Source organism: Streptomyces sp. NPDC047028 (genome assembly GCF_040644095.1).
Lineage (GTDB): Bacteria > Actinomycetota > Actinomycetes > Streptomycetales > Streptomycetaceae > Streptomyces.
In genome coordinates this window covers 113,953-161,928 of sequence record NZ_JBEYVS010000016.1, presented here as the reverse complement: position 1 = coordinate 161,928, position 47,976 = coordinate 113,953, and the positions used below count along the sequence as shown (strand labels likewise).

The following is a 47,976-nucleotide window of genomic DNA, read 5'->3' as shown; positions in this document are numbered from 1 at the left end:
TCGGTGGCTTGTCGCGCAGTTCCCCGCGCCCCTAGGGGGTTGCAGTCACGCCGGCTGCGAGGCACCGGGGCGCTTGTCGCGCCCGCGCGGCGGAGGCGGGCGGGGGGTGGCGCGGGTGCGTGTGCCGGGTGCGGGTGGTCGGTGGCTTGTCGCGCAGTTCCCCGCGCCCCTAGGGGGTTGCAGTCACGCCGGCTGCGAGGCACCGGGGCGCTTGTCGCGCCCGCGCGGCGGAGCCGCAAATCGGCACAGCCCCGCGCCCGTGGGCGGGTGCAGTCACCTTCGTGGTAGGGCGCCGGCCGGGTGTGAGGGGTCATGGCGGGTCCTCCCGGCCGGGGGGCGGAGTGGTGCAGTAGGTGAGGAAGTGGGTGGTGGCTGCTTCTGATCGGTCCAGGTCGCAGGGGGTTTGCTGGAGGTGGGCCAGGACTTCTTCGTAGAGGCGGTAGGCCTTCATCGTGCGGTCGGTGTCGGTGGCGTTGCGCTCGCGGAAGAGGGGCCAGGTGGCGGTGACGCGGCCGAGGAGTTCCTCGCGGCGGCGCAGACGGGTGTCGAGGAGGGTGATCGCCTGCTCCAGGCGTTGCCTGCGGCGCTCGACGGCGTCCTCGAAGGTGAACAGGAGGTCGGCGCGGAGGGGTTCGCGGTCCCGGTCGGGGGCGTGGGCCAGCCAGGCGCTCAGCATGCGGGTGCGGCGTACAGCGGCCTCGGCCTCGGTCAGGAGACGCAGCGTGGCGGGGTCGGGGCCGGGGAGGACACGGTCCCGGCGTTCTTCGAGGGCGGGGCCCAACTCGTCGTGGATGCAGCCGAGTTCGTCGCTCAGGCGGGTCCAGCGGTCGCGCAGCGGGCGGTGTACGAGGGCTTCCGCGGCCTGTTCGAAGCGGTCGTGCCGGTGCCGGAACACCAGCAGCAGCCGGGCGCCCTGCTGGGTGAGCCGGTCCAGCAGGCCGAGCAGGGCGTCCGGTTCGGCGGCCTCGTCGATGCCGGCGAGGACGGCGGCGAGCGGGACGCGCAGCGCGCCGAGCCGCTCGGGGAGCGGGTCCGCGCGGACGCCGAGCCGTTCGGCGATGCGGTCGGTGACCTGGGCGGCCGTCATGCCCCGTACGTCCAGGGCGAGATCGTGGCCGCCGGCCGGCGGGACCGTCTCGGGCGGGTCGTGGTCGAAGGCGCTGGTGTTGCGCTCGGTGCGCAGTTCGCGGTCGGCGAGGGTGATCGCCCGTTTCAGCGTCCAGGCGCGCGGGCCGCGGGGGGGCACGACGGTGACGAGCACGGGCCAGCCCTCGCCGCGGAACCAGGAGGCCAGCTCGGTGGCGAACCCCACGTCGAGTTCGCCGCCGGCGCCCCTGGTTCCGGTCCGCAGCGTCCGGTCGACGGCTTCGGCGCCGTACGTCCAGGCGGAGACCTGCGGCAGGTGACGCAGGATGGTCTCGGTGGGGCTCATGTAGGTGAACGCCGTCGGCCTGCCCTCGTCGACGCTGAGGACGATGCCGATCACACGGTCGGTGGCGTGGTCGACGACGCCGGCGCCGCTGAAGCCGGGGCTGGCGAGTTCGCCCTCCGTGCGGGGGCGCAGCTGGACCTGGCTGTCCCGGCCGCGGCCGCCGACCAGGGTGGCGTCGTGCCAGCGCCCCGCGTCGTCGCCGACGGGGAAGCCGTACATGCTGACCGGTCCGTGCGGGGTGGCGCGCCGGTACAGCCAGGTGGTGTGCTGGGCGGGCAGCGGCTCGTCCAGGCGGAGCAGGGCGAGGTCGCCGCTGCGGTCCCCGAAGGGGTCCTCGCGCTGCGGGACGTGCTCCTGCGGCAGGACGTGCGCGGGGACGGAGGGGGCGTCCGGGACTCCGGCGAAGTGCACGACGTAGGGCTGTCCGGGGACGACCACGTGGGCCGCGGTGAGCACGCGGTCGGGCGCGAGCAGCACACCCGCGCCGATCACCCCCTCGTCGGGTGTCTCGATGCGCGCGATCCAACTGGGCATCCGTAACAGCGATGTGACGGCTCGCTCCCCCGTGCGCGTCATGTCACCCGAGGTTACTCCGCGTACCTCTCCCGTACCACCGGTGTGCACGGGACGGGCGGGGAACGATTGGAGGGAAGGGGCGGCGGCCGTCCGCCGGGGGTGAGGGTGAGGGAGGAGAACCGGGCGGCACGCCCACTCCTCGCCACTTACAACCTATAGCGCACTGGGGGGCTTGCGGCAAGGCCCCCCTGGTGCCGCACAATCGCAGGCCGACGCCGAATCCAGAGGAATTGGGAGTTTTGCGACGTGTGTGCACTGTTGTCTGTGGAGGGACCGTCGTCCGCAGGCGCGTTCGACCTTCCCGACCGTCTCTCGCACAAGGCCGACCCGGCGCTGATCGCCGCCGACGAGGCGCACTTCGCGGCGATCGCGGCGAGCCTCGCGCAGTCGGTCGCCGAGCTTGAGGACCGGCTGGCGGCCGAGCGGCGGGCGCCGGGCGGTGTGGGCCGGCAGGCCATGGACCGGGACGCCGAGGTCCACCGGCTGACCGCGCGGCTGCGCGCCCTGCGCCGCTTCGGTCTGGACCTGTGCCTCGGGCACATGGTGGGCGCGGACGACGGCGAGCGTGTGTACGTCGGCCGGCTCGGGCTCACCGACAGCGCGGGGCGCCGGCTGCTGGTGGACTGGCGTTCCCCGGCGGCCGAGCCGTTCTTCGCGGCGACCCACGCCCGCCCGATGGGACTGGCGAGCCGCCGCCGCTACCGCTGGACCGCCGGCCGGATCAGCGACTACTGGGACGAGGTGTTCACCGCCGACGGGCTGCGAAGCGGCGCCGCGCTCGACGACCAGTCCGCGTTCATCGCCAGTCTGGGCGGCCACCGCTCGGAGCGGATGCGGGACGTGCTGGCCACCATCCAGGCCGACCAGGACGCCGTCATCCGGGCGGGCTCCCGTGGTGCCCTCGTCGTCGACGGCGGTCCGGGGACGGGCAAGACGGTCGTCGCGCTGCACCGCTCGGCCTATCTGCTGTACTCCGACCCGCGTCTCGGGCAGCGCCGGGGCGGTGTGCTGTTCGTCGGCCCGCACCAGCCGTACCTGGCGTACGTCGCCGACGTGCTGCCGAGCCTCGGCGAGGAGGGGGTGCGCACCTGCACCCTGCGCGACCTGGTGGCCGAGGGGGCCGCCGCGGTGGCTGAGAGCGACCCGGAGGTGGCCCGGCTGAAGTCGTCCGCGGACATGGTGCGGGCGGTCGAGACGGCCGTACGGTTCTACGAGGCGCCGCCCACCGAGGGCTTGACGGTCACCACCCCCTGGGGCGAGGTCCGGCTGACCGCGCGGGACTGGGCGGAGGCGTTCGGGGCGGCCGCGGGGACGCCGCACAACGAGGGGCGCGAGCGCATCCTGTCGGCCCTGGCCGAGATCCTCCTGGACAAGCACGGCGGCGAGGTCCCGCCCGAGGAGTTCCACCGGGCGCTGCTGCGCGACCAGGAACTGACCGGCACCCTGAACGGCGCCTGGCCGCTGCTCGAAGCCGCCGACCTGGTGGGCGACCTGTGGTCGGTGCCCGCCTATCTGCGGCTGTGCGCCCCGTGGCTGACCTCGGACGAGGTACGGCGGCTGCGGCGCGCGGAGGGCGGGACGTGGACGGTGTCCGACCTGCCGCTGCTGGACGCGGCCCGGCAGCGGCTGGGCGATCCGCGGGCGGCGGAGCGTGAGCGCCGCCGGCGGGCGATGACCGCCGCGGAACGCGAGCGGATGGCGGGTGTCATCGACAACGTGCTGGCGGCCGACGACGACGGCGAGGGCGCGGTGACGATGCTGCGCGGCCGGGACCTGAGGGACCGGCTGGCCGACGAGGACGCCCTGCCCGGCGACGAACGCGATCCGCTGGCCGGTCCCTTCGCGCACATCGTGGTGGACGAGGCGCAGGAACTGACCGACGCGGAGTGGCAGATGCTGTTGCTGCGCTGTCCGTCCCGCAGTCTCACGGTCGTCGGGGACCGCGCGCAGGCCCGGCACGGGTTCACGGAGTCGTGGCGGGAGCGGCTGGAGCGGATCGGGCTCGACCGGATCGAGGTGGCCTCGCTGGGCATCAACTACCGGACGCCGAGGGAGGTCATGGCGGAGGCCGAGCCGGTGATCCGGGCCGTGCTGCCGGACGCCAACGTGCCGGCGTCCGTGCGCGACGCGGGGGTGCCGGTCGTCCACGGGCGGGTCGCGGACCTGGAGCCGGTCCTGGACGCCTGGCTGGCCGAGCATTCCGAGGGGGTGGCGTGCGTGATCGGCGCTCCCGCGTTCCGGTCGTCGTCGCCCCGAGTCCGTTCGCTGACACCGCAGTTGTCGAAGGGGCTGGAGTTCGACCTGGTGGTCCTGGTGGAACCGGAGGCGTTCGGCACGGGGGTCGAGGGAGCCGTCGACCGGTACGTGGCGATGACGCGGTCGACCCGCCGGCTCGTCGTGCTCACGGACGGCTGAGGTCCCGGACGCCCGGCTCTCAGGTGCTCGCCTGCCAGCCGCTCCAGCGGCGGACGGCGACGGTGATCACCGGGCCGGCCGGCGGACGGTCCCGGTACTGGGGGTACTTCTCGCGCAGCAGCGCCACGGCAGCGTCGTACGCCTGCCGTTCGGCCGGATCGGTGGTGCCCGGCGCGAGGATCCGGGCGTCGCCGTCGGCGCGGGACCACCACAACTGGTCCCAGTCCTCGTCGTAGGCGTCGGCGAGGAGGCACACCGCCGGGTGGGCGGTGATGTCGGCCAGCCGTTTCAGGCGCCGGGTGCTCTTGGGTTTGTGGTCGACGGCGGTCACCAGCCGGTCCGGGCCGGTCGCGGCGGCGAAGGTGACGGGCACCTGGCGGGGCCGGCCCGCCGGGTCGACCGTGGCCAGCCGGGCGACGCGGGACGAGGTGAACCTGCGCCGCGCCTCGTCCTCGGTGAGCCGGGGCATCCTCAGCACCCGTGCAGCGCGGCGAGCACGTCGGCGTCCGACAGTTGCCCGAAGTCGTCGTACCACTGGCCGACGGCGGCGAAGCCGGTCGGGCGGCACGGGCAGACGACGGTGTCGGCCTCGGCGGCGAGCCGTTCGAGCGAGTCGGGGGCGCCGACCGGGACGGCCAGCAGGAGGCGGGCGGGCGCCCGGCGGCGGACGTGCCGGAGGGCGGCGCGGGCGGTGGCGCCGGTGGCCAGACCGTCGTCGATCACGACGACCGTACGGCCGCCCAGTTCGGGCGGCGGGCGGTCGCCCCTGTACCGGCGCTCCCGGCGGCGCAGTTCACACCGCTCTCGCTCCACGAGCGGTGCGAGCGATTCCCTTGTCAGGCCGAGGCGGTCCAGGGTGTCCTGGTCGAAGAGGGGCGGATCGTCCCCGACGAGCGCGCCGACCGCGAACTCCTGGTGCCGAGGCGCACCGATCTTGCGTACGACGAGCACGTCGAGCGGCGCGTCGAGGGCGCGGGCGACGGGCGCGGCGACGGTGACGCCGCCGCGGGGAAGGGCCAGGACGACCGGGTCGGGCAGTTCACCTTGCTCACCGAGGTCCGTGAGCAGCCCGGCAAGCTCCCGCCCGGCCGCGGCACGGTCCCGGAAGCGCATGGGCTGCATCCTCTCCGCCGGGTCCGTCCCTCCCCGCACCTCCATGGTGCTACCGCGAGGGTGCAGGGTGCGCGGCCGACCTCGTCATTCGAACATATGAACTATATATTCGGAGTGGGGTGACGCGGGGCGTTTTCGGGTGCGGGTGCGGGTGCGGGTGCGCTGTGGCTGATCGCGCCGACGCGGCGGAGCCGCATCTCGACACAGCCCCGCACCCCTTGGGGAAGCGCAGGTGCCGCGTGCTTCATTGGCGGCCTGAGTTCATGTGTTGGCCGGCGTGATTGCCTACGATCATTCGCGTGCCCACGATCTTCTTTGAACGTACCGTGCCGCTTCCCCTCGACGAGGCGTGGCGGCGGCTCACCCTGTGGCCTCGGCATGGGGACGTCGTGCCGTTGACGCGGGTTCGTGTGGTCACGCCGGGGCCCACCCGGGTGGGGACCCGGTTCGTGGCGCGGTCGGGGGTCGGGCCGCTCGGGTTCGACGACGTGATGGAGGTGACCGTCTGGGAGCCGCCGGGGGACGGGGTGGCGGGGCGTTGCCGGCTGGAGAAGCGTGGCCGGGTGGTGCTGGGCTGGGCCGAGATCGAGGTGCACCCGGGGCCCGGCGGCCGTACCCGGGTGGTGTGGCGTGAGGAGTTGCGGCTGCGCTTCCTGCCCGGTGCCTTCGACGGCCTCGTGGTCGGCGTCGGCCGGGTGGTGTTCGGGCGCGCGGCCAACCGGCTCCTCAGGCGGGCATGAGGAAGTGATGGGGCGTCAGGCCGCCGGGTTGATATGGGTCGTCGGGGCTTCCGGTGTCGCGTGGTGGATCGGGGTGTGTGCGCCGGTCAGGGAGCGGCCCGTGCCGCCTCGGCGGGCGGCGACGATCTCCGCCGCGATGGACAGGGCCGTCTCCTCCGGGGTACGGGCGCCGAGGTCGAGGCCGATCGGGGAGCGCAGCCGGGCGAGTTCGAGTTCGGTGACGCCGACCGCGCGGAGCCGCTCGTTGCGCTCCAGGTGGGTGCGGCGGGAGCCCATCGCGCCGACGTAGGCCACCGGCAGGCGCAGGGCCAGGCGGAGGAGCGGTACGTCGAACTTGGTGTCGTGGGTGAGGACGCACAGGACGGTACGGGCGTCGGTGGGCGTGCGTTCCAGGTAGGTGTGGGGCCATTCGGCGACGACCTCGTCGGCTTCGGGGAAGCGGGCCTTCGTGGCGAACACGGGCCGGGCGTCGCAGACGGTGACGTGGTGGTTCAGGAGCTTTCCGACGCGGACCAGCGCGGCGGCGAAGTCGACGGCGCCGAAGACGATCATCCGGGGCGGGGGGACCGAGGACTCCACGAGGACGGTCAGCGGGGCGCCGCAGCGCGAGCCCTGCGTGCCGGTCTCCAGGGTGCCGGTGCGGCCCGCCTCCAGGAAGGCGGCGGCCTCGGCGGCGACCGTGCGGTCCAGTTCGGGGTGGGCGCCGAAGCCGCCGTGGTGGGTGCCGTCGGGATGGACGAGGAGGGCGCGGCCGAGCAGTTCGGCCGGGCCCGACACGATCCGCGCGACCGCCGCCGCCTCCCCACGGGCGGCGGCGGCCAGCGCGGCCGCGAGCACCGGCCGGGCGGGACCGTCCGCCCGGACCGGTGTGACGAGGATGTCGATGACGCCGCCGCATGTCAGGCCGACGGCGAACGCGTCCTCGTCGCTGTACCCGAAGCGCTCCAGGACGGTCCGACCGTCCAGGAGCGCCTGCCGGCACAGCTCGTACACGGCGCCCTCCACGCACCCGCCGGAGACCGAGCCGACGGCCGTGCCGCCGGCGTCCACCGCGAGGGCGGCGCCGGGCCCGCGCGGGGCGCTGCCGGCGACGGCCACCACGGTGGCGACGGCGAAGTCACGGCCCTGCTCGACCCACCGGTTCAGCTCGTCGGCGATGTCCAGCATCTGTCGGTCCCCTTCAGGAGCGGGTCGGAGGGTGCGGGTCGGACCGGCTAGTGGACGCCGAGCCAGCCCTCGATGGGGTGGAGCGCGAAGTAGATCAGGAAGATGGCCGTCAGCCCCCACATGAAGGCGCCGATCTCGCGCGCCTTGCCCTGCCCGATCTTGATGACGGCGTAGGAGATGACGCCCGCGGCGACACCGGCGGTGATGCTGTACGTGAACGGCATCACGACGACGGTCAGGAAGACCGGGATCGCGGTGGCGCGGTCGGCCCAGTCCACGTGCCGGGCGTTCATCAGCATCATCGAGCCGATGACCACCAGGGCGGCCGAGGCGACCTCCTGCGGGACGATCGCGGTGACCGGGGTGAAGAACAGACAGGCCGCGAAGAACAGGCCGGTGACCACCGAGGCGAGGCCCGTGCGGGCGCCCTCACCGACACCGGTCGCCGACTCGATGAAGACGGTCTGGCCGGAGCCGCCCGCCACGCCGCCGATCGCGCCGCCGGCGCCGTCGATGAACAGCGCCTTGGACAGGCCGGGCATACGGCCCTTGTCGTCGGCCAGGTTGGCCTCGGTGCCGACACCGATGATGGTGGCCATGGCGTCGAAGAACCCGGCGAGCACCAGGGTGAAGACGATCATGCCTACGGTCATCACGCCGACCTTGCCCCAGCCGCCGAACGCGACGTGCCCGAAGAGCGAGAAGTCGGGCATCGAGACCGCGCTGCCGTGGAGTTCGGGGGCGCCGCTGGCCCACTGCTTGGGGTCGATGACGCCGACGGCGTTGAGGACGGCGGCCACGACAGTGCCCGTGACGATGCCGATCAGGATGGCGCCGGGGGTGTTCCGGGCCTGGAGCAGGAAGATCAGCAGCAGGGTGCCGGCGAACAGCAGGACCGGCCAGCCGACGAGCTCACCGCCGGGACCGAGGGCGACCGGGGTGGCCTTGCCCTGGTGCACGAAGCCGGACTTGTAGAAGCCGATGAGGGCGATGAACAGGCCGATGCCCATGGTGATGGCGTGCTTGAGCGCGAGCGGGATCGCGTTCATGATCATCTCACGCAGGCCGGTGACGACCAGCAGCATGATGACCACGCCGTAGATCACACACATACCCATGGCCTGCGGCCAGGTCATCTCGGGTGCGACCTGCGAGGAGAGGACGCCGGAGACGGACAGGCCGGCGGCGAGCGCGAGCGGCACCTTGCCGACGAAGCCCATCACCAGCGTGGTGAAGGCCGCGGCGAACGCGGTCGCGGTGATCAGGGCCTTCTGGCCCATGGTGTCGCCGGCGGCGTCCTTGCCGGACAGGATCAGCGGGTTGAGCAGGAGGATGTACGCCATCGCCATGAAGGTGGTGATGCCGCCGCGCACCTCACGCGCGACCGTGGATCCTCTTCTGGATATGTGGAAGTACCGGTCGAGCCAGGATCGCCCTGCCGGGACGCGTGAGCCGGTGCCCGCGTCTTCGGCAGGGGTCCTCGGCTCCACAGACTGCTGGGTCATGGTGCCAACTCCCAAGGTTCAAAGGGGCCCCCGTGCAACCGCCTTGTTCGGCCACGGGATTTGGGATTGGACGACCCGGGGGACGGCCCGAGACGAACGTGTTTCCTGGTGCTTCAAGGACCGCGAGCGGTGCGGAACTCAAAGGGTTCCTCCGGGCGGCGCGGCGGAGTGTGTGACGTTCCCTGCGCCGCCCGGAGAGCTGGGGTGTTACGCGGTCCCCGTCAGGTGCTCGGGCCGCACCGGTGTGCGGCTCAGCTCCAGCCCTGTCGCGTTCCGGATCGCCGCGAGGACGGCCGGGGTGGACGACAGGGTCGGGGCCTCTCCGACGCCGCGCAGCCCGTAGGGGGCGTGCTCGTCGGCGAGTTCGAGGACGTCGACCGGGATGGTCGGCGTGTCGAGGATGGTCGGGATCAGGTAGTCCGTGAACGACGGGTTCCTGACCTTCGCGGTCTTCGGGTCGACGATGATCTCCTCCATCACCGCCACCCCCAGGCCCTGGGTGGTGCCACCCTGGATCTGGCCGAGGACGGACAGCGGGTTGAGCGCCTTGCCGACGTCCTGGGCGCAGGCCAGTTCGATGACCTTGACCAGGCCGAGTTCGGTGTCGACCTCGACGACGGCGCGGTGCGCGGCGAAGGAGTACTGGACGTGGCCGTTGCCCTGGCCGGTGCGCAGGTCGAAGGGCTCGGTCGGCCGGTGCCGCCACTCCGCCTCGATCTCCACGCATCCGTCCTCCAGCACCTCGGCCAGGCCGGCGAGGACCTCCCCGCCGTCGGTGACCACCTTGCCGCCCTCCAGCAGGAGTTCGGCGGTGGCCCAGGCGGGGTGGTAGCTGCCGAACTTGCGCCGGCCGATCTCCAGGACCTTGTCGCGGACCAGTTCGCAGGCGTTGCGCACGGCGCCGCCGGTGACGTAGGTCTGCCGGGAGGCCGAGGTGGAGCCGGCGCTGCCGACGCGGGTGTCGGCTGGCTGGATGGTCACCTGGGTGACGCCGAGTTCGGTGCGGGCGATCTGCGCGTGCACGGTGACACCGCCCTGGCCGACCTCCGCCATCGCCGTGTGCACGGTCGCGACCGGCACACCGCCGACGACCTCCATGCGCACCCGGGCGGTGGAGTAGTCGTCGAAGCCCTCGGAGAAGCCGACGTTCTTGATGCCGACCGCGTAGCCGACACCGCGTACGACGCCCTCGCCGTGCGTGGTGTTGGACAGGCCGCCGGGCAGCTGCCGTACATCGGCGCCCTCGCTGGACTCCCACTGGCGCTCCGGCGGCATCGGCATCGCCTTGACCCGGCGCAGCAGTTCGGCGACCGGCGCCGGGGAGTCGACGGGCTGGCCGGTCGGCATGACCGTGCCCTGTTCCATGGCGTTCAGCTGCCGGAACTCCACTGGGTCCAGGCCGAGTTCGGCGGCGACCTTGTCCATCTGCGCCTCGTAGGCGAAGCACGCCTGGACCGCGCCGAAGCCGCGCATCGCGCCGCAGGGCGGGTTGTTGGTGTAGAGGGCGTACGCCTCGATGTCGACGTCGTCGACGGCGTACGGCCCGACGGAGAGGGAGGCAGCGTTGCCGACGACCGCCGGGGAGGCGGAGGCGTAGGCGCCGCCGTCCAGCACGATCCGGCACTTCACGTGGGTGAGCCGGCCGTCCCGGGTGGCTCCGTGCTCGTAGCGGAGCCTGGCCGGGTGGCGGTGGACGTGGCCGAAGAAGGACTCGAACCGGTTGTAGACGATCTTGACCGGTTTGCCGGTGCGCAGGGCGAGCAGGCAGGCGTGGATCTGCATGGACAGGTCCTCGCGGCCGCCGAACGCGCCGCCGACGCCGGACAGCGTCATGCGCACCTTGTCCTCGGGCAGGCCGAGGACGGGCGCCATCTGGCGCAGGTCGGAGTGGAGCCACTGGGTGGCGATGTAGAGGTGGACGCCGCCGTCCTCCTCCGGTACGGCGAGCCCGGACTCGGGGCCGAGGAAGGCCTGGTCCTGCATGCCGAAGGTGTACTCGCCGCGGACGATCACGTCGGCCCGCCCGGCGGCCCGCGCCGCGTCGCCGCGGACGATCGGCTGGCGGTGCACGATGTTGGGGTGCGGGACGTGGCCCGCGTGGTGGTCGGTGCGGTGCTCGTGGACGAGGACCGCGTCGGGGCCGGTGGCCGAGGCCTCGTCGGTGACGACCGGGAGCTCGCGGTACTCGACCCTGATCTTGGCGGCGGCACGGCGGGCCGTCTCCGGGTGGTCGGCGGCGACGAGCGCGACCGGTTCGCCGTGGTGGCGCACCTTGCCGTGGGCGAGGACCGGGGTGTCCTGGATCTCCAGGCCGTAATGGCGGACCTCGGTGGGCAGGTCGTCGTAGGTCATGACGGCGTACACGCCCGGGGTGGCCAGGGCCTCGCCGGTGTCGATGGACACGATCTCGGCGTGGGCGACGGTGGAGCGCAGGATCTGGCCCCACAGCATGTCCTCGTGCCACATGTCGGACGAGTACGCGAACTCGCCGGTGACCTTCAGGGTGCCGTCAGGGCGCAGCGTGGACTCGCCGATGCCGCCCTTCGTGCCGGAGCCTTGGGTGATCTTCGTCGGTGCGCCGATCGCGGGCATGCTCACGCCCCCTCGGACTGGCGGGCGGCCGCGAGGCGGACCGCGTCCATGATCTTCTCGTAGCCCGTGCAGCGGCACAGGTTCCCCGACAGCGCCTCGCGGATGTCGGCGTCGGTGGGGTTCGGGTTGCGCTCCAGCAGTTCGTCGGAGGCGACCAGCAGACCGGGGGTGCAGAAGCCGCACTGGACGGCGCCGGCGTCGATGAACGCCTGCTGCACCGGGGAGAGTTCCGTGTCCTCGCCGGTCCGCTCGGAGGTTCCGGAGCGCTGCGCGGCGTATTCCGCGAGGCCCTCGACGGTGACGACCTCGCGGCCCTCGGCCTGGCCGGCCGCGACCAGACAGGAGCAGACCGGCACGCCGTCCAGGCGGACCGTGCAGGAGCCGCACTCGCCCTGTTCGCAGGCGTTCTTGGAGCCGGGCAGGCCGAGGCGCTCGCGCAGCACGTACAGCAGGGACTCGCCCTCCCAGACGTCGTCGGCCTGCTGCGGGCGTCCGTTGACGGTGAGGTTGACGCGCATTACGCGGCACCTCCCTTCTGCTGACGGGCGGTGCCTCGTGCGCCGCGGTACGACTCCCAGGTCCAGGTGAGCGTCCGGCGGGCCATCACACCGACCGCGTGGCGGCGGTAGCTCGCGGTGCCCCGCACGTCGTCGATGGGGTTGCAGGCGCCGGCGCACAGGTCCGCGAATCGCTTGGCGACCGAGGGGGTGATGATCCGGCCGTTGTCCCAGAAGCCGCCCTCGTCCAGGGCCGCGGTCAGGAACTCCTCGGCGGCCTTGGCCCGCACGGGGGTGGGGGCGGCGGAGCCGATGCCGGTGCGGACGGTGCGGGTCTCGGGGTGCAGGGCGAGGCCGAAGGCGCACACGGCGATGACCATCGCGTTGCGGGTGCCGACCTTCGAGAACTGCTGCGGGCCGTCCGCCTTCCGGATGTGCACGGCGCGGATCAGCTCGTCGGGCTGGAGCGCGTTGCGCTTCACCCCGGTGTAGAACGAGTCGATGGGGATCAGGCGGGTGCCGCGCGCGGCCGACTCCGCCTCGACCTCGGCGCCGGCCGCCAGCAGCGCCGGGTGGGCGTCGCCGGCCGGGGAGGCGGTGCCCAGGTTGCCGCCGACGCCGCCGCGGTTGCGGATCTGCGGGGAGGCGACGGTGCGCGAGGCCAGGGCGAGGCCGGGCAGCTCGGTCCGCAGCTCCTCCATGATCCGGGTGTACGGGACGGAGGCGCCCAGCCGCACGGTGTCCGGGCCGGTCTCCCACTCGGTGAGGTCGCCGACGCGGTTCAGGTCGAGGAGGTACTCGGGCCGGCGGTGGTCGAAGTTGATCTCGACCATCACATCGGTCCCACCCGCAATCGGCACAGCGGTGGGGTGCTCGGCCTTAGCGGCGAGCGCCTCCTCCCAGCTGGCGGGGCGCAGGAAGTCCATGACCGGCTCTCTTCTTCGGCTCGTGCGTCGTACAGCTCGTGAGTCGTACAGATCGAGCCAATCCGTCGGTGACGGTCGCGGCTCGTTCATGTGCTGTTTACGCGGCGTGGACTCAGTACACCGTCCGCTGCTCCGACCGGGTCAGTCACGGAAACCATGAAGGAGTTGGCTGGCCACGGCGATCGTCTTGTAGATTCGTATGAACGGAGGTCGTCGGCTGCCCCTCCGGTTCCCCGAGGAAACACGGGAAACACCCCCGGCGGCCTCGCAGGACGGCCCACGCGGCCCGCGCGCCGGACCCCTCCGGTCCGTCCCCAGGATCCATCGTAGGTTTCGAGACAAAGAACGGCGGCGACGAGATGCGGCTGCGCGCACTGCTGGACACGGACGCGCTGGGCCTGAAGCTGCTCGGCGGCGAGGACGAGCTGGACCGCTCCGTACGCGGGGTGATGACCACCGACCTGCGTGACCCGAGCCGCTACCTCTCCGGCGGCGAGCTGGTGCTGACCGGCCTGGCCTGGCGCCGGGACGCCGGTGACTCGGAGCCGTTCGTACGGATCCTGGTGCAGGCCGGGGTGGCCGGGCTGGCGGCCGGCGAGGCCGAGCTGGGCGATGTGCCGGAGGACCTGCTGCTGGCCTGTGCGCGGCACCGGCTGCCGCTGTTCGCGGTGCACGAGTCGGTGGCCTTCGCGACGATCACCGAGCACGTCGTACGGCAGGTGTCCGGCGAGCGGGCCGGTGACCTGGCCGCCGTGGTGGACCGGCACCGGCGGATGATGACCTCGGGGCCCGCGGGCGGCGGCCCGGACGTGGTCCTGGACCTGCTCGGCACCGACCTGGACCTGCGGGCCTGGGTGCTCTCCCCCACCGGCCGGCTGATCGCCGGCTCCGAGGAGTCGGGGCCGGCGCTGCCCGTGGAGACGTGCGCCAAGCTCGCCGCCGAGCACCTCGCCGCCGCCCGCACCGGCCGGCGCGGACCGCACCGGGTGCTGCAGGGCGGGTCGACGTACTCCCTGTTCCCGGTCCGCTCCTCGGGCCGCTCCCCGCAGGCGGCCCGGGACGTGCGCGAGACGGTCCTGTCGGACTGGGTGCTCGCCGTGGAGGCGGACGCCGGCGACTGGCCGGCGGAGCGCCTGGACCTGCTGCAGGGCGTCACCCAGCTGATCGCCGTCGAGCGGGACCGCCGGGACGCGGCGCGCACGGTGCGGCGCCGGCTCGCGCAGGAGGTGCTGGAGCTGGTGCAGACCGGCGCGGCGCCCGCCGAGATCGCCGCGCGCCTGAGGGTGGCCGCGCCGGTGCTGCTCCCCGGGCTCGGCGCTGCCCCGCACTGGCAGGTCGTCGTCGCCCGCGTGGAGTGGGACGGCGGCGAGGTCGAGGGCGGCCCGGTCGCGCAGTCGCTGCTGGAGGAGATCCTCGTCGACCCGGTCGCGACCGGCCCCGAGCCCTCGGACCGGATCGCCGTCGCCCACACCGGCGACGAGGCGATCGCCCTCGTCCCGCTGCCCGCGGTCACCACCGAGCACGACGGCTTCGAGTCCGGCCTGCTCGCCGACACGCTGCTGCGCACGGTGCGCGACCCGCTCTCCGCCGGCCTGGACGGCGACGGACGGCTCACGCTCGGCGTCAGCGCGGCCGTGCACTCGGCGGAGGGGCTGCGCGGCGCCCTGGAGGAGGCCCGGCACGCCCGCCGGGTGGCGGCGGCCCGCCCCGGCCGGGTGTGCGCCGCCGGACACCAGGAGCTGGCCTCGCACGTCCTGCTGCTGCCCTTCGTCCCCGACGACGTCCGCCGGGCCTTCACCGCGCGCCTCCTCGACCCGCTGCGGGACTACGACCGCCGGCACCGGGCGGAGCTGATCCCCACCCTGGAGGCGTTCCTCGACTGCGACGGCTCCTGGACGCGCTGTGCGACCCGGCTCCACCTGCACGTCAACACGTTGCGCTACCGGGTCGGGCGGATCGAGCAGTTGACGGGACGGGACCTGTCGCGGCTGGAGGACAAGCTCGATTTCTTCCTGGCGCTGCGCATGAGCTGAGGTCGCGGGGCCGGCGGGCGACGGGTCGGGGTGGCCGACCGGCACCCGTTCCGGCCCGCCACTTTGTGAAAACTTTCACCCACCCCCTTGGCCCGGCCCGCCGATCGGTGCTGGAATGCGCCCACCACTCAACAGCTCGATGGCGTGCTCGGGGAGGGCAACGTGGCGCATACCGCCATGTCTGGTAACGGAACGACCGCCGGTGACGATCCTCTCCAGACCGCGGTGTGGCGGCTGCGCTCGCGGGCCTGCTGGGCCGACGCGGCGGCGCTGCTGCCGCGCGACACCCCGGCGGCGGCGCTGCAACGGGCCGCGCTGCTGGTGGAGCGGTGCCTGTACACCGAGCGGGGCTGGGAGGACGCGGAGGACGCGCTGCGTACGGCGGAGGCGCTGGCCCACGACGACGAGGAGCGGGGGGCGGCGGCCTGCGAACGCGGGCAGCTCGCGTACGCCTCTACGGTGCACGGGGTGCGGGACCGGGCCGACGAGGCGCGGGCCGCGCTCGGGCGGGCGGCCGCGCTGATCCCCCCGGGGGCGGTGGGGCGGGCGCTGCTGGACTTCCGGCGGGGGCTGCTCGCGGAGAACCTTACGCGGTCGCCGCAGGCCGCTCGCGCGGCGTACCGGCGGGCGCACGCGGGCGCTGCCGCGCAGGCGGATCCGCTGCTGCTGTCGTTCACCTGGCGTCACCTGGCCGGACTGGCCCTGCGGGAGGGGGAGTTGGCGGAGGCGCGGCACGGGTTCGCGGAGTCGCTGCGGATCCGGGAGGAGCTGGGATATCTGGTCGGTACGGCGCCTGCGCTGGCGTCCCTCGCGGAGACCGAGTCGGACCCCGAGGCGTCCCGCCTCCGCGAGGAGGCTCGGCGCCTGTTCCGACTCCTCGGCGGCGTCCCCACCTGGCTCGCCCGCCAGCTGGCTCCGCCGGCGGCCACTGCCTAGCCGGCGGCTCGGGGGTGCGGTGCCCGCGGGGCAGGGGCGGGACGGCAGAGCAGGGGCGGGGCGCGCGGGGCAGGGGCGGGGCGCGCGGCCGGGCGCGGGTGCGGGTGCATCGTGGCTGGTCGCGCAGTTCCCCGCGCCCCTTCAGGGCGCTGCCCCTGGCGTCGGCTTCGTAGCCGCCCCAGCTGCGGGCGTGCGTGCGGCAGGGGCGGCACCCACCCCGGAGCGGAGGTGTCGCGTAGCCGCGGGCACCCGTGCCGCTGGGGCGGCACGGGTGGGCGCAGCGGCACCCTGGCAGCGCCGGTGAGCGATCCCGCCCCCGGTCAGCACCCGCGCCGGGCAGGTTTCGTCCGCTCCGGGCCGCGCGCCGGGGGCGTCCCGGCTAGGTGCTGAAGTGGGTGGTCAGGAGGGTGTGGGCCGAGTCCAGGTCGGACGTGGTGAGGGCCTCCAGGAGGGACAGGTGCTGGGTGGCGTCGGTCAGGAGGTCGACGCGGGCCGGGCCGGCGGTCAGGGGCCACTGGGCCCGGCGATGCAGATCCGCGGCGACCCGCACCAGCTGCGCGTTGCCCGACAGGGCCAGCATCGCCCCGTGGAACACCCGATCGGCCTCCCCGTACGTCGCCGCGCACCCGGTCGACGCCGCCCGCACCGTGTCCTGCGCCAGCGGCCGCAGCTCACCCCACCGCCCGGCCGGCACCGTCCGCGCCAGCCGCAGCAGCACCGGCACCTCCAGCAGCCCGCGCACCTCGGCCAGCTCGGCCAGCTCGCGGGGCCCGCGCTCGACGACCCGGAAGCCCCGGTTGGGCACGACCTCGACGGCGCCCTCCAGCGCGAGCTGCTGCATGGCCTCCCGCACCGGCGTCGCGGACACCCCGAACCGCTCCCCGAGGACCGGCGCCGAGTACACCTCGCCGGGCCGCAGCTCGCCCGTCACGAGCGCCGTACGCAGCGCGTGCAGGATCTGCCCGCGCACCGAGGAACGCCGCACGGCACGCTGCGCCGGCACCCGGACGGCGTCCGGCGTCCCGGCCTCGGCGGAGCCCTGCGCGTCCCGCTCCACGGGGTCCTCCTCCCGGCGTCTTGTTACTCGTCCGTCAAGCACGATAAGCGCCCCGGGCGGCACGTCAAACCCCGGAGGCCCGTTAAGATCATCTCCACCCCGGGACCGGGCAGCACCCCCGCCCTCCGGCCGGTCATTCACAGTTTCCTCACCCGCCCCGGGAACTTTCCGCGGAACCACCCGTACGGGTAGTCTTATTCGAACTCAACTCTCGCCCGTCACGCGGCAGTTCGAGCAGATTGCCGCCCTGGGACACCTCTCGCGCTTCCTTGGCGGCCTCTTGCCCCGAAACCCCGTGAGGCCGCTCGGGAGTGGGCCACTATGGCGGGCGTTACGCCCTATCCCAATGCAAGGGACCCGTGATGAGACTGACCGACATATCGCTGAACTGGCTGCTTCCGGGCGCCGTACTGCTCCTGGGCATGCTGACGGCGGTGGCGGTGCTGCGCGGCAAGCGCTCCTCCGGGGAGAGCGCGGGCGCGGACGACTCGTGGGAGCGCAGCGAGGAGCGGCGCAGGCGCAAGGAGGCCCTGTACGGCACCGCCTCCTACGTGCTGCTGTTCTGCTGTGCGGCGGTCGCCGCCGCCCTCTCCTTCCACGGACTGGTCGGCTTCGGCCAGCAGAACCTGGGCCTGACCGGCGGGTGGGAGTACCTGGTGCCGTTCGGTCTGGACGGCGCGGCGATGTTCTGCTCCGTGCTCGCGGTGCGCGAGGCCAGCCACGGTGACGCGGCCCTCGGCTCCCGGATACTCGTGTGGACCTTCGCGGGCGCCGCGGCCTGGTTCAACTGGGTGCACGCGCCCCGCGGCATCGATCACGCGGGCGCTCCGCAGTTCTTCGCCGGCATGTCCCTGTCCGCGGCCGTCCTCTTCGACCGCGCGCTGAAGCAGACCCGCCGGGCGGCGCTGCGCGAGCAGGGCCTGGTCCCGCGTCCGCTGCCGCAGATCCGCATCGTCCGCTGGCTGCGGGCGCCCCGCGAGACCTACAAGGCCTGGTCGCTGATGCTGCTGGAGAACGTGCGCAGCCTGGACGAGGCGGTCGAGGAGGTGCGCGAGGACCAGCAGCGCAAGGAGGAGAACCGGCTGCGGCGCCGCGAGCAGCAGCGGGTCGAGCGGGCCCAGCTGAAGGCGATCAGCCGGGGGCACCGCGGCTTCGTCGGGCGCGGCCTCGGCCGGCAGCCCGAGATGCAGGCCGTGGAGCGCGGCCCGGCGCCGGCGACCGCGGAGCCTGCCATATCCGCGCCGGAACAACTGCCCGTACGCTCTCGGCCCTCCCTCCAGCCGGTCCGCAAGGCGGCTGACCCGGTCAGCACGGTGACCGTCGACCTCACCGCGGAGGACGACACCATGGCCCTGCCGCGCCTGGACTCCCTGGAGCGCAAGCTGAAGGACCTGGAGCAGCAGTTCGGCTAGGGGTACGAAGCGGGCCGGCGGGCCCGTGGTCCTACGGGGCGGGGCGTGACCCACGGGTAACGCCCCGCCCCGTTTGCCGGAGGCTCCCGGACGCCGTCCGGGCTCACGCCGCCTCGGCACCGAGTTCGAACCACACCGACTTGCCCACGCCGTGCGGCCGTACGCCCCAGGAGTCCGCGAGGGACTCCACCAGCAGCAGACCGCGGCCGTGGGTGTCGCCGTCCGGCTCGGGCGTGCGCACCCGCGGGGTGCGACCCACGAAGTCCCGTACCTCCACGCGCAGGCCGCGCGTTCCCACGACGGCCGTCAGGACGGCGTCGCGGTCGGTGTGGACGAGCGCGTTGGTGACGAGTTCGCTGGTGAGCAGTTCCGCGATCTCGGAACGGCCCGGCTTGCCCCAGTCCCGCAGCAGCGCCCGCAGCTCACGGCGCGCGTCGGGCACCGCCCTCAGATCGGCCCGGCCGAGTCTGCGGCGCAGCCGGGGCGCACGCGCCCGGACCGCGCCGCCCTCCCGGTCCCCGGGTATCTCCCCGGCGTCGTCGACATCCCCTGTTCCCCCCGGTCTCGCCGAGGAGGCCCCGATGGCCACGGGACCGCCCCCTCGCGCCTGCCTCTTCATGACCCCCGCCCGCACGCCGCCGGCCCTGCCCCTCGTGGTCGAACACGTTCACGGGGATGCTTGCCCAGCCGGCTCCCGGCCAGTCATGGTGCCGCGCCGACGGCCGCTTGTTCGGCCACCGCGGTACGCCCCCTCGCGCGGCCCCTCGTACGGCACCGGAACGCCGCCGTACGTCCCATGCGCCCGCCGGGCCCGCCGTACCGTGCCACGCGTGGCCCGCGACGGCGGCCCGCCCCGTTCCGGAACCCGGTGTCGCCTGTCCGTCACCGCACGTGAATGTGGCCGGAAACCGCCGTTGCCCGTTCTTCAGAGCCGGGGGACGTTGCGCAGGTTCGAGCGGGCCATCTGGAGCATCCGGCCGACACCGCCGTCCAGCACGATCTTCGAGGCGGACAGGGCGAACCCGGTGACCATCTCGGCGCTGATCCGCGGCGGGATGGACAGCGCGTTGGGGTCCGTGACGATGTCCACCAGGGCTGGCCCCTTGTGCCGGAAGGCGTCCTTCAGCGCACCGGCGAGCTGCTTGGGCTTCTCCACCCGCACCCCGTGGGCGCCGCAGGCGCGGGCGACGGCGGCGAAGTCCGGGTTGGCGTTGGCCGTGCCGTACGAGGGCAGGCCGGCGACCAGCATCTCCAGCTCGACCATGCCGAGCGAGGAGTTGTTGAACAGCACGACCTTGACGGGCAGATCGTGCTGCACCAGCGTCAGGAAGTCGCCCATCAGCATGGAGAACCCGCCGTCGCCGGACATGGAGATCACCTGCCGGCGGCGGTCGGTGAACTGGGCGCCGATCGCCATGGGCAGCGCGTTCGCCATCGAGCCGTGCGAGAACGAACCGATGATCCGGCGGCGGCCGTTGGGCGAGATGTACCGGGCGCCCCACACGTTGCACATGCCGGTGTCGATGGTGAACACCGCGTCGTCGTCGGCGATGTCGTCGAGGACGGCGGCCACGTACTCGGGGTGGATCGGGATGTGCTTGTCGACCTTCCGGGTGTAGGCACGGACCACGCCCTCCAGGGCGTCCGCGTGCTTCTTCAGCATCCGGTCGAGGAAGCGCCGGCTGGTCTTCTCCCTCACCTGCGGGATCAGGCAGCGCAGGGTCTCGCGCACGTCGCCCCACACGGCGAGGTCGAGCCGCGAGCGGCGCCCGAGGACCTCGGGCCGTACGTCGATCTGCGCGATCTTCACATCATTGGGCAGGAACGCGTTGTACGGGAAGTCGGTGCCGAGCAGGATCAGCAGGTCGCACTCGTGAGTGGCCTCGTAGGCGGCGCCGTAGCCGAGCAGACCGCTCATGCCGACGTCGTACGGGTTGTCGTACTGGATGAACTCCTTGCCGCGCAGGGCGTGTCCCACCGGGGACTTGATCCTTCCGGCGAACTCCATGACCTCGGCGTGCGCGCCCGCCGTGCCGCTGCCGCAGAACAGGGTGACCCGCTCGGCCGCGTCGATCATCCGGGCGAGCCGGTCGATCTCGTCGTCGCCGGGCCGGACCGTGGGCCTGGAGGTGACCAGCGCGCTCTGCTGGGACCTCTCCGGGGCGGGCTCGGCGGCGATGTCGCCCGGCAGGGACACCACGCTGACGCCGCGCTGCCCGACCGCGTGCTGGATGGCGGTCTGCAGCAGCCGGGGCATCTGCTTGGGGCTGGAGATCAGCTCGCTGTAGTGGCTGCACTCCTGGAACAGCCGGTCGGGGTGGGTCTCCTGGAAGTACCCCAGGCCGATCTCGCTGGAGGGGATGTGCGAGGCGAGGGCGAGCACGGGCGCCATGGAGCGGTGGGCGTCGTACAGGCCGTTGATCAGGTGCAGGTTGCCCGGGCCGCAGGATCCGGCGCAGGCCGCCAGCGTCCCGGTGATCTGCGCCTCGGCGCCGGCCGCGAACGCGGCGGTCTCCTCGTGCCGTACGTGGATCCAGTCGATGGCGGAGCTGCGGCGGACGGCGTCGACGACCGGGTTCAGGCTGTCGCCGACGACGCCGTAGAGGCGGCGTACTCCGGCGCGGACGAGGATGTCGACGAACTGCTCGGCGACGTTCTGCTTGGCCATGCCTGTCCACTGCCCTTCGGTGTGCGCGGATGCCTGGAGGCCCCCCGTGCCTCAGGTCCATGGAGGCACACCGGCCGCCGCTACGCCTCCCACACGGCGGCCGCCGTACGGTCGTCCGCGTACCCCTTGACCCGGACCTGGGCGTCCGCGAGGAACTCGGCGAGGCCGGGCGGGGCCGGGCAGGACCAGCGCCGGGCCAGGTAGGCGCACAGGGCCGGCTCGCCGCGCAGCGGGTCGGACAGGCCGCCGGTGCACATCACCAGCGCGTCACCCGGCCGGGCTACCGAGGCGCGGAACCGGAAGGGCGCGCGGGGCGGCGCGGGCGCGGGCTCGTACGGGCTCGGCGGGGTCGGGATGCCGAGGTCCATGGTGAGCCGGTCCCCCTCGGGGGTCTCGGCGGGCGCCGAGCCGAAGCCGGCGGCGGTCCTGCCGGCGGGACCGCCCGGGTCGGCGGCCGGCGGCAGCGGTGGTTCGATGTCCTGCCACTCGCCGCCGCGCAGCCGGAACAGTCCCCCGTCGCCGACGCCGAAGAACACGCGGGTCCGGCAGGCCGGGTCGGCCGGCAGCAGCAGACAGCGCAGACTCGCCGCGTACTCCTCCGGGTCGAGGCCCTGCTCGACCGCGCTCGCGCGGAGCCTGCCGAGGCTGCGGTCGGTGAGCCGGTGCAGCCCGGACTTCAGCTCGCCGCGCCGGGCCGCCCGGATGTCCTCGCCGAGCCGCTGGTGGCTGCGGCCCACGGCCCGCCCGATCAGCCGGCACGCCTCGGCCGCCGCGCGGTGCGCGCCCGGCGTGGCGCGCGCGCCGGTCGCCATCGCGACGAGCACCAGCGCGTGCTCGCCCGAACCGAAGCGCGCGGTCAGCAGCGCGTCCCGGCGCGGCTCGCCCCGGTAGCGCGCCGAGTCCCCGCGCAGCGAGACGGCCCGCACGGTGCACGCCCCGTACCGGGCGCCGTCCAGCACGGTGTCGGCGACCAGGTCGCCGAGTTCGTCCGGGTCGGCGGCGGGCAGCGCGGTGGGTTCGGCGTCGTAGGTCGGGGGGCCGGAACCGACGTAGTCGACGGATGAGGAGGGTGGAGCAGCCGTGAGGGCCGCGGGGAGGCCGGGCTCGGTGACCGGGGCGGGGGCTTCGGGGCGATCGGGGTGGGAGGTGGGCGGGGCGGACGCGAGGGTGGTGGCGGCGGGCGGTCCGGGGTCGAGGGTGAGGGCGGGCAGTCCGGGGTCGGCGGGTGCCTCGGACGACTCGGGTGCCTCGGGTGCCTGGAGTGGCTCGGGCGGTTCCGGTTCGCCCGGGGGCTTCGTGAGCGCGGTGGGCGCCGGGGCAGCGGGCTGCTCGGGCAGGGCCTGGGATTCGGCAGCGGTCAGGGGCTCGGGCGGCGTGGTAGCCGCAGCCGTCGGTTCCGGCGAGGGCGGCGGCTGCGAGGGCGACGGGATGTCAGGAGGTGTGGACGTGCGCTGGGGTGGGACCGCCGGTTCGCGGGGCGGGCCCTGTGCGGGTGCCGGGCGGGCGGGGCCCCGCTCTCCGCGTCCTCGCCCCGTCACCGTCCTCTTCGCCGAGGCGAAGCGGTCGTCCAGGGAATCAGGAGCCGCTGTGGGCCCCGTGTCCTCGGTGGAGTCGTCGTACAACTGCCCCCACCAGTCGTCCTCATGACGGGCGGACGTACCCCCCTGCTGGCTCATGCCCCTGATTGTCCACCGCACGGGCCGGATGAAAACGGGCATCGGGAAATTCCGGCGCTTCAGGACCCGTTCGGGACCCGTCGAACGGCGTGTCGGGTGAAGGAGTGAACTGCCGTGCGAACTGTGGCGCGTGGCCGCCGGGCGGTCCCACCCCCCACGGGAGGACCGCCCGGCGACATCGGGAGTGACCCGGCACCGGATCCCCTACGCGCACGCGCGCGCGTCCGGGCCGGATCACCGTGTGCGGGACCGGTCGGTGAGAACGCCGGTCGCATGGCCGGATACCGGCCTGTTTCCCTGGTCTCGGAGGTCCGTGCGGACCATGGCCGTCCGCGCCGCACTGACGTCACCTTGGCAGACTGACCGCCGGTACGGCGATGATGTCCTGAGGCGGGTTTGCGCCGTGGCTGTTTTCCGCCACGGCGCGGTCACCGCCGGGGGCATCGCGCGGTGCCGCCGGGCGGGGTGTCGAGGGAGGGCGACGAGTTGATGCTGGCAGCGCTGGGGCTGGACGAGGTCCACGAGGAGGCGTACCGGGCGCTGGTGTCCGTGGGCGCCGCCGACGTCGCCGATCTGGCGCGGCGCCTGACGCTGGGCGAGTCCGACACCGAGCGTGCGCTGCGCCGGCTGGAGCGGCAGGGCCTCGCCGCGCAGTCCTCGGCGCGGCCCGACCGCTGGGTGGCGGCCCCGCCCGGCGTGGCGCTCGGCGCGCTGCTGACCCAGCAGCGGCACGAGCTGGAGAAGGCGGAGCTGGCGGCGGCGCTGCTCGCCGAGGAGTACCGGGCGACGGCGGCGGAGCCGGCGGTGCACGACCTGGTGGAGGTGGTGACGGGCGCCTCCGCGGTCGCCCAGCGGTTCCTGCAGTTGCAGCTGGGCGCCGCCGAGGAGGTGTGCGCGCTGGTCACGGGCAAGCCCGTGGTGGTGTCCGGCATGGAGAACGAGGCGGAGGCGCAGGCGGCGGACCGCGGGGTGCGCTACCGGGTGGTGGTGGAGCGCGAGGTGCTGGGCCTGCCGCACGGGCTGACCGAGCTGACGGCCGCGCTGAACCGGGACGAGCAGGTGCGGGTGGCGGACCGGGTGCCGACCAAGCTGGTCGTCGCCGACCGTTCCCTCGCCCTGGTGCCGCTCACCTCGAAGACGGCCGAGCCGGCCGCGCTGGTGGTGCACGCCAGTGGGCTGCTGCAATTGCTGGCCGGGCTGTTCGAGTCGGTGTGGCGCGAGGCGCTGCCGCTGCGGCTGGGCGCGGCCGGGGTGGCCGAGGAGTGCCCCGATGCCCCGGACCCGACCGACCTGGAGGTGCTGTCGCTGCTCCTGGCCGGGCTGACCGACGCGAGCGTCGCGAAGCAGCTCGATCTCGGCCTGCGGACCGTGCAGCGCCGGGTGCGGCGCCTGATGGAACTGGCGGGGGTGACGACCCGGCTGCAACTCGGCTGGCACGCCTATGAACGGGGCTGGGTGGCGCGGGAGAACCCGCGGGGGGCGTGAGACGGGGGCGTACGCCGGCCGCCGTCCCTCCTTGGTCTGCGGCTTCCCACGCCGTCCGGCACTCTGGGCAGATGGGAGTCTGGGAACTCCTGCTGGTGGGTCTGGTGATCGCACTCGGCGTGTGCGGGGTGCTGGTGCCGGGTCTGCCCGGGGCCTGGCTGGTGTGGGCGGCGGTCGTGTGGTGGGCGCTGTCGGACGCGCGGCCGGTGGCGTGGTGGGTGCTGGTCGGCGCCACCGCGGTGCTGCTGCTGTCCCTGGCGGTGCGCTGGGCGTTGCCGCCGCGCCGCACCCGGGCGCGGGGCGACACCCCGCCGGGCCTGGGGCCGTACGCAGGTGCGGGCGCGTTCCTCGGCTTCCTGCTGGTCCCGGTGCTCGGCGCCCTGCCGGGCTTCCTGGCCGGCATCTACCTGCACGAACGCCGGCGCCTCGGCGGTCACGGCCCGGCCATGGCCTCGCTGCGTACGACGATGCGGTCGGGCGGCGCCGCCTCGCTGACGGAGCTGTTCGCCTGCCTGCTGATCGCGGGTGCGTGGCTGGGCGCGGTGGTGGGCGCCTGACGGGCTCCGGCTAGCGGGAGCCCGTCAGGGCGTCGGCGACGACGCGGGCGACCGCGAGCATGCCGGCGTCGTCGAAGTGCAGGTGGTCGCCGGGGTCGTAGGCGGGCCGGATGCGCCGGGGGTCGGCCGGGTCGCGTACGGCGGCGTCCGCGTCGGCGACCGCGTCGAAGATCGCGCCGTACCGGATGAGGGTGTTGACCCGCTGTCGCAGCGCCTCCCGGGCGGGGGTGTGGGCGGGATGACCACCGTACGGGGTGAGCGTGACGCCGACGACGCGGAGGCCGGCGGCGTGGGCCCGGGTCACCAGGGTGCGGTAGGCGGCCGCGAAGTCGTCGGCGACGGGCGTCTCGGCGGTGCCGCGGATGATGTCGTTGATGCCCTCCCAGACGATCAGCACCCGCGCCCCCGCCCGGTTCAGGGCGTCGGCGTCCAGGCGGGCGAGGGCGCTCGGTCCGACGTCGTCCCGCAGCAGGCGGTTGCCGCCGATGCCGGCGTTGAGGACGCCGATCCGCCGGGCGCGCAGGCGGTCTGCGAGCCGGTCGGGCCAACGGTGGTTGGTGTCGGGGGTGGAGCCGGTGCCGTCGGTGAGGGAGTCGCCGAAGGCGACGACGCTGCCGAGTGCGGTGCCGTGCACGTCGACACCCGTGACGTAGTACCAGTGCCTGGTGGTCGCGGTGTACGCCACACCGTTCACGTCGGCGGCGTGGCCGGCGCCGTTCCGGGCGAGGTAGCTGGTCTGCAGGGCGGTGCCGTGGTCGGTGGCGGGACCGCAGTCGGTGGGGACGAACACGGTGACGAGCAGGTCGGCACCGGCCGGCACGGGCAGTCGGACGGGGTCGGTGAGCAGATCCCGGCCGGGCGGGACGGTGGTGGTGGGGGTGCCGAGGAAGGTGGCCCGGCGCAGGGTGCCGGGGACGGCGTCGGGGCCGGTACGGCGCAGCGCCACGGTGACCGCGCCGAGCCGCAGCGGCGCGGTGCCGAGGCGGTTGCTGAGCCGGATCCGCAGCGAGGCACCGCCGACGCTGAGGTGGACGACGTTGCGGATGGCCACACCGGCCCCGACGGCCGCCGCCCCGGAGGGCGCCGCCTCCCAGCTGCCGCTCCAGACCGGCCCGAGCGGCCGGCCCACGGCGCGTGAGCCCGGCACGGACGTGCCCAGGGCCGCGGCCGCGAGCACGGGCCCGGCGGGTACGGGCGCCCCCGGGCCCGGTTCAGCCCCCGCCGGACTCGCCCACGCCCCGGTCAGCGCCCCCAGCACAACCGCCGCAAGGACCCGCCCGAACCTGACCATCTACGCGCCCGCCCTTCCACTGCCCATCCGGACAGGACCGTGCCACACACCCACGCCACAACACCGGAACCCACCCCCGGTTCCACCCGCTCGGACCAGCAAAAACGAGGGAGCAGCGCCGCCGGGCTCCCGGCCGCGGGGCTCCCTGCCGGCGAGAAGTGAGCCTGGGGCTGCGGTGGTGGATGCCGGGACGGCGAGCGGCGGATGGGGCCCTGGGACGGCAGACTCCCGAGGGCGGGCCACGGCGGCGGGACGCCGGCGACGGCCCTCCTTGCACGCCGGACGGGGTCCTCCGCGAGGTGACGGCCCTCCCCGGCGACTGGGCGGGCTCCGAAGCAACGGCTCCCGGGGCGGCAGCCTCCCGGGCGAAGGGCTCCCGAACGGCGATCCGGCGTCGCGGGCTCTCAAGGGGCGGCCCCCTGAGGGCGCCACCCGGCTACGCGATTCGGGGCGGCGGGCTCCCCGGCGGCGGCCCCCCGAACGGCGCCCCCGGCGACGGGTTCCGGGGCGGCGGGCTCTCGGATCGCGGGCCTCGGGGCACAACAGCCTCCCGAACGGCGCGCTCTGGGGCAGTCGGCTCCCGAACGGCGGCCCCCGAAAGGCATGCTCCGGGTCGGCGGGCTCGCGGATCTCGGGCTCCGCGGCGGCGGCCCCCTGATCGCGGGCTGCGGGTAGCCGTCTCGCCTCAGACGGCCCGCTCCCCCGCCTTCCCTTCCGCGTCAGCCACCCGCAGGTGCTGGGCGGCGTACGAGCGCCACGGGCGCCAGGTGTCTGGAGCCGGGCTGTCGAGTGGGGGGACGTCGGGGTCGGCCAGGGCGCGGATGCGGAGGGCGGTGATGGCGGCTGGGGGGAGACCGGGGAGGGTGCGCAGGGAGTGCTCTGTGGCCTCTCGGTCGGCGCCTGGATCCAGTCGTATCGTGCCGTCGGCGAGGGCCGCGGCGAGGGTGCCGAGGGGGCCGGCCGGCTCGGCCTCGGCCAGGACCGCGGGCTCGGGGAAGAGGTGGGTGAGGGTGCCGCAGGGGGCGTCGAGGGCCTTGCCGTAGCGCCGGACCAGCCGCTCGGCCTCGTCCCGGTCGGCCAGGACCTTCACGGCGGCCTCCAGCGGGTCGACGGCGCCCGGTGAGCGGAGTCCGGGCCGCGCGGCGACCAGTGGTGCGAGGCGAGGGTCGGCGCCGAGCCGCTCGTCGACGGCGTACGGGTCGGCGTCGAGGTCGAAGAGCCGCCGCAGCCGCTGTACGGCGGTCGTGAGGTCCCGCGGGTCGGTGAGCCGCAGCCGCGCGTCCAGCCAGCCGCCCGGCCGGGTGCCACCGCCCGGCCGCTCCGTCCCGCCACGCTCCTCGACGGCGACGAGCGCGGTGCCGTACGGCAGTCGCAGGGTGCGCCGGTAGGTACGGCGGCCGGTGTCGCCGGGCACCTCCTCGACGCCCGGTACGGCCTCCAGCGCCAGCTGGTCGAAGACGGCGGCGGTCTGGTACGGCCCCCGGTACGCGAGCCGCAGCGGAATGCCGGCGCCCGGGGCGGCCCGCCGTGCGCCCCGTCCGCCGGGCGCGGCGCCCCGCACCTCGGTCGGCGTCGCGTCGTACACGGCGCGGACGGTGTCGTTGAACTGCCGCACGCTGGCGAACCCGGACGCGAACGCGATCTCGGTGACGGGCAGGGCGGTGGTCTGCAGCAGCACCCGGGCGGTGTGCGCCCGCTGGGCTCGGGCGAGGGCCACGGGCCCGGCGCCGAGTTCGGCGGTCAGCTGCCGCTGGACCTGGCGGGCGCTGTAGCCGAGCCGGAGGGCGAGCCCGGCGACGCCCTCGCGGTCCACGACGCCGTCGGCGATGAGCCGCATGGCCCGGCCGACGACGTCCGCGCGGACATTCCACTCGGCGGACCCGGGCACCGCGTCGGGCCGGCAGCGCCGGCAGGCACGGAACCCGGAACCCTGCGCCGCGGCGGCCGTCGCGAAGAACCGCACGTTCAGCCGCTTCGGCGTGACCGCCGGGCAGCTGGGCCGGCAGTAGATCCCGGTGGTGGTCACGCCGAAGAAGAACGCCCCGTCGAAGCGCCCGTCCCGGCTCCGTACGGCTTCGTATCCGCTGTCCGCGTCCATCATCACGCCTCCAGTGTGGAACGGGCGGCGAGAACCGGCTGGCGGAAATCGGACACGCAATCCTCCGCGTCCCCTTCCCGGGAGGGGACGCGGAGGCCCACACCGAACGGGCCGGCCCGGCCTCAGCTCCAGCGGCCCCGCTTGGCCTGCATCGCCGCGCGGCCCTCCGCCCCCTTCCGCTTCCAGTCCTTGCGCAGTTCGGCGCGGACCCGGGCGTCGGTCTTGGCGACGATCCACTGGTTCTCCCGGACGAGCTTGCGGTAGCTCTCCAGCCGCCGTACCGGAAGCTCGCCGTTCTCCACGGCGGCGGCCACCGCGCAGCCGGGCTCGCTCTCGTGCCCGCAGTCCTGGAACCGGCACCGCCCGGCCAGTTCCTCGATCTCGGAGAACACCTGCCCGACCCCGGTCTCGGCGTCGAACAGGCCGACGCCCCGCAACCCGGGGGTGTCGATCAGCACGCCCCCGCCGGGCAGGGCGAGCAGATTGCGGGTGGTGGTGGTGTGCCGGCCCTTGCCGTCGACGTCCCGCGCCGCCCGCACGTCCATGACGTCCTCGCCGACGAGGGCGTTGGCGAGAGTCGACTTGCCGGCGCCGGACTGTCCCAGCAGCACGGTCGTGCCGGAGCCGGCCAGCGAGGCGAGGACGTCGAGTCCGTCCCCGTGCAGGGCGCTGACGGTGAGCACGGGCACGCCCGGCGCGGTCGTCTCCACGTCCTCCACGAGGTGGCTCAGCGTCACCGGGTCCGGGACGAGGTCGGCCTTGGTCAGCACGACCACGGGCTGCGCCCCGGATTCCCAGGCGAGTGCCAGGAACCGTTCGACGCGCCCGAGGTCGAGTTCGACGGCGAGGGACACGGCGACGACGGCGTGGTCGACGTTGGCGGCGAGGATCTGTCCCTCGGACCGCTTGGAGGAGGTGGACCGCACGAACGCGGTCCGGCGCGGCAGATACGCGCGGACATAGCGGGGGTTGCCGCCGGGTTCGACGGCGACCCAGTCGCCGGTGCACACGACCCGCATCGGGTCGTGGGGGGTGACGAACGCGGTGTCGGCGCGGACGGTCCCGCCGGCGGTGACGACGTCGCACCGCCCACGGTCGACCCGGACGACCCGGCCGGCCAGGAGGCCTTCCCCGGCGTACGGGGCGAACTCGGACTCCCAGCCCGCGTCCCAGCCGTACGGGGCGAGCGGGTGCGAGGAAGCCGAACTCGAAAGAGAAGAGGAAGACAAGGGGTGACCCTTCACATGGGCGGCCCCGGCACCGCGCACATGGGCGCGAAAAGAGGTGAGGTCAGCCGGCGGCCACGGAGGTGGACTTGATGAACTTCCGGATGCGGGCAGCGCCCATCGCAACGACAGCCATCGGTCAACACCTCCCAGGTCACACCACGAGCAGCAACTGCACGGAGCAGCCACAGGAACGAACGCAACCCTAGCCACCCGATCCGACGATGCACCAGCGATTTTCCAGCGCACCACCTCAGCGTGGCGAGCCCGCACTGGCGCCACTGATCAGCCGAAGGCACCGAGGTGCTGCCCGGCGCGGGGACAGCAGCGCAGGTGAGGGCGTCCGGCCCGTCCGGCGCGGTGTCAGGAAGACGCGCTGGTGGCTTCGGTGGTGTGGGCTCTGTCCGCCGGGACGGCGCTGGGCACCGAAGGGTCGTAGGAGCTCGGGAACTCGAACAGGTCCCGGTCGCTGCGGTCGAGTCCGAGCCGCACCGCGCCGAGAGCCACTGCCTCCACACCGAGTTCCGAGACGCGGACCTCCGGCGGGTCGATGCAGAGGTCCTCCAAATACCGGCGGAGCGGTCCGGTGAGGGTCTCGCCGGCGCGAGAGATGCCACCGCCGACAACGACCAGGTCTGGGTTGACCGTCAGCACCATGGCGGCGGTTCCCAGCGCATAGGTACTGGCGAAGTGGTGGACGCGTTCCACGGCGGACGGTTCGCCTTCGGCGGCCGCGGTGAAGACGTGGGCGACGTCATCGCCGCCGCGCAGCGCGGTGCGGTCGGTTCCGTCCAAGCCGAGGATCGCCAGTCCCGCGATCTCGCCCGCGGCTCCGGCCCGGCCGCGGTGCAGACGCCCACCGAGCACGACGGCGGCGCCGGTGCGGTGCCCGATGAGCAGGTGGATGAAGTCGGCGCTGTCCTGTGCGGCGCCGCGCCAGTGTTCGGCGACCGCGGCCAGGTTGGCATCGTTCTCCACGAGGGCCGGGCAGTCGAACCACCGGGAGACCCTGCAGGGGCTGATGGGCGTGCGACCGAGCGACTCGGGCAAGTCGCTGACCACCACGGCCCAGTTGCCGACCGACATCGGCTGGCTCCAGCTCACTTCCATCCCTCTGGGGCAGAACAAGCTGACGGTACGCCACGACGGCGTCACCAGGTCTCAGCTCACCAACACCTCCGGAAGCGGCAGCGCGACCTGGACGGCTCAGTTCCCCGGCAACCACGGCGCCATCACGGTGAACGGCCAGTCCCGGACCGCGCAGACCACCACGGTCGACGGCAAGACCTTCAGCTATGTCACCGTCACGGTTCCGGCCGGTCAGAGCGCGACAGCCCAAGTCACCGGCTGACCATGCGCCTGGGCACTGCCGGACGAGGGCCGCCACCAGGCCCGCCGTCGCGCTGCCCGACGGACCTGGCACCCGAGCCGGCGGGGGGACCCACCGGGACGGCTGGGGCAGCCGATGGCCGAGCGGACTCCCGGCCGCGTGTGAGACGCGCTGCCGGGAGACCGTGGGCCCGTCGTGGGCGAGTCCGTCAGCACTGCCCGTCGGCGACGACGTAGTAGCCGGGTGACGTCTCGCGCAGGGTGTGCCGCACGAAGACGTTGTAGAGCCCCATGTTCTGGCCGGAGCCGTCGGCGTACGTGGTGCCCATGGTCTGGTGGGCACGTCCCGCCGCCACCTGGCCGTAGTTGCTGTCGGTGAAGCACTGGTCCGCCGGCGCACCGGTCGTGGTGGCCACGACTCCCGGTGAGGGGGTGCCGGGCCGGCCGGAGAAGTCGACGGCCGCCACGGTGTACGTGTAGGCCGTGCCCGAGGAGAGCCCGGTGTCGGTGTACGTCGTGCCGGTGACGGCCGAGGCGGTGACCTTCGTGCCGTCGCGGTAGACCGCGTAACCCGCCGCGTCCGGCACGGCGTTCCAGCTCAGGCCGGCCGAGTCGGCCGTGGTGCCGGTGACCTTCAGGCCGGTGGGCGCGGGCTGCCCGGTGCCGGTGGTGCCGTCGAGGCCGAAGAAGTGGGCCGTGTAGTAGCTGGAGCAGATGGCGTCGGGGTAGTAGGTGCCGGTCGTGCCGCACTGGTCGGTGCCGGAGCCTGGGTGGACGGCGAGGCCGTGCGGCATGCCGGAGACGGAGAACGTGGCCACTGCCGGGGTGCCGTCGGCGGCGGCGTAGATCCGCTCGGTGGTGTCGCCGGGCAGCGACTGGGTGCCGGACGGGGTCTGAGAGATGCCCCAGACGTTCGTCCAGCCATTCATGCTGTACGTCATCTCCGCCGGGTTGACGGTGGTGTCGGAGCTGCCCTGCCAGATGGCCACCCGGGGCCAGGGGCCCTCGTAGCCGGGGTGGGAGCCGCGGATCAGGTCGCCCCACTGCTGGACGGTCCTGCTCGTCGTGCCCGACGTGCAGTTGGTGTTGAAGATGCCGGTCGTGGAGCACTGGGCGGCCGGGCCGGAGTCGATCGAACCGGCGGCGAAGACGTCGGGGTAGTCGGCGAGCAGGTCGGCGGTCATGCCGCCGCCGGCGGAGAGGCCGGTGACGTAGATCCGGGCCGGGTCGACGTGGTACGTGCTCTCCGCGTACTCGATCATCTGGTGGACGGACTCGGCCTCGCCCTGGTCCCGGCCGTCGTTGGACGGGGTGCCCCAGTCGAAGCAGTTGCTGATGGGATTGGAGACCGAGGGCTGCTCGGGGAGGACGAGCGTGAAGCCGTACAGGTCGGCGTACTTGGGCCAGCCGGAGTGCGTGTAGTAGTCGTTCGCGCTCTGGGTGCAGCCGTGCAGGGCGACCACGAGGGGCGCGCCGTCCTGGATGCCGGCGGGCCGGTAGCTGTACATGTTCAGGCTGCCCGGGTTGGAACCGAAGCCGGTGACCTGGGTGAGGCCCGGGGCGGCCGAAGCGGGCGTCGTGGCGGCGGCGAGCCCGGAGAGCGGCAGGAGGAGGCCGGCTGCGAGTGCGGTGATCCTGCCGCGCAGCCGGGCACGCCGGGAGCGGTGCCGCGTGGGGAGTGTCATCGTGTACTCCTGGGTGGGGTCCGGTGGGGAGGGGCCAGGATGGCGCCCGTCCCCGGGTGCGCGTCATGTGACGGAAACCCAGTGCTGGGTGGGGAGTTGTGGGGGGTGCACCCATTGGCGCCCGGCGACGCGCGCCGGCGCCCTGCGGCACGCGGCCGCTCAGGCCTCCGCGGCGTCCAGGAGGAGCAGGCGCGCGTCCGTGGCGTCGACGACGTCCTCGATGCTGGTGCCGGGTGCCAGTTCGACGAGGTGCAGTCCGTCCGGGGTGACGTCGATGACCGCCAGGTCGGTGATGATCCTGTCGACGACACCGCGTCCGGTGACGGGCAGCGTGCACTCGCCGACGATCTTCGGGGAGCCGTCCTTCGCGGTGTGCTCCATGACCACGACGACCTTGCGGGCGCCGTGCACGAGGTCCATGGCACCGCCCATGCCCTTGACCCTCCGGCCCGGGATCATCCAGTTGGCGAGGTCACCGCCGGCGGACACCTGCATGGCGCCGAGGACGGACACGTCGATGCGTCCGGCGCGGATCATGCCGAAGGAGGTGGCCGAGTCGAAGCAGGCGGCTCCCGCCCGGACCGTGACGGTCTCCTTGCCGGCGTTGATGAGGTCCGGGTGCTCGTCGCCCTCCTCGGGGTAGGCGCCGACACCGAGGATGCCGTTCTCGGAGTGCAGAACGACGTGGATGTCGTCGGGGAGGTGACTGGGGATCAGCGTGGGCAGGCCGATGCCGAGGTTGACGTAACTCCCGTCGGAGAGTTCGCGGGCGGCGCGGGCGGCGAGCTGGTCGCGGGTCAGGGCCATCGTCAGTTCTCCTCTGCCACGGTAGTCGTCGCGGCCGTGGCGGCCGGGCGGGCGGCGCGGACGGTGCGGCGTTCGACGCGCTTGTCGGCCGGGTCTGCGAGGACGATCCGGTCCACGTAGATGCCCGGCAGGTGCACCGCGTCCGGCGGTATCTCGCCGGGTTCGACGATCTCCTCCGCCTCCAGCAGGGTGGTGCGGCCCGCCATCGCGCACAGCGGGTTGAAGTTGCGGGCGGCCGCGTGGAAGACGGCGTTGCCGTGCCGGTCGGCGGCCTGCGCGCGGACGAGCGCGTAGTCGGCGGTGATGGCGCGCTCCAGCAGGTAGCGGCGGCCGTCGAACTCCCGTACCTCCTTGGCCGGGGAGCCGATCGCGACGCCGCCGTCGGGCCCGTACCGCCAGGGCAGTCCGCCCTCCTCGACGAGGGTGCCGACGCCGGCCGGGGTGAAGAAGGCGGGGATGCCCGCGCCGCCGGCCCGCAACCGTTCGGCGAGGGTGCCCTGCGGGGTGAGTTCCACCTCCAGTTCACCGGTGAGGTACTGGCGGGCGAACTCCTTGTTCTCGCCGACGTACGAGGAGGTCATGCGGGTGATCCGGCCGGCGCGGAGCAGCAGCCCCAGACCCCAGTCGTCGACGCCGCAGTTGTTCGACACGACCTCCAGGCCGGAGGTGCCGGCCCGCGCCAGCGCGGCGATCAGTGTCGACGGGATGCCGCACAGCCCGAATCCGCCGACCGCGAGGGTGCTCCCGTCGGGGATGTCCGCGACCGCCCGCCCTGCCGATGTCGCCACCTTGTCCATGCGTTGCCTTTCCGTCCGGTCCCGGGGGACGCGTGCCGGGCCTCGTGTCGGGTCCCGGCGCTGCCACCCTCGCCAGCGGCGGCGGCACTGTCCATGTCGGCCGCCGCCATGGAACCGGGCCGGGATACGGGGCGCGGCCACATACCGGCGTCCCGGTGCCGCTCCTAGGTTCAGGGGGCCATCACCCCCCATGACCCCCTCACTCCCTCACCCCCCGTCAAGTGGCCCGTCGAACCAGGAGCTTCACCATGCGGTCCCCTCGTTCTCCCCGTTCCCACAGCACCGGCGTCCTGAGACGCGCTCCCCGCTCCGCCCCGTCCGCCCCGGCCGCCCCCTCCGCCCTGTCCGCCGTCTCCGCCCTGGCCGCGGTGGCCCTGCTGGCCGGCTGCTCGGCGGCTGGCACGGCCGGTTCGGGCGGCTCCCACGGCTCCTCGGACCCGGTGAAGGTCGGCGTTGTCTACTCCCGCACCGGGCTGCTCGCCTCCTACGGCGCCCAGTACGCGCAGGGCTTCAAGGCCGGCCTGGACTACGCCACCCACGGCACCGGCAAGGTGCACGGCCGACGCGTCGAGGTCACCTACCAGGACGACGCCGGCGACCCGGCCAAGGCGGTGGCCGAGGGCAAGGACCTGATCGGCAAGGGGTACAGGATCCTGGCCGGCACCACCGACTCCGGTGTCGCCCTGCAGATGGCGCCGCTGGCCGCGCAGAACCACGCCCTGTACATCAGCGGGGCCGCCGCGACCGACGCCGTCACCGGGATCAACCGCTACACGTTCCGCTCCGGACGGCAGTCGTACCAGGACATCCTCACGGCCGGCACGATGCTGGGCTCCCTCAAGGGCAAGAAGATCACCGTGCTCGCCCAGGACAGCACCTTCGGGCAGGCCAACGTGGCCGCGGTGAAGGCGGTGCTCGGGGCGAAGGGCGCCGAGGTCGGCTCGGTTCTGGCCCCGCCCAGCGCCACCGACCTCACCCCCTTCGCCCGGCAGACCAAGGCGGGCGCGCCCGACCTGGTGTTCGTCGCCTGGGCCGGGTCCACCGCGTCGGCGCTGTGGACCGCCCTGGACCAGCAGGGCGTGCTGGATTCGAGCAAGGTGGTGACGGGGCTGGCGGGTACGGCGTCGTACTCGGCGTTCGGGCCCGGCGCGGACAAGGTGGCGTTCCTCGCCCACTACTTCCCCGGCGCGGGGGGCAAGAACCCGGTCGAGGAGGCGATGATCAACGGGGTGACCAAGGCCGGCGGCACCCCCGACCTGTTCAGCCCCGACGGGTTCACCGCGGCGCAGATGATCGTGCACGCCATCGCGGCCGGGTCCGCCGACGACACCTCGGCCATGGTGAAGGCGCTTCAGGGCTGGTCGTTCGACGGGCCCAAGGGGCACGAGCAGATCCGCGCCGCGGACCACGCCCTGCTGCAGCCGATGTTCCGGGCCCGGCTCACCAAGGGCAAGCCGGTGCTGATGGCCACCGAGCCGGCCGCGAAGGTGGCCCCGCCCGTCCAGCACATGAAGGGCTGAGGGGTGACCACCCCGATGACCCCAAGGACAGCGGCACACCCCGCCGACCGCGGCCGGGACCACGCGACCGGCGCGACCGGCTCCCCCGCCCTGCTGCGGCTGGCCGGTCTCGGCTGGACGGTGGGCGGGGCCACCATCGTCGAGAACGTCACCCTGGACGTCCGTGAGGGCGAGTTCCTCGCGTTCATCGGGCCCAACGGCGCGGGAAAGACCTCCCTGTTCAACCTGATCAGCGGGTTGGCGCCGGTGAGCGCGGGCCGGATCGAACTCGACGGCACCGACCTCACCGCCCGGCCCCGGCACGCCCGCGCCCGGCTCGGTCTCGGCCGCACCTTCCAGACCTCCAGCCTCTGGCCGGGGATGACGGTCGCCGACCACGTCCGGCTGGCCGCCCAGGCCGCCGGGGGCGGCTCCTACCGGATCTGGCGGCGCGCCGGCCGCTACGACGGGCAGGTGGACCGGATCCTGGAGCGCACCGGGCTGCGGGGCCGCGAGCACGCGCGGGCCGGCTCCCTCTCCCACGGGGAGAAACGCAAGCTGGAACTCGCCGTGCTCCTCGTCGGCGACCCCCGGGTGATGCTGCTGGACGAGCCGATGGCCGGGGTCAGCGCCGAGGAAGTGCCCCCGCTCACCGAGCTGATCGGCTCGCTGCACCGCGACGAGGGCCGGACCGTGCTCATGGTCGAGCACCACATGGACGTCCTGCTGGGGCTCGCCGACCGGGTCGCCGTCATGCACCACGGCACCCTGCTCGCCGTGGACACCCCGGACCGCGTCATGGCCGACCCGACGGTGCAGCGGGCCTACCTCGGGGAGGCGCTGTGAGCCTGCTGACGGTACGTGACCTGCGCGTCGTCATCGGCGGGCGGCACATCCTGCACGACGTGGACCTGGACGTCCCCGCGCACGGCGTCACCGCTCTGCTGGGCCGCAACGGCGCCGGCAAGACCACCACCGTGCGCGCGATCCTCGGTCTGGTCCCGCGCACCGGCAGCGTGCTCCTGGACGGCACGGAGACCACCGCGCTGAGCACCCACGCCCTGGTGCGCCGCGGCATCGGCTACGCCCCGGAGGACCGCGGTGTCTTCGCCGCCCTGACCGTGACCGAGAACCTGCGGCTGGCCGAACGCCCGGGGGCCGGCCCGCCCGACTACGACACGGTGTACGAGCTGTTCCCCGAACTGCTGCGCAGGGGGCGGCAGTCGGCCGGCACGCTGTCGGGCGGCCAGCAGCAGATGGTCGCCATCGCGCGCACGCTGCTGAACGGCAACCGGCTGATCATCGCGGACGAGCCGACCAAGGGGCTCTCACCGAAGGTCGTCGCCGAGGTCGCCCACGCCCTGGAACGGGCGGCCGGGGCCGTGCCCGTGCTGCTCGTCGAGCAGAACCTGGCCCTGGTCCGCCGCCTCGCCGGGACCTGCGTGGTCCTGGCCGACGGCCGCACCGTGCACCGCGGACCGGCCCCCGACCTGCTGTCGGACCCGGAGGCCACGCGCCGCCTCCTCGGCGTCGGCAGACGACAGACCCCCGCCGGCACGTCGTCCCCCGGCGCCGGCCGGCCGGACGCGGGAGAGGAACGCTGATGGCCACGATCGTGCTGCTCACCGCCACCGGGCTCGGGCTCGGTGCGCTGTACTTCCTGGTCGCCTCCGGGCTGTCGCTGATCTTCGGCCTGATGGACGTGCTGAACTTCGCGCACGGCGCCCTGCTGTCGGTCGGCGCCTACGCCACCTGGTGGGCCGCGTCCGGTCACCTGCCCGGCGCGGGATCCGGCGGCGCCGGGTTCGCCCTCGCGGTCGTGTTCGGCACGGCCGTCGGCACCGTGGCGGCCGTCGTGCTCGAACTGGCCGTCGTCCGCCCGCTGTACGACCGGCCGCGCGAGCAGATCCTCGCCACGGTCGGGGTGGGGCTCGCCGTCCCCGCGCTGCTGTCCGGCATCTGGAGTGCCGACGCCCGGACCTTCCCCGGGCCGAGGGCGCTGTCCGGCACGGTGGCCCTGCTCGGCGCCCGGATCCCCACCAACCGGTTCGTGCTGGTCGGCGCGGCCCTGGTCGTCCTCGTCGCGCTGAAGGTGTTCCTCGGCCGTACCCGGCACGGGCTGGTGGTGCGGGCCGGGGTCGAGGACCGGGCCATGGTGACCGCGCTCGGCACCGACGTCCGCACGGCGTTCACGCTGGTCTTCGCGATCGGCGGCGCGGCCGCCGCCCTCGCGGGGGCGCTCGGCGGCCTGTACTTCGGCTCGGTCTCGCCGGGCCAGGGCACCTCACTGCTGGTCTTCGCCTTCGTCGTCGTGGTCACCGGCGGGATGGGCTCGGTCACCGGTGCCGCCGTCGCCGCCCTGGTGGTGGGGCTGGTCCAGCAGTTCGCCAACTACTACGCGGCCGGTGGGCTCGGCGACCTGTCGGTCGTCGTCCTGCTCGCCGTCGTCCTGCTCGTCCGGCCGCACGGACTCACGGGGAGACTCGCATGACCAGCACCCAGCTCACCGACCGGCCGGCGGCGCCGACCGCGCACGCCGCCGGAGAGCCGCCGTACCGCCGGATCACCCGCTGGTGGCCCGCCGTGCTCCTGGCGCTGCTGTTCGCCGCGCCGTACAGCGCGCTGCCCCTGCCGGGTCTGCTCGACGGGCCGATCGGCAGCCCGGGCAACCTGCAACTGCTCGGCCAGTGCCTGGTGTTCGCGGCCGTCGCGACCGGCTACGACCTGCTGCTCGGCCGTACAGGTCTGCTGTCCTTCGGTCACGCCCTGTACTTCGCCGCCGGCGCCTACCTCACCGCCGTCCTGATGGTCAGTGGCGGGCTGCCGCTCGGCGTGGCGGCGGTGCTCGGGCTGGTGTCCGGGGCGCTGCTCGCGGTGCTGCTGGGCTCGGTGAGCCTCCGGGTGACCGGGATCGGGTTCTCGATGGTGACGCTCGCGTTCGCGCAGGCCGGTTCGATCCTGGTGGCCCGGAACCCCGGTTCGCTGACCGGCGGCGAGGAGGGACTCGCGGCACCGGCGGAGCGGCTGCCGGACTGGCTGGTCGGCATCGGCCACACCGCGAACCTGTACTGGATCGCGCTCGGCTACCTCGTGCTGACGCTCGCCGTCGTGCACTGGGCGACCCACTCGCCGACCGGCCGGGTCTGGGAGGGCATCAGGGAGAACGAACGCCGGGTGGACGTCCTGGGCCTGCGCCCCTACGGCTTCAAGCTGACCGCGTTCGTCCTGTCGGGCACGCTCGCCGCCCTCGGCGGGATCGTGTACCTGCTGCTGACCGGCGGCGCGACCCCGCAGACCACCACCTCCGACTTCACGCTGTCCCTGCTGGTGATGGTGGTGCTGGGCGGCTCCGGCAGCCGCTGGGGCCCGCTGATCGGCGGCCTGCTCTACACCTGGGCCGACCAGCGCCTCGGCGACCTCGCCGGTTCGGACGCGATCGCCGGTCTGCCGCCGGTCCTGCGGGTGCCGCTCTCCCAGCCGCTGTTCCTGCTCGGCGCACTGTTCGTCGCCGTCGTCCACCTGCTGCCCGGCGGCATCGCCCGGCTGCCGGAACGCCTCCGCGGCACAGCACGGTAGGGGCGGCACCACCGCCGGGTGCCGCAAACACTTCGGGGCCCGGAGTCTCCTCCGGGCCCTTGCGCGCTACACGGTCAACAGGTTGAGCTTCAGGGCCAGTTGTAGCTCCAACGCCCGGTCCGGCTCGTTCCAGCCGGGGCCGAGCAGGGAGCCGATGCGGTCCAGGCGCTGCACCACGGTGTTGACGTGGATGTGCAGGTCGTCCTTGGCGCGGGTCAGGCTGGCCCCGCAGTCGAAGTAGGCCTGGAGGGTACGGACCAGGTCCGTCCCCCGCTGGGCGTCGTACTCCAGCAGCGGGCCGAGCACGGAGTGCACGAAGCGGCGTACGTCGTGCCCCTCGCCCAGCAGCACGCCGAGGAAGCCGAGTTCGGCGGCGGACGCGCCCTCGCCGGTGCGGCCCAGGACTCCCATGGCCCGCAGGCAGCGGCGGGCCTCGGCGTGGGCGGCGGCCAGCGCGGCCGGGCCGGACGCCGGTCCGGACGCGGCGACCGTCACCGGGGCGCCGACGAGGTACGTCAGCCGGCCGGCGGTCGTGCGCGCCACCCCGGCCGGGTCGGCACCGGCCGCGTCGGGGCCGTCGTACGGCAGCAGGATCACCGTGGTCTCGTCGTGCTCGGCGCTGATCCCGCCCCGGCCGAAGAGGTGCTGGGCGGCGGCAGCGGACAGCTTGGACCGGGTCCGGGCCGGGGCCTGGGCGACGAGCACGAGGTGCGGGTGCTCCAGGTCGGTGCCGAGCCGCCGGCCGCGGTCGACGAGTCCGGCGGGGTCGCGGTGGGCGGCGGTGAGGACCTCGGTGAGCAGCTCGCCGCGGATCCGGTTCTCCGTCTCGGTGACCGTCCGGCGCAGCAGGAGCAGCAGTGCGGTGACCACGCCGGCGCGTTCGAACAGGCGCCGGTCGGAGTCCTCCAGGGCCGGGCGGTCGAGCGCCACGAGGCTGCCGAGGAGTTCCGGCCCGGCGAGGACGGCGCACACCCAGTGGTCGCCGAGCGGGACCGCGCGGGCGGCGGCCCGGGACTCGGCGACGGCCTCGGCGAGGTCGTCGAGGCCGAGTTCGGGGCCGTCGCCGGCCTGGGCCATGCGGTGGCCGGTGGGGTCGATGATGGCGATGGCACAGCCGAGGAGTTCGCCGACGGCGGCGGCGATCTCGCCGGCGGCGCCGCCGCGCAGCACCAGGTCGGTGAGCCGGTCGTGGGCCTCCTCGGTGCGCTGCATCGCGGACGAGTGCTCCCGGATGACGGCGTTGGCCTCGGCCAGGTCGGCCAGGGCCGCGCGGGTGTCGGCGAGGGCGCGGGCGGTGTCGATGGCGATCGCCGCGTGCGCGGCCAGCGAGCAGAGCAGGGCGGTCTCGTCCGGGGTGAACGTGCGTGGCCGGCGGTCCGCGGCGAACAGCACGCCGATCACCTTGCCGCCCTCCGCCGAGCTGGAGCCCAGCAGCAGCGGCACGCCGAGGATGCCGACCAGCCCTTCCTCCCGCACGCCCGCGTCGATGGTCTCGGTGTGCAGGAAGCGCGGGTCGGTGCCGTAGTCGGGGCTGGCGTACGGCTGGGTCGTCTGGGCGACCAGCCCGCCGAGGCCCTCGCCGAGGCTGAGCCGGAGATTCTGGAACAGCGGGGAGACCGAGCCGTCGGTGACCCGCATGTAGGTGTCCCCGGCCCGCTCGTCCGGCAGGGTCAGATAGGCGGTGTCGGTGCCGAGCAGCATTCTGGCCCGGCGCACGATGGACTGCAGGACGTCGTCGAGGTCGCGCAGCCCGGCCAGGTCGCCGGCCGTCTCGAAGAGTGCGGTCAGCTCGGCCTCCCGGCGCCGGTGCTGCCTGAGCGCCCGGCGCACCCGGAGGGCCGAGGCGACGGCGGCCTCCAGCTCCGCGAGATCGTCCGGGCCCGCGCCGGCGGCGCGGGCCCGGACGTGCACGGCGGTGATGTCCTCGTCCGGGGCGCCCTCCGCGAGCAGTTCCACCAGCCGCCGCATGGCGTGCGCGACGGACCCGGCGCTGCTGGTTCCCGCGGTCCCGGCAGACCTGCCGGACCCGGTGGAGTCGGCGGACCCGGCGGACTCGGCGGAGGGCTTCTCGGTCATCGGACTTCACTCACCGGCGTCGCTCGATCACTCGGTCACTGGTTCACTGGTCGGACTTCGTTCGGCCGGACCTCGTGCGCCGGCTCCGCCTCACCGTCGACGGCGGCCAGGTCGCGGCCCCGTGTCTCACGGGCGCACAGCAGGGCGACGACGGTCAGGACCGCGGCCATCGTGACATAGACCGAGATCGGCGTGGAGTCGCCGTACGACTTGATCAGGGCGACGGCGATCAGCGGTGCGGGCGCGCCGGCGGCCACCGAGGCGAACTGGGCGCCGATGGAGGCACCCGAGTACCGCATCCGGGTGGCGAACAGTTCGGAGAAGAACGCGGCCTGCGGGGCGTACATGGCGCTGTGGAAGACCAGGCCGACGGTGACGGCGAGTACCAGTTCGGGGAACGACCTGGTGTCCAGCAGACCGAAGAAGGCCCAGGACCAGGCGCCGACGCCGACCGCCCCGACGAGGTAGACGGGCTTGCGGCCGATGCGGTCCGACAGGGCGCCGAACAGCGGGATCAGGCAGAACTGGATGGCGGAGCCGATCAGGACGGCGTTCAGTGCCGTCTGTTTGCCCAGTCCCAGGTGGTCGACGCAGTAGGCGAGGACGAATGTGGTGATCACGTAGTAGGAGATGTTCTCGGCCATCCGGGCGCCCATGGCGACCAGCACGTCCCGCCAGTGGTGGCGCAACACGGCGAGCAGGGGCGTCTGTTCGGCCTTGGTCTCGGCGCGGCGGGCCTCGGCCCGTGCCTGTGCCTCCTTGAACAGCGGGGACTCGTCGACCCGCAGCCGGATCCACAGCCCGACGCCCACCAGCACCGCCGAGAGCAGGAAGGGGATGCGCCAGCCCCAGGCCACGAACGCGGAGTCGGACTGGACGCTGGTCATGAACGACAGCACGCCGACGGCGAGGAGGTTGCCGGCGGGCGCCCCGCCCTGCGGCCAGGAGGCCCAGAAGCCGCGGCGGCGCGGGTCGCCGTGCTCGGAGACGAGCAGGACGGCGCCGCCCCACTCGCCGCCGACCGCGAATCCCTGGACGAGGCGCAGCACGGTGAGCAGGACCGGTGCGGCGACGCCGATGGTGTCGTAGCCGGGGACGAGGCCGATCAGGGTGGTGGCGCAGCCCATCAGCAGCAGGCTGAGCACGAGGAGCCTCTTGCGGCCGATGCGGTCGCCGAAGTGGCCGAAGAACAGCCCGCCGAGCGGCCGGGCGGCGAAGCCGATGGCGTAGGTGAGGAACGACAGGAGGGTGCCGGTGAGCGGATCGGTGTTCGGGAAGAAGACTTTGCTGAACACGAGTGCGGCCGCGGAGCCGTAGAGGAAGTAGTCGTACCACTCGATGGTGGTGCCGATCAGACTCGCCGCCACCACGCGGGGCAGGGCGGTCGGGCGGGCGCCGGCGCGGGGCGCGTCCGGGTGGGTGTGAGTGCCGGCCATGGTGTCACCGTCTCGGGGAGGGAGGTCGGGGAAGGGGACGTGGGGGGCGGGATCGGAAGGGGCGTGGGGAGGGGGTACGGCGGACGGGTGGAGGAGGAAGCCGTCGGGGCGCGCCGGGGGTCAGTGGGCGGTCCAGCCGCCGTCGAGGGCGAGGGAGGTGCCGGTCATGGAGCGGGACTCGGGGCGGCACAGCCACAGCGCGGCCCGTGCGACCTCGTCCGGTTCGATGAGCCGCTTGATCGCCGGGCGTTCGAGGATCACCTCCTCGATGACGTCCTGCGGGGCGATGCCGTGCGCGGCCGCCTGGTCGGCGATCTGCTCCTCGACCAGCGGCGTTCGCACGTAGCCGGGATTGACGCAGTTGCTGGTGACGCCGTGCGGGGCGCCCTCCAGCGCGATCACCTTGCTGAGGCCCTCAAGACCGTGCTTGGCGGTGACGTAGGCCGCCTTGTAGGGACTGGCGCGCAGTCCGTGGACGGAGGAGATGTTGACGATCCGGCCCCACTGCCGCTCGTACATGTGGGGCAGGGTGCGGCGGACGATGCGGAAGGGGGCCTCGACCATGACCCGCTGGATCAGGGTGAACCGTTCCGGCGGGAACTCGTGCAGCGGGGCGACGTGCTGCAGTCCGGCGTTGTTGACGACGATGTCGGCGTCGGCGGGCAGCCCGTCCACGGCGGCGGGATCGGACAGGTCCACCACCAGGGCCGTACCGCCGCACTCCTGTGCGACGGCCTTGGCCGCCTCGCCCGCCCGGTCCACGACGTACACCTGGGCCCCGGCCGCGGCGAAGGCGAGCGCGCAGGCCCGCCCGATCCCGCCGGCGGCGCCGGTGATCAGCGCGGTGCGTCCACCGAGGAAGCCGGGGTCGTGGGTTTGGTTGTGGGTGCTCTCCATGCCGGTCACCGTAGGGACCCCGGACACGGTCTCCCATGTGGGTGGCGGCCATACCGGGCGCTCGGGATGTGGCCGTCAGCTCCATACCGCCACGGGCGCGGGTTTGGTGTTCTCACGTAGGGGCACGAGCGCGCGGCGACACGGTGCGCCCGGCCCGGCCCGCGCCTCGACGCCACAGGAGATCAGGGATGACCCACACCGGCCCGACCACTCCGCCCGCAGCTCACCCCCCTGCTCCGCACGCCGCTGCTCCGCACGCCGGGTCCCGTCGGCGGGCGACGGTCTCCGTGCCGGGGGCCGAGCTCCAGAAGTCGGCGGTCCTCGAGGATCTGACCACGGTCGGCACGCTGCGGTCCGGACACACGGTCGCGGCCGACTGGGAGGGCCTGCACGCGGCGGACGACCGATGGCGGGAGCGGCACGTGCAGGTCCCGGGCACGCAGATCGACGGCTGTTTCCCCGCGGCGACCGGCCTCAACACGCACCACGGGTGGCGGCACGACGCCCAGTTCGTCCTGCGCCTGCCGGACGCGTGGAACGGCAAGCTGGTCGTCACCGCCGCTCCCGGCATCCGCCGCCAGTACGCCTGCGACCGGGTCATGGCGGACTGGCTGCTGGCCCGCGGCTACGCCTGCGCCACGACGGACAAGGGGAACTCGGGACCGGACTTCCTCACCGCCGGTGAGCGGCCCGGCGACGTCCTGGCCGACTGGGAGCGGCGGCTCGCCGAGCTGGCCGTGGCCGCCCGTGCCACCGTGCGCGCCCACTACGGCGCCGAGCCGCACCGCCTGTACGTCGCCGGGGTCTCCAACGGCGGCTACGCGACCCGGGTGCAGCTGGAGCGGCACGCCGACCTCTATGACGGCGGTGTCGACTGGGAGGGCCCGCTGTGGCGGGCCGGGGGCCCGAACCTGCTGACCCACCTGCCCGCCTTCCTCGCCCACTATCCGCGCTACCGGGACACCGGGGACCCGGCCGCGCACCGGCGGCTGCTCGCGGCCGGTCTGCCCGCCGGCTCGGAGTTCCTGTGGGCGGCGCACCACCAGGTCTACTGGGACTTCACCCAGCGCACCTACCGGGCGGTCTTCGACCCGGACTACCCGGGGCCCGGCCTGCCGCGCACCGGCACGCCGTTCGCCGGGACCGGCACGCCCGGCGGCGACGCGGACTACGACTACGCCACGCGGCCGGCCGTCGTGCGCGAGGCGGTCGCCCGGGTGTCGCTGACCGGGGCGATCGGCCGACCGCTGCTGTCGTTCCACGGCACCCTCGACACGCTGCTGCCCATCACCCTGCACTCGGACGCGTACGCCGAGCTGGTCGCGGGGGCGGGCCGGGCCGCGCTGCACCGCCAGTACCGCATCCAGGGCGGCACCCACGTCGACGGCTTCTGCGATCTGCACCCGGGCCGGCTCCGCCCGCTCACGCCCGTCTTCCGCACGGTCTTCCGGGCGCTGGAGGAATGGGTGGAGAACGGCGTCGAACCGCCGGCGGGCCGCACCGTGCCGTGGCACGAGGGAGTGGACGACACCGACATCCGCACCTGGTGACCGACCGGGCGCGGCTCGGGGTCAGCCCGTGGCGCAGGGCGCCCCGTTGAGGGTGAAGGCGTACGGCGCCCGGTTCCGGCCCTGCCAGGAGGCGAGGAAGCCGAAGGACAGGGTGCCGTGGGCGGTGACGGACCGGTTGTAGTCGGCGGCGACGGCGGTGACGCGGGAGCCGTTCTGCCGGGCGGTGGCGTCCCACATCTGGCCGACCCGCTGGCCGTCGCGGAAGGACCAGGCGACCCGCCAGTCGGTGAGCGCCCCGGCCGTGGTGACGGTGACGGTGGCCTGGAAGCCGTCGGACCACTGGCCGTCCAGGTGGTAGGAGACCCGGCAGGCGGCGGCCCCGGGGCCGGCGGAAGCGCTCGCGCGGGCGGAGGCGGTGGCGGAGGCCGTGCCCTGTGGTTCGGGGCCGGGCCCGGGCTTCGCGCGGCCGGTCGCCGTCCTGGTGGGGGTGGCGGACCGGTGTGTGACGGACGGCCGGGGGGCGGGGGCGGAGGCCCGGGAGCGGGAGGGGCTGGGGACGGGCGCGGCCTGGGAGGTGGCCGGGTCGGCGACCGGCCGGCCGGCGTCGTGCACGGCCGCGGTGTCGGCGGCGGAACCGCCGAACGGCATCAGCGACGCGCCGAGCGCCAGCGCCGACAACAGGACGGCGGTGCCCACCAGCCCGCCCAGGAGGAGCCGGTGGCGGCCCGCGCCCTCCCTCTCCTCACCAGGTTCGGGCCCGGCCTGCCCCGGCCGGCCCGCGCCGAGCCGGACCTCGGCGGCACGGCGGCGGCGCTCCAGGTAGGCGAGGGCGCCCCAGCCGATCACCCCGCCGGTCAGGGCGGCGGGCAGCCCACCGCCGTGGAGACGCAGGCAGGCGGCGGCCTCCGCGCACGGCACGCAGGTGGCGAGGTGCCGGGACAGGTCCTCGGGGGTGTCGGCGCCCGCGGAGCGGGTGACCGCGTCCAGGAGGCGGGCGTAGCTGCGGCACTCCGTGTCCATCGGGGTGTCCCGGTGGGCGCGGTGGCAGCGGTCCCGGAACAGGGCCCGGACCTCGTCGAGTTCGAGGGCGACCATGGCCGGGTCCAGGCCGAGACGGCGGGCCGCGGCGGGCAGCGGCAGCGCCTCCGCCTCGGCGAGCCACAGCAGCGCGGCGTCCCCCTCCTGCATGTCCCGCAGGCCGCGCAGCGCGACGGGCCGCCGCAGGGGCGGGCCGGTGTAGCGGGCGGCCTGCGGGGAGTTGAGCCAGAGCCGCAGGTCGGGGTCGAGCTTGTGGCCCTGGCCGCCGGCCTCCCAGGCAGCGGCCGTCTCCCGTACGGCGGTGAGCAGCTCCGGGATGACGGGCAGCCGGGTGGAGCGGCGGCCGGCTCCCCGCACGGTGGGCGCCGAGGCCGCCCGGATCTCCCGCATGCCGCGGGTGAACGCCTCCGTGGCCAGCTGGTGCGCGGTCAGCGAGCCGGACGTGCACAGGTCGGCGTAGGAGAGCACCGCGTCCCAGCACTCGGAGAACAGGGCGGCCTCGGTGGGGCCCTGAGGGGCCGGCAGGTCGGGCATGGGACTCCCGCGTCCACGAGCGAGGTCAACTCACCACAGGGAAATCGGAGTTGGAGGGACCCTCGCGGCAGGGCACAGAGCCTTTCACGTCCTCGACACAACTGACAAGCCGCGTTTCCACATCGGCTCGCCGTGCGCCGGTCTCACACCTCGGCCGGCTCCCCGGCCGTCCCGGTGGGCTCCCGCGCCGGCAGGCTGTCCATGAAGGAGCTGACGGAGAACACCGCGTTGCCGGGGCCGGGCGGGCCGTAGCCGGGGGGCGAGGACAGGCCGAAGTCGTCCATGGTCTGGCGGTAGGCCTGGAGGAGCCGGATGTGGTACTCCAGCGGCGCGCCCTGCGGGTTGGCCTTGCCGAGCGGGGTGGTGGGCTCCGGGCACCAGGTCGTGAAGCGGGGGGTGATGCCGTGCGACATGAAGAAACGCAGGCCCTCGGTGGTGGAGGCGATGGCCTCGTCGACCGTCTTGAAGCCGAACGGCTCGGCCATCTCCACGCCCGCCACGAAGTTGGGGATCACGTTGCGCGCGCCGAAGACGTCGGCGGAGTCCAGGATGCGCTTGTGCCACTCGTCGCGGCCGACGTAGCGCTCCTTGCCGGGGCAGTACATCTTGAACAGGTACTCGTCCCACACCTCGAAGTTGGGGTGGTAGATCTGCACGCCGTAGTCCTTGAACCGCTGAACGTCCGGCTTGGGCAGCGCCTGCGCGACGACCTTGCCGATCCAGCGGCCGGGGAAGCGCTCCTCGATGGCCTTGGCGTAGTGGCCGTAGAAGTCGGCCTCGTCGCGGCCGGCCACCTTCGAGGTGATGGCGCCGCCGGTCAGGGTGTAGGCGGTCGACGCCTTCTGGGTGTCGTACCGGTCGATGATCTCCAGGGCTTCGAGGACCTCGTCGACGTCCTTGACCCCTGTGTACGGCCGCCCGGCGGCCTTGTGCTGGCGCCAGTTGTGGTTGATGTCGCAGTACTGGCACTCCTCCTTGGCGCCGAAGTACTGGCAGACCCGGAAGACGGTGAGGTAGATCAGGTAGCCCCACTGGATGGTGGGGGCGACCTCCATCACGGACTTCCCGTTGGCGAGGGTGTGCCGGTAGTACTCCGGCATCGGGGGCACTCCGACGTCGGAGATCCGCTTGCCGTCGAGGTACAGGCCGAGCTGCCCGTGCTCGTCGGAAGCGACCCGGTAGGGGGACGCGGGGTTCACGCGGACGGAGACGACGGTACGGCGCAGGTCGTACGGGCCACCGGTGAGGATGATCTCCTCCGGGGGCCGGCGCAGGGCGGCCTCGCCCAGCTCGGGCAGGGTGCCGTGGTCGAAGGAGAAGATGAAGTACGACTTCGGCTTGACCTCGCCGTCCTCGTTGTCACTGAGCGCGGAGGGGTCGAAGGCGACG

The 47,976-nt window shown here is 73.9% G+C and carries 38 protein-coding genes (1 of these 38 only partly in view); 14 read left to right on the top strand and 24 right to left on the bottom strand.

The features are described 5' to 3' along the window. Positions 1–310 precede the first annotated feature (310 nt). Complete coding sequence (locus ABZ854_RS16910; protein WP_361210780.1) at positions 311–2,008, bottom strand: trypsin-like peptidase domain-containing protein; 1,698 nt, start codon at positions 2,006–2,008, stop codon at positions 311–313. Between the two features lie 264 nt (positions 2,009–2,272). Between ABZ854_RS16910 and helR the strand changes: the two genes are divergently transcribed. After that, positions 2,273–4,423: an RNA polymerase recycling motor ATPase HelR gene (gene helR / locus ABZ854_RS16905; protein ID WP_361210777.1), complete on the top strand. Its 2,151-nt coding sequence runs from the start codon at positions 2,273–2,275 to the stop codon at positions 4,421–4,423. A gap of 19 nt (positions 4,424–4,442) precedes the next feature. Here helR and ABZ854_RS16900 read toward each other — a convergent pair whose 3' ends face one another. Both ABZ854_RS16900 and ABZ854_RS16895 read right to left on the bottom strand, forming a co-directional pair. Beyond that, positions 4,443–4,892: a TIGR03668 family PPOX class F420-dependent oxidoreductase gene (locus ABZ854_RS16900; RefSeq protein ID WP_361210774.1), complete on the bottom strand. Its 450-nt coding sequence runs from the start codon at positions 4,890–4,892 to the stop codon at positions 4,443–4,445. 2 nt (positions 4,893–4,894) lie between these two features. Next, positions 4,895–5,536: a phosphoribosyltransferase family protein gene (locus ABZ854_RS16895; protein WP_361210770.1), complete on the bottom strand. Its 642-nt coding sequence runs from the start codon at positions 5,534–5,536 to the stop codon at positions 4,895–4,897. A 299-nt stretch (positions 5,537–5,835) separates the two neighbouring features. Between ABZ854_RS16895 and ABZ854_RS16890 the strand changes: the two genes are divergently transcribed. After that, entirely contained in the window at positions 5,836–6,276 is a 441-nt protein-coding gene (locus tag ABZ854_RS16890; protein WP_361210767.1) for an SRPBCC family protein, read from the top strand. Positions 6,277–6,291: 15 nt separating this feature from the next. On the opposite strand, the gene ABZ854_RS16885 is transcribed toward ABZ854_RS16890, so the two are convergent. The 5 genes from ABZ854_RS16885 to ABZ854_RS16865 all read right to left on the bottom strand — a co-directional run bounded on the left by ABZ854_RS16885 (position 6,292) and on the right by ABZ854_RS16865 (position 12,963). Beyond that, complete coding sequence (locus tag ABZ854_RS16885; RefSeq protein WP_361210764.1) at positions 6,292–7,443, bottom strand: XdhC/CoxI family protein; 1,152 nt, start codon at positions 7,441–7,443, stop codon at positions 6,292–6,294. 47 nt (positions 7,444–7,490) lie between these two features. Beyond that, positions 7,491–8,948, bottom strand: coding sequence for an NCS2 family permease (locus ABZ854_RS16880; protein ID WP_361210761.1), 1,458 nt, complete (start codon positions 8,946–8,948; stop codon positions 7,491–7,493). Between the two features lie 207 nt (positions 8,949–9,155). Beyond that, the gene (locus tag ABZ854_RS16875) at positions 9,156–11,540 is read right to left on the bottom strand and encodes a molybdopterin cofactor-binding domain-containing protein (RefSeq protein ID WP_361210758.1); all 2,385 of its coding nucleotides are present in this window, start codon (positions 11,538–11,540) and stop codon (positions 9,156–9,158) included. 2 nt (positions 11,541–11,542) lie between these two features. Continuing rightward, positions 11,543–12,058: a (2Fe-2S)-binding protein gene (locus ABZ854_RS16870; RefSeq protein ID WP_361210755.1), complete on the bottom strand. Its 516-nt coding sequence runs from the start codon at positions 12,056–12,058 to the stop codon at positions 11,543–11,545. Further along, positions 12,058–12,963: an FAD binding domain-containing protein gene (locus ABZ854_RS16865; protein ID WP_361210752.1), complete on the bottom strand. Its 906-nt coding sequence runs from the start codon at positions 12,961–12,963 to the stop codon at positions 12,058–12,060. Before ABZ854_RS16865 ends, ABZ854_RS16870 begins: the two co-directional genes overlap by 1 nt. A 359-nt stretch (positions 12,964–13,322) precedes the next feature. Between ABZ854_RS16865 and ABZ854_RS16860 the strand changes: the two genes are divergently transcribed. Further along, positions 13,323–14,996 (top strand): PucR family transcriptional regulator ligand-binding domain-containing protein, encoded by a 1,674-nt coding sequence (locus tag ABZ854_RS16860; protein ID WP_361210749.1) that lies wholly within the window; start codon positions 13,323–13,325, stop codon positions 14,994–14,996. A gap of 177 nt (positions 14,997–15,173) precedes the next feature. Beyond that, a complete protein-coding gene (locus tag ABZ854_RS16855; RefSeq protein WP_361210746.1) occupies positions 15,174–15,932 on the top strand; it encodes a hypothetical protein in 759 nt (252 codons plus the stop codon). 379 nt (positions 15,933–16,311) lie between these two features. Here the strand turns inward: ABZ854_RS16855 and ABZ854_RS16850 are convergent, their stop codons facing one another. Beyond that, the gene (locus tag ABZ854_RS16850) at positions 16,312–16,935 is read right to left on the bottom strand and encodes a GntR family transcriptional regulator (RefSeq protein ID WP_361210799.1); all 624 of its coding nucleotides are present in this window, start codon (positions 16,933–16,935) and stop codon (positions 16,312–16,314) included. 416 nt (positions 16,936–17,351) lie between these two features. On the opposite strand from ABZ854_RS16850, the gene ABZ854_RS16845 reads away from it, so the two are divergent. After that, the gene (locus tag ABZ854_RS16845; protein ID WP_361210743.1) at positions 17,352–18,401 is read left to right on the top strand and encodes a DUF2637 domain-containing protein; all 1,050 of its coding nucleotides are present in this window, start codon (positions 17,352–17,354) and stop codon (positions 18,399–18,401) included. A gap of 103 nt (positions 18,402–18,504) precedes the next feature. Here the strand turns inward: ABZ854_RS16845 and ABZ854_RS16840 are convergent, their stop codons facing one another. The 3 genes from ABZ854_RS16840 to ABZ854_RS16830 all read right to left on the bottom strand — a co-directional run bounded on the left by ABZ854_RS16840 (position 18,505) and on the right by ABZ854_RS16830 (position 22,745). Continuing rightward, positions 18,505–19,020: an ATP-binding protein gene (locus ABZ854_RS16840; protein WP_361210741.1), complete on the bottom strand. Its 516-nt coding sequence runs from the start codon at positions 19,018–19,020 to the stop codon at positions 18,505–18,507. A 306-nt stretch (positions 19,021–19,326) separates the two neighbouring features. Further along, entirely contained in the window at positions 19,327–21,069 is a 1,743-nt protein-coding gene (locus ABZ854_RS16835; RefSeq protein WP_361210738.1) for a pyruvate dehydrogenase, read from the bottom strand. An 80-nt stretch (positions 21,070–21,149) separates the two neighbouring features. Next, entirely contained in the window at positions 21,150–22,745 is a 1,596-nt protein-coding gene (locus ABZ854_RS16830) for a protein phosphatase 2C domain-containing protein (RefSeq protein ID WP_361210735.1), read from the bottom strand. A 489-nt stretch (positions 22,746–23,234) separates the two neighbouring features. Between ABZ854_RS16830 and ABZ854_RS16825 the strand changes: the two genes are divergently transcribed. Both ABZ854_RS16825 and ABZ854_RS16820 read left to right on the top strand, forming a co-directional pair. Continuing rightward, the gene (locus ABZ854_RS16825) at positions 23,235–24,230 is read left to right on the top strand and encodes a helix-turn-helix domain-containing protein (protein ID WP_361210732.1); all 996 of its coding nucleotides are present in this window, start codon (positions 23,235–23,237) and stop codon (positions 24,228–24,230) included. Positions 24,231–24,301: 71 nt separating this feature from the next. Beyond that, positions 24,302–24,787, top strand: a complete 486-nt coding sequence (locus tag ABZ854_RS16820) for a DUF456 domain-containing protein (protein WP_361210729.1) — start codon at positions 24,302–24,304, stop codon at positions 24,785–24,787. 10 nt (positions 24,788–24,797) lie between these two features. Here ABZ854_RS16820 and ABZ854_RS16815 read toward each other — a convergent pair whose 3' ends face one another. From ABZ854_RS16815 to ABZ854_RS16800, 4 genes are all read right to left on the bottom strand, one after another. Beyond that, on the bottom strand, positions 24,798–25,964 hold the full coding sequence (locus ABZ854_RS16815) for a GDSL-type esterase/lipase family protein (RefSeq protein WP_361210726.1): 1,167 nt from the start codon (positions 25,962–25,964) through the stop codon (positions 24,798–24,800). Between the two features lie 799 nt (positions 25,965–26,763). After that, on the bottom strand, positions 26,764–28,176 hold the full coding sequence (locus ABZ854_RS16810; RefSeq protein WP_361210796.1) for an AlkA N-terminal domain-containing protein: 1,413 nt from the start codon (positions 28,174–28,176) through the stop codon (positions 26,764–26,766). A gap of 122 nt (positions 28,177–28,298) precedes the next feature. After that, entirely contained in the window at positions 28,299–29,405 is a 1,107-nt protein-coding gene (gene rsgA, locus ABZ854_RS16805) for a ribosome small subunit-dependent GTPase A (RefSeq protein ID WP_361210723.1), read from the bottom strand. A 360-nt stretch (positions 29,406–29,765) separates the two neighbouring features. Then, positions 29,766–30,488 carry an ROK family protein gene (locus tag ABZ854_RS16800; protein WP_361210720.1) on the bottom strand — a complete coding sequence of 241 codons (723 nt, stop codon included), beginning with the start codon at positions 30,486–30,488 and terminating at the stop codon, positions 29,766–29,768. Here ABZ854_RS16800 and ABZ854_RS16795 point away from each other — a divergent pair. Beyond that, positions 30,424–30,753 (top strand): hypothetical protein, encoded by a 330-nt coding sequence (locus ABZ854_RS16795; protein ID WP_361210802.1) that lies wholly within the window; start codon positions 30,424–30,426, stop codon positions 30,751–30,753. The two genes, ABZ854_RS16800 and ABZ854_RS16795, sit on opposite strands and share 65 nt — an antisense overlap. Positions 30,754–30,940: 187 nt before the next feature. Here ABZ854_RS16795 and ABZ854_RS16790 read toward each other — a convergent pair whose 3' ends face one another. The 3 genes from ABZ854_RS16790 to ABZ854_RS16780 all read right to left on the bottom strand — a co-directional run bounded on the left by ABZ854_RS16790 (position 30,941) and on the right by ABZ854_RS16780 (position 34,020). Further along, positions 30,941–32,416, bottom strand: coding sequence for a PHB depolymerase family esterase (locus ABZ854_RS16790; protein WP_361210717.1), 1,476 nt, complete (start codon positions 32,414–32,416; stop codon positions 30,941–30,943). Between the two features lie 159 nt (positions 32,417–32,575). After that, positions 32,576–33,223: a 3-oxoacid CoA-transferase subunit B gene (locus ABZ854_RS16785; RefSeq protein ID WP_361210714.1), complete on the bottom strand. Its 648-nt coding sequence runs from the start codon at positions 33,221–33,223 to the stop codon at positions 32,576–32,578. A gap of 2 nt (positions 33,224–33,225) precedes the next feature. Further along, entirely contained in the window at positions 33,226–34,020 is a 795-nt protein-coding gene (locus ABZ854_RS16780; protein WP_361210711.1) for a CoA transferase subunit A, read from the bottom strand. Positions 34,021–34,268: 248 nt separating this feature from the next. Between ABZ854_RS16780 and ABZ854_RS16775 the strand changes: the two genes are divergently transcribed. From ABZ854_RS16775 to ABZ854_RS16755, 5 genes are read left to right on the top strand one after another with little or no spacing between them, the layout of a single operon-like run. After that, positions 34,269–35,540: a substrate-binding domain-containing protein gene (locus tag ABZ854_RS16775; protein WP_361210708.1), complete on the top strand. Its 1,272-nt coding sequence runs from the start codon at positions 34,269–34,271 to the stop codon at positions 35,538–35,540. 15 nt (positions 35,541–35,555) lie between these two features. After that, positions 35,556–36,365 carry an ABC transporter ATP-binding protein gene (locus tag ABZ854_RS16770; RefSeq protein WP_361210705.1) on the top strand — a complete coding sequence of 270 codons (810 nt, stop codon included), beginning with the start codon at positions 35,556–35,558 and terminating at the stop codon, positions 36,363–36,365. Continuing rightward, positions 36,362–37,123, top strand: a complete 762-nt coding sequence (locus tag ABZ854_RS16765; protein WP_361210702.1) for an ABC transporter ATP-binding protein — start codon at positions 36,362–36,364, stop codon at positions 37,121–37,123. The genes ABZ854_RS16770 and ABZ854_RS16765 overlap by 4 nt, the downstream gene beginning before the upstream one ends. Then, a complete protein-coding gene (locus ABZ854_RS16760; RefSeq protein WP_361210699.1) occupies positions 37,123–38,010 on the top strand; it encodes a branched-chain amino acid ABC transporter permease in 888 nt (295 codons plus the stop codon). Before ABZ854_RS16765 ends, ABZ854_RS16760 begins: the two co-directional genes overlap by 1 nt. Next, the gene (locus ABZ854_RS16755) at positions 38,007–39,095 is read left to right on the top strand and encodes a branched-chain amino acid ABC transporter permease (RefSeq protein ID WP_361210696.1); all 1,089 of its coding nucleotides are present in this window, start codon (positions 38,007–38,009) and stop codon (positions 39,093–39,095) included. The genes ABZ854_RS16760 and ABZ854_RS16755 overlap by 4 nt, the downstream gene beginning before the upstream one ends. Before the next feature lie 66 nt (positions 39,096–39,161). Here the strand turns inward: ABZ854_RS16755 and ABZ854_RS16750 are convergent, their stop codons facing one another. The 3 genes from ABZ854_RS16750 to ABZ854_RS16740 form a co-directional block, all read right to left on the bottom strand. Continuing rightward, complete coding sequence (locus tag ABZ854_RS16750; RefSeq protein WP_361210794.1) at positions 39,162–41,063, bottom strand: GAF domain-containing protein; 1,902 nt, start codon at positions 41,061–41,063, stop codon at positions 39,162–39,164. A gap of 143 nt (positions 41,064–41,206) precedes the next feature. Further along, positions 41,207–42,607, bottom strand: a complete 1,401-nt coding sequence (locus tag ABZ854_RS16745) for an MFS transporter (protein ID WP_361210693.1) — start codon at positions 42,605–42,607, stop codon at positions 41,207–41,209. A 120-nt stretch (positions 42,608–42,727) separates the two neighbouring features. Next, on the bottom strand, positions 42,728–43,504 hold the full coding sequence (locus tag ABZ854_RS16740; RefSeq protein WP_361210690.1) for a 3-hydroxybutyrate dehydrogenase: 777 nt from the start codon (positions 43,502–43,504) through the stop codon (positions 42,728–42,730). Between the two features lie 188 nt (positions 43,505–43,692). On the opposite strand from ABZ854_RS16740, the gene ABZ854_RS16735 reads away from it, so the two are divergent. Beyond that, positions 43,693–45,054, top strand: coding sequence for a tannase/feruloyl esterase family alpha/beta hydrolase (locus ABZ854_RS16735; protein WP_361210687.1), 1,362 nt, complete (start codon positions 43,693–43,695; stop codon positions 45,052–45,054). A 21-nt stretch (positions 45,055–45,075) separates the two neighbouring features. On the opposite strand, the gene ABZ854_RS16730 is transcribed toward ABZ854_RS16735, so the two are convergent. Continuing rightward, positions 45,076–46,587 (bottom strand): cellulose-binding domain-containing protein, encoded by a 1,512-nt coding sequence (locus ABZ854_RS16730; protein WP_361210684.1) that lies wholly within the window; start codon positions 46,585–46,587, stop codon positions 45,076–45,078. Positions 46,588–46,730: 143 nt separating this feature from the next. Beyond that, on the bottom strand, positions 46,731–47,976 hold the 3' portion of the coding sequence (locus ABZ854_RS16725; RefSeq protein WP_361210681.1) for a radical SAM protein. 95 nt of this gene lie beyond the right edge of the window; 1,246 of the gene's 1,341 nt are visible here — the last part of the coding sequence; its start codon lies beyond the right edge, outside the window; it ends in the stop codon at positions 46,731–46,733.

Bases quoted from the DNA above. Each gene is read 5' to 3' on its own strand.
- ABZ854_RS16770 (WP_361210705.1), top strand. From the start codon at position 35,556: ATGACCCCAAGGACAGCGGCACACCCCGCCGACCGCGGCCGGGACCAC.
- ABZ854_RS16745 (WP_361210693.1), bottom strand. From the start codon at position 42,607: ATGGCCGGCACTCACACCCACCCGGACGCGCCCCGCGCCGGCGCCCGC.
- ABZ854_RS16860 (WP_361210749.1), top strand. From the start codon at position 13,323: ATGCGGCTGCGCGCACTGCTGGACACGGACGCGCTGGGCCTGAAGCTG.
- ABZ854_RS16870 (WP_361210755.1), bottom strand. From the start codon at position 12,058: ATGCGCGTCAACCTCACCGTCAACGGACGCCCGCAGCAGGCCGACGAC.
- ABZ854_RS16885 (WP_361210764.1), bottom strand. From the start codon at position 7,443: ATGCTGGACATCGCCGACGAGCTGAACCGGTGGGTCGAGCAGGGCCGT.
- ABZ854_RS16795 (WP_361210802.1), top strand. From the start codon at position 30,424: ATGGGCGTGCGACCGAGCGACTCGGGCAAGTCGCTGACCACCACGGCC.
- ABZ854_RS16755 (WP_361210696.1), top strand. From the start codon at position 38,007: ATGACCAGCACCCAGCTCACCGACCGGCCGGCGGCGCCGACCGCGCAC.
- ABZ854_RS16800 (WP_361210720.1), bottom strand. From the start codon at position 30,488: ATGTCGGTCGGCAACTGGGCCGTGGTGGTCAGCGACTTGCCCGAGTCG.
- ABZ854_RS16785 (WP_361210714.1), bottom strand. From the start codon at position 33,223: ATGGCCCTGACCCGCGACCAGCTCGCCGCCCGCGCCGCCCGCGAACTC.
- ABZ854_RS16880 (WP_361210761.1), bottom strand. From the start codon at position 8,948: ATGACCCAGCAGTCTGTGGAGCCGAGGACCCCTGCCGAAGACGCGGGC.
- ABZ854_RS16810 (WP_361210796.1), bottom strand. From the start codon at position 28,176: ATGGACGCGGACAGCGGATACGAAGCCGTACGGAGCCGGGACGGGCGC.
- ABZ854_RS16845 (WP_361210743.1), top strand. From the start codon at position 17,352: ATGAGACTGACCGACATATCGCTGAACTGGCTGCTTCCGGGCGCCGTA.
- ABZ854_RS16910 (WP_361210780.1), bottom strand. From the start codon at position 2,008: ATGACGCGCACGGGGGAGCGAGCCGTCACATCGCTGTTACGGATGCCC.
- ABZ854_RS16840 (WP_361210741.1), bottom strand. From the start codon at position 19,020: ATGAAGAGGCAGGCGCGAGGGGGCGGTCCCGTGGCCATCGGGGCCTCC.
- ABZ854_RS16865 (WP_361210752.1), bottom strand. From the start codon at position 12,963: ATGGACTTCCTGCGCCCCGCCAGCTGGGAGGAGGCGCTCGCCGCTAAG.
- ABZ854_RS16875 (WP_361210758.1), bottom strand. From the start codon at position 11,540: ATGCCCGCGATCGGCGCACCGACGAAGATCACCCAAGGCTCCGGCACG.
- ABZ854_RS16750 (WP_361210794.1), bottom strand. From the start codon at position 41,063: ATGCGGCGGCTGGTGGAACTGCTCGCGGAGGGCGCCCCGGACGAGGAC.
- ABZ854_RS16780 (WP_361210711.1), bottom strand. From the start codon at position 34,020: ATGGACAAGGTGGCGACATCGGCAGGGCGGGCGGTCGCGGACATCCCC.
- ABZ854_RS16775 (WP_361210708.1), top strand. From the start codon at position 34,269: ATGCGGTCCCCTCGTTCTCCCCGTTCCCACAGCACCGGCGTCCTGAGA.
- ABZ854_RS16895 (WP_361210770.1), bottom strand. From the start codon at position 5,536: ATGCGCTTCCGGGACCGTGCCGCGGCCGGGCGGGAGCTTGCCGGGCTG.
- ABZ854_RS16790 (WP_361210717.1), bottom strand. From the start codon at position 32,416: ATGACACTCCCCACGCGGCACCGCTCCCGGCGTGCCCGGCTGCGCGGC.
- ABZ854_RS16835 (WP_361210738.1), bottom strand. From the start codon at position 21,069: ATGGCCAAGCAGAACGTCGCCGAGCAGTTCGTCGACATCCTCGTCCGC.
- ABZ854_RS16820 (WP_361210729.1), top strand. From the start codon at position 24,302: ATGGGAGTCTGGGAACTCCTGCTGGTGGGTCTGGTGATCGCACTCGGC.
- ABZ854_RS16730 (WP_361210684.1), bottom strand. From the start codon at position 46,587: ATGCCCGACCTGCCGGCCCCTCAGGGCCCCACCGAGGCCGCCCTGTTC.
- ABZ854_RS16900 (WP_361210774.1), bottom strand. From the start codon at position 4,892: ATGCCCCGGCTCACCGAGGACGAGGCGCGGCGCAGGTTCACCTCGTCC.
- ABZ854_RS16830 (WP_361210735.1), bottom strand. From the start codon at position 22,745: ATGAGCCAGCAGGGGGGTACGTCCGCCCGTCATGAGGACGACTGGTGG.
- ABZ854_RS16825 (WP_361210732.1), top strand. From the start codon at position 23,235: ATGCTGGCAGCGCTGGGGCTGGACGAGGTCCACGAGGAGGCGTACCGG.
- ABZ854_RS16760 (WP_361210699.1), top strand. From the start codon at position 37,123: ATGGCCACGATCGTGCTGCTCACCGCCACCGGGCTCGGGCTCGGTGCG.
- ABZ854_RS16855 (WP_361210746.1), top strand. From the start codon at position 15,174: ATGTCTGGTAACGGAACGACCGCCGGTGACGATCCTCTCCAGACCGCG.
- ABZ854_RS16740 (WP_361210690.1), bottom strand. From the start codon at position 43,504: ATGGAGAGCACCCACAACCAAACCCACGACCCCGGCTTCCTCGGTGGA.
- ABZ854_RS16735 (WP_361210687.1), top strand. From the start codon at position 43,693: ATGACCCACACCGGCCCGACCACTCCGCCCGCAGCTCACCCCCCTGCT.